This is a genomic window from Paenibacillus sp. J22P218 (assembly GCF_056269195.1).
In genome coordinates this window covers 57672-115342 of sequence record NZ_JBWDNL010000005.1, presented here as the reverse complement: position 1 = coordinate 115342, position 57671 = coordinate 57672, and the positions used below count along the sequence as shown (strand labels likewise).

The 57671-nt window shown below is 50.6% G+C and carries 44 protein-coding genes and 1 pseudogene (2 of these 45 cut by a window edge); 32 read left to right on the top strand and 13 right to left on the bottom strand.

Annotation, left to right across the window (positions count from 1 at the left end):
- The 5 genes from AC0YN0_RS21700 to AC0YN0_RS21680 all read left to right on the top strand — a co-directional run.
- A protein-coding gene (locus AC0YN0_RS21700; protein ID WP_475823122.1) for a glycoside hydrolase family 2 TIM barrel-domain containing protein crosses the window boundary here: on the top strand, positions 1-170 show its 3' end. The gene continues 2134 nt to the left of window position 1, outside the view; 170 of the gene's 2304 nt are visible here — the last part of the coding sequence; the start codon falls outside the window, past its left edge; it ends in the stop codon at positions 168-170.
- Between the two features lie 149 nt (positions 171-319).
- Entirely contained in the window at positions 320-976 is a 657-nt protein-coding gene (locus tag AC0YN0_RS21695; protein WP_475823121.1) for an SDR family NAD(P)-dependent oxidoreductase, read from the top strand.
- Between the two features lie 310 nt (positions 977-1286).
- Positions 1287-2441 (top strand): family 43 glycosylhydrolase, encoded by a 1155-nt coding sequence (locus tag AC0YN0_RS21690; protein ID WP_475823120.1) that lies wholly within the window; start codon positions 1287-1289, stop codon positions 2439-2441.
- 448 nt (positions 2442-2889) lie between these two features.
- A complete protein-coding gene (locus AC0YN0_RS21685) occupies positions 2890-4875 on the top strand; it encodes an alpha-L-rhamnosidase-related protein (RefSeq protein ID WP_475823119.1) in 1986 nt (661 codons plus the stop codon).
- A gap of 149 nt (positions 4876-5024) precedes the next feature.
- Positions 5025-6494, top strand: a complete 1470-nt coding sequence (locus tag AC0YN0_RS21680; protein WP_475823118.1) for an arylsulfatase — start codon at positions 5025-5027, stop codon at positions 6492-6494.
- 14 nt (positions 6495-6508) lie between these two features.
- Here the strand turns inward: AC0YN0_RS21680 and AC0YN0_RS21675 are convergent, their stop codons facing one another.
- A complete protein-coding gene (locus AC0YN0_RS21675; protein WP_475823117.1) occupies positions 6509-8275 on the bottom strand; it encodes a sensor histidine kinase in 1767 nt (588 codons plus the stop codon).
- Positions 8272-9699: a response regulator transcription factor gene (locus tag AC0YN0_RS21670; protein ID WP_475823116.1), complete on the bottom strand. Its 1428-nt coding sequence runs from the start codon at positions 9697-9699 to the stop codon at positions 8272-8274. The genes AC0YN0_RS21675 and AC0YN0_RS21670 overlap by 4 nt, the downstream gene beginning before the upstream one ends.
- Positions 9700-10025: 326 nt before the next feature.
- Between AC0YN0_RS21670 and AC0YN0_RS21665 the strand changes: the two genes are divergently transcribed.
- The 5 genes from AC0YN0_RS21665 to AC0YN0_RS21645 all read left to right on the top strand — a co-directional run bounded on the left by AC0YN0_RS21665 (position 10026) and on the right by AC0YN0_RS21645 (position 17463).
- On the top strand, positions 10026-11921 hold the full coding sequence (locus AC0YN0_RS21665) for a family 20 glycosylhydrolase (protein WP_475823115.1): 1896 nt from the start codon (positions 10026-10028) through the stop codon (positions 11919-11921).
- A 48-nt stretch (positions 11922-11969) separates the two neighbouring features.
- Entirely contained in the window at positions 11970-13361 is a 1392-nt protein-coding gene (locus tag AC0YN0_RS21660) for a sulfatase family protein (RefSeq protein WP_475823114.1), read from the top strand.
- A gap of 543 nt (positions 13362-13904) precedes the next feature.
- Complete coding sequence (locus AC0YN0_RS21655) at positions 13905-14843, top strand: ABC transporter permease (RefSeq protein ID WP_475823113.1); 939 nt, start codon at positions 13905-13907, stop codon at positions 14841-14843.
- Positions 14844-14868: 25 nt separating this feature from the next.
- On the top strand, positions 14869-15765 hold the full coding sequence (locus AC0YN0_RS21650; protein WP_475823112.1) for a carbohydrate ABC transporter permease: 897 nt from the start codon (positions 14869-14871) through the stop codon (positions 15763-15765).
- Between the two features lie 69 nt (positions 15766-15834).
- Entirely contained in the window at positions 15835-17463 is a 1629-nt protein-coding gene (locus AC0YN0_RS21645) for an extracellular solute-binding protein (protein ID WP_475823111.1), read from the top strand.
- 102 nt (positions 17464-17565) lie between these two features.
- Here AC0YN0_RS21645 and AC0YN0_RS21640 read toward each other — a convergent pair whose 3' ends face one another.
- The 3 genes from AC0YN0_RS21640 to AC0YN0_RS21630 all read right to left on the bottom strand — a co-directional run bounded on the left by AC0YN0_RS21640 (position 17566) and on the right by AC0YN0_RS21630 (position 20152).
- Complete coding sequence (locus tag AC0YN0_RS21640; RefSeq protein ID WP_475823110.1) at positions 17566-18102, bottom strand: chromate transporter; 537 nt, start codon at positions 18100-18102, stop codon at positions 17566-17568.
- 10 nt (positions 18103-18112) lie between these two features.
- Positions 18113-18739, bottom strand: a complete 627-nt coding sequence (locus AC0YN0_RS21635) for a chromate transporter (protein ID WP_475823109.1) — start codon at positions 18737-18739, stop codon at positions 18113-18115.
- Between the two features lie 216 nt (positions 18740-18955).
- Entirely contained in the window at positions 18956-20152 is a 1197-nt protein-coding gene (locus tag AC0YN0_RS21630) for an ROK family protein (protein WP_475823108.1), read from the bottom strand.
- A gap of 285 nt (positions 20153-20437) precedes the next feature.
- Between AC0YN0_RS21630 and AC0YN0_RS21625 the strand changes: the two are divergent.
- A pseudogene (locus AC0YN0_RS21625) lies at positions 20438-21274 on the top strand (formylglycine-generating enzyme family protein); the annotation flags it as partial.
- Between the two features lie 240 nt (positions 21275-21514).
- Here AC0YN0_RS21625 and AC0YN0_RS21620 read toward each other — a convergent pair.
- Positions 21515-22369: an AraC family transcriptional regulator gene (locus AC0YN0_RS21620; RefSeq protein ID WP_475823107.1), complete on the bottom strand. Its 855-nt coding sequence runs from the start codon at positions 22367-22369 to the stop codon at positions 21515-21517.
- 188 nt (positions 22370-22557) lie between these two features.
- On the opposite strand from AC0YN0_RS21620, the gene AC0YN0_RS21615 reads away from it, so the two are divergent.
- Positions 22558-24573, top strand: coding sequence for a beta-galactosidase (locus AC0YN0_RS21615; RefSeq protein ID WP_475823106.1), 2016 nt, complete (start codon positions 22558-22560; stop codon positions 24571-24573).
- Between the two features lie 69 nt (positions 24574-24642).
- Here AC0YN0_RS21615 and AC0YN0_RS21610 read toward each other — a convergent pair whose 3' ends face one another.
- The 3 genes from AC0YN0_RS21610 to AC0YN0_RS21600 form a co-directional block, all read right to left on the bottom strand.
- Positions 24643-25758: a TolB family protein gene (locus AC0YN0_RS21610; protein WP_475823105.1), complete on the bottom strand. Its 1116-nt coding sequence runs from the start codon at positions 25756-25758 to the stop codon at positions 24643-24645.
- A 98-nt stretch (positions 25759-25856) separates the two neighbouring features.
- The gene (locus AC0YN0_RS21605) at positions 25857-27329 is read right to left on the bottom strand and encodes a sensor histidine kinase (RefSeq protein ID WP_475823104.1); all 1473 of its coding nucleotides are present in this window, start codon (positions 27327-27329) and stop codon (positions 25857-25859) included.
- Positions 27307-28014, bottom strand: a complete 708-nt coding sequence (locus AC0YN0_RS21600) for a response regulator transcription factor (protein ID WP_475823103.1) — start codon at positions 28012-28014, stop codon at positions 27307-27309. Before AC0YN0_RS21600 ends, AC0YN0_RS21605 begins: the two co-directional genes overlap by 23 nt.
- Before the next feature lie 114 nt (positions 28015-28128).
- Between AC0YN0_RS21600 and AC0YN0_RS21595 the strand changes: the two genes are divergently transcribed.
- From AC0YN0_RS21595 to AC0YN0_RS21565, 7 genes are all read left to right on the top strand, one after another.
- A complete protein-coding gene (locus tag AC0YN0_RS21595; RefSeq protein ID WP_475823102.1) occupies positions 28129-29679 on the top strand; it encodes a response regulator in 1551 nt (516 codons plus the stop codon).
- 217 nt (positions 29680-29896) lie between these two features.
- The gene (locus AC0YN0_RS21590; RefSeq protein WP_475823101.1) at positions 29897-30859 is read left to right on the top strand and encodes an ABC transporter permease; all 963 of its coding nucleotides are present in this window, start codon (positions 29897-29899) and stop codon (positions 30857-30859) included.
- Between the two features lie 13 nt (positions 30860-30872).
- Positions 30873-31742 (top strand): carbohydrate ABC transporter permease, encoded by an 870-nt coding sequence (locus AC0YN0_RS21585; protein ID WP_442048851.1) that lies wholly within the window; start codon positions 30873-30875, stop codon positions 31740-31742.
- A 33-nt stretch (positions 31743-31775) separates the two neighbouring features.
- Positions 31776-33440, top strand: a complete 1665-nt coding sequence (locus AC0YN0_RS21580) for a type 2 periplasmic-binding domain-containing protein (protein ID WP_475823100.1) — start codon at positions 31776-31778, stop codon at positions 33438-33440.
- Between the two features lie 153 nt (positions 33441-33593).
- Positions 33594-35348, top strand: coding sequence for a sensor histidine kinase (locus tag AC0YN0_RS21575; RefSeq protein WP_475823099.1), 1755 nt, complete (start codon positions 33594-33596; stop codon positions 35346-35348).
- Positions 35345-36637, top strand: coding sequence for an ABC transporter substrate-binding protein (locus tag AC0YN0_RS21570; protein ID WP_475823098.1), 1293 nt, complete (start codon positions 35345-35347; stop codon positions 36635-36637). The genes AC0YN0_RS21575 and AC0YN0_RS21570 overlap by 4 nt, the downstream gene beginning before the upstream one ends.
- Positions 36638-36650: 13 nt before the next feature.
- Positions 36651-37697 carry a glycoside hydrolase family 88/105 protein gene (locus AC0YN0_RS21565; protein ID WP_475823097.1) on the top strand — a complete coding sequence of 349 codons (1047 nt, stop codon included), beginning with the start codon at positions 36651-36653 and terminating at the stop codon, positions 37695-37697.
- Positions 37698-37752: 55 nt separating this feature from the next.
- On the opposite strand, the gene AC0YN0_RS21560 is transcribed toward AC0YN0_RS21565, so the two are convergent.
- Together AC0YN0_RS21560 and AC0YN0_RS21555 are read right to left on the bottom strand one after the other, a co-directional pair.
- On the bottom strand, positions 37753-38502 hold the full coding sequence (locus AC0YN0_RS21560; RefSeq protein ID WP_475823096.1) for a sulfotransferase: 750 nt from the start codon (positions 38500-38502) through the stop codon (positions 37753-37755).
- Positions 38493-41105, bottom strand: a complete 2613-nt coding sequence (locus AC0YN0_RS21555; RefSeq protein WP_475823095.1) for a glycosyltransferase — start codon at positions 41103-41105, stop codon at positions 38493-38495. Before AC0YN0_RS21555 ends, AC0YN0_RS21560 begins: the two co-directional genes overlap by 10 nt.
- A gap of 316 nt (positions 41106-41421) precedes the next feature.
- On the opposite strand from AC0YN0_RS21555, the gene AC0YN0_RS21550 reads away from it, so the two are divergent.
- Positions 41422-41769, top strand: a complete 348-nt coding sequence (locus tag AC0YN0_RS21550) for a hypothetical protein (RefSeq protein ID WP_475823094.1) — start codon at positions 41422-41424, stop codon at positions 41767-41769.
- Between the two features lie 213 nt (positions 41770-41982).
- Here the strand turns inward: AC0YN0_RS21550 and AC0YN0_RS21545 are convergent, their stop codons facing one another.
- Positions 41983-43245: a glycosyltransferase family 2 protein gene (locus tag AC0YN0_RS21545; protein ID WP_475823093.1), complete on the bottom strand. Its 1263-nt coding sequence runs from the start codon at positions 43243-43245 to the stop codon at positions 41983-41985.
- A gap of 107 nt (positions 43246-43352) precedes the next feature.
- Between AC0YN0_RS21545 and AC0YN0_RS21540 the strand changes: the two genes are divergently transcribed.
- The 7 genes from AC0YN0_RS21540 (at position 43353) to AC0YN0_RS21510 (ending at position 50751) form a co-directional block, all read left to right on the top strand.
- Positions 43353-44357, top strand: coding sequence for a glycosyltransferase (locus tag AC0YN0_RS21540; RefSeq protein WP_475823092.1), 1005 nt, complete (start codon positions 43353-43355; stop codon positions 44355-44357).
- Between the two features lie 107 nt (positions 44358-44464).
- On the top strand, positions 44465-44758 hold the full coding sequence (locus AC0YN0_RS21535; RefSeq protein ID WP_475823091.1) for a hypothetical protein: 294 nt from the start codon (positions 44465-44467) through the stop codon (positions 44756-44758).
- A 224-nt stretch (positions 44759-44982) separates the two neighbouring features.
- Positions 44983-45516 (top strand): GNAT family N-acetyltransferase, encoded by a 534-nt coding sequence (locus AC0YN0_RS21530; RefSeq protein ID WP_475823090.1) that lies wholly within the window; start codon positions 44983-44985, stop codon positions 45514-45516.
- Complete coding sequence (locus AC0YN0_RS21525; protein ID WP_475823089.1) at positions 45516-46844, top strand: LLM class flavin-dependent oxidoreductase; 1329 nt, start codon at positions 45516-45518, stop codon at positions 46842-46844. The genes AC0YN0_RS21530 and AC0YN0_RS21525 overlap by 1 nt, the downstream gene beginning before the upstream one ends.
- 8 nt (positions 46845-46852) lie before the next feature.
- Entirely contained in the window at positions 46853-48103 is a 1251-nt protein-coding gene (locus AC0YN0_RS21520; protein WP_475823088.1) for a M20 metallopeptidase family protein, read from the top strand.
- Positions 48104-48202: 99 nt separating this feature from the next.
- Positions 48203-49699, top strand: coding sequence for a DHA2 family efflux MFS transporter permease subunit (locus AC0YN0_RS21515; protein ID WP_475823087.1), 1497 nt, complete (start codon positions 48203-48205; stop codon positions 49697-49699).
- Entirely contained in the window at positions 49696-50751 is a 1056-nt protein-coding gene (locus tag AC0YN0_RS21510; RefSeq protein ID WP_475823086.1) for an LLM class flavin-dependent oxidoreductase, read from the top strand. Before AC0YN0_RS21515 ends, AC0YN0_RS21510 begins: the two co-directional genes overlap by 4 nt.
- Before the next feature lie 9 nt (positions 50752-50760).
- Here AC0YN0_RS21510 and AC0YN0_RS21505 read toward each other — a convergent pair whose 3' ends face one another.
- Positions 50761-51696 (bottom strand): helix-turn-helix domain-containing protein, encoded by a 936-nt coding sequence (locus tag AC0YN0_RS21505; RefSeq protein WP_475823085.1) that lies wholly within the window; start codon positions 51694-51696, stop codon positions 50761-50763.
- Positions 51697-51906: 210 nt separating this feature from the next.
- Between AC0YN0_RS21505 and AC0YN0_RS21500 the strand changes: the two genes are divergently transcribed.
- From AC0YN0_RS21500 to AC0YN0_RS21480, 5 genes are all read left to right on the top strand, one after another.
- Complete coding sequence (locus AC0YN0_RS21500) at positions 51907-53208, top strand: ABC transporter substrate-binding protein (protein ID WP_475823084.1); 1302 nt, start codon at positions 51907-51909, stop codon at positions 53206-53208.
- Positions 53205-54077, top strand: coding sequence for a carbohydrate ABC transporter permease (locus AC0YN0_RS21495; RefSeq protein WP_475823083.1), 873 nt, complete (start codon positions 53205-53207; stop codon positions 54075-54077). Before AC0YN0_RS21500 ends, AC0YN0_RS21495 begins: the two co-directional genes overlap by 4 nt.
- Positions 54078-54086: 9 nt before the next feature.
- A complete protein-coding gene (locus AC0YN0_RS21490; RefSeq protein WP_475823082.1) occupies positions 54087-54953 on the top strand; it encodes a carbohydrate ABC transporter permease in 867 nt (288 codons plus the stop codon).
- 7 nt (positions 54954-54960) lie between these two features.
- On the top strand, positions 54961-56442 hold the full coding sequence (locus AC0YN0_RS21485; protein ID WP_475823081.1) for a sulfatase: 1482 nt from the start codon (positions 54961-54963) through the stop codon (positions 56440-56442).
- Between the two features lie 515 nt (positions 56443-56957).
- Positions 56958-57671, top strand: partial view of a GxGYxYP domain-containing protein gene (locus tag AC0YN0_RS21480; RefSeq protein ID WP_475823080.1) — the start only. It continues 1350 nt past the right edge of the window; the window shows 714 of its 2064 coding nt (coding positions 1-714); the start codon lies at positions 56958-56960; its stop codon lies beyond the right edge, outside the window.

The window sequence follows — 57671 nt, the reverse complement described above, 5'->3', positions numbered from 1 at the left end:
TCGATAATGGCGATCTTTGTTCCAGCGAACCCTATGACCGATATTGGATGCATATGTATCGAGGCTGCGTCAGCACGGTCATCCGATTCACCGGAGACCGAGGACGCGTTGTGCTGTCGGCCGTCGCCGAAGGGATGTATCCCGCGGAGCTTGTTATTGTTATCGACTAAGGAAACACACGAAAAAAAGACGATTGATCTGTGAAGATCGATCGTCTTTTTTTCGTGTTGACGAACTTATATTATTTCTATACTATTAGAAATATAGAAATAACAATTTATGTAATTAAACGAATAGGTTAAGGAAAGGCGTGGTAAGGATGAGTCATAAGCCTTTGTTGGTTATCGTCGGTTCTGGACCGGGAATAAGCGCCGGTATAGCCAAAAAGTTTGGCAGCAATGGTTTCCGCGTGATTCTCATATCAAGAACCGAGCCGTCGCGGGAACGTATCTTGGAGGAGCTTCGACAGATACCTATAGAATCGTATGGAGTTACTGCAGATGCATCAGATCCGAATGCAATAAAAGAAGCTTTTAAACAGATAAAAACCAAGTTCGGAGCGACTGATGTTTTGGTATATAATGCGGCACACATCGTGCCAGGAGATGCTCTTTCGTTAACCGAACAGGTGCTAATTGAAGATTTTAAGGTGAATACTGTTGGTGCGTTGACCAGCGCTCAACAAGTAATTCCAGATATGATCGAGCGTAAACAAGGGGCGCTTTTTTTCACAGGCGGCGGAATTGCGCTCAATCCTAATCCACTTTATACATCATTATCGATTGGCAAAGCTGCGATCCGTTCGCTTGGAACTTCAATGGCCGAGACCTTGTCTCCTCATGGCATTTATGTAGGTCAGGTTTTAATCGCTGATCATGTCAAAAAGGGAACGTATTACGATCCGGACCGAATAGCCGATGTGTATTGGGAATTATATAGTAAAAAAGAACAGAGGGAATATTTATTTAAGGAATGAAGGATATTCTTCAAGCGTGATAGGCGGGAAAATAGCAAGGCCGATGAATCGAGAAGTGATTCATCGGCCTTTTCATGATTAAGACAGCTTCCCATCGGACAAGTCATTCTTCGAATGGAAGGAGGCATCACCATAAGAGGAGGAGGCCACCCTAAAGAATGGACAATAGATCAGTGAATACCTATCATGCATCATTTACGATTACTCAATAAAATTGGAAAATAGGATAGTGTGCTTTTAGTTATGCAGGGGCCGTTATGACGGTAAAGGTTTTGTAAGAAGATGAAGAGCGAAGGAGCGGGCGAATACCGTGAAGATAGCAAGCATTAAAGAATGTCCGATCAGCTTGGAGGTCGGAGATTCGTTAAGTCTGCCGCAATATGTCGTTGTGGAGCTGGAGGGCGGCTTCCAGGAGAAGTTTCCGGTTGAATGGGAGACTGTCGACACGTCGCGATTAGAGAAGCCAGGAAGCTTTACGGTTGAAGGGACGGTTAGGGAGGATAACTATCCGAATCCCCTGGTTACGAATCGTGCCGATCCTTATGTGTATAAACATACGGACGGATACTATTATTTTACAGGATCCGTACCCGAGTACGATCGGCTGGTCCTGCGGCGTTCCCGTACCGTTGCCGGCTTGTCTAACGCGGAGGAAACGGTCATTTGGACGAAGCATGAAACGGGAGAGATGGGCAACCATATATGGGCGCCGGAGCTTCATCGAATCGATGGCAAATGGTATATCCATTTTGCGGCCGGATCGGCTGAGGAGAAGTGGGCTATTCGCCCTTACGTTCTGGAATGTGAGGATGAGAATCCGCTAACCGGTACTTGGACGGAGAAAGGAAAGATTAAGCTCCCGGTCGAGAGCTTCTCCCTGGATGCGACGACCTTCGAACATCTTGGACAAAGGTATCTAGCCTGGGCTCAGATTATCGATGTATCCTGTCTATATATTGCGAGGATGGACACACCATGGTCGATTTGCAGCGAACCGATCAAGCTTTCGTCTCCCGAATATGACTGGGAGATTCAAGGCCATCGCGTGAACGAAGGCCCCGCCGTGCTGAAGAGGAGCGGCAAGTTGTTCATGGCTTACTCTGCCAGCGCTACGGATGACCGCTATTGTATGGGATTGTTAACAGCGGACGATACGAGCGACCTGCTAGATCCAGCATCGTGGACGAAATCAAAGGAACCCGTATTCGTAAGCGACGCAACTGCTTCCGAGTATGGTCCGGGGCACAACAGCTTCACGGTGTCAGAGGATGATGCTAGTGATTTGATCGTCTATCATGCGCGTCCCTATAAAGAAATTGACGGGGAACCGCTCTATGATCCCAATCGGCATGCTCGTGTTCAACGGTTATTATGGAAGCCCGACGGCACTCCTTTCTTTGCCGTGCCGGGATGGAAATTGGACACAGCGGGATACACCGCAAAAGCCGTTGTAACGATTCAATAATAAAAGCGAAAATAAATGGTGGTGCTAGGGAGGTTAACCCTGCATCGCCATTTCTGTCTTTCGGTCTATTTGCCTCCTTAAAGCGACCCAACCTTAAGAGTGATTGGATTTTATACAGGCAAATGGGATGAAAGACGTCGAATAAGCAGTTTGGTTGGAGTTCATACAGGCAAATGAACAACATTACTCAGAAATGACCAAATTGGGAGAATTAGACTGTATGTTTTCCACTCAAAGCTACTTGTTCCGTCTACTAGAGCCTGTTTGGTTGGACGAATTCCACTCAAAAGTGACAAGGATTGGATGATGAGGGGGTACGTTTCTCATAACACTAGGACAAGCCGCTATTTGTCCCTATCGCGGGGGTGAAATGTCTTTATTACTGGGAAACGAAAACGATGCAATTGTTATAATTGCTCTAATCGAGCTGTGAAAGGATGAGAATGACATGAACAAAAAGCCAACGTGGATCTGGTATCCGGGCGATTTCGAGATATACCATCATTTGCTGCTGAACACTAGACGGGAAGAACGCCATCACTACTGGCCGGCTTTCTGGCGTCTAGATGATTGCTATCACAATGTGCGTTTCCGTAAAGAGGTGTATTGCGACGCTCCTGAAGAAATGACCGTATACGCCCATGGTATCGGACACGTTATGGTCGATGGGCGAAAGTTCCCCTTCCGGCAACCGATTATCCTTTCATCCGGCCAACATGAGATTGTCATTGGTATTGCCCGAACGGACGGGCTGCCTTGCGTCTATGTCGATGGGAAACGGAGTGCCAGCGACTCGTCATGGGAGGCAAATGATTTCAGCTTCGAATGGCTTCCTGCAGGCTGCAATGAGCTATATCCGAGCAAAGAGGACGACCCTAACATTTTTGCGTTTCAATATAAGGAATTGAAGCCTCTTTCGATAGAAACTAGAGAGGACGGCATTCTATACGACTTCGGCCAAGAAACATTTGCTGTATTATCATTCGAACATATTCAGGCACTTAACGATATTCAGTTATTTTACGGTGAATCGATAGAGGAAGCTTTGGACACGGAGCATAGTATTCTGATTGATACGGTTCCGGCCGGCAGCGAAGCTCATCGCTGTCCTCCTCGGGCATTTCGGTATTTGTTCATCCAAGGGGCGGAGACAGAGCAATTCATGCTGACGGCCTTATATGAATATTTGCCGTTTGACCGTAGAGGAAGCTTTACCTGTTCCAATGAGATGATCAATCGGATTTGGGATACGGCTGAATATACGTTTCACCTGAACAGCCGCGAGTTTTTCTTGGACGGGATCAAGCGAGACCGCTGGGTATGGTCGGGTGACGCTTACCAGAGCTACTTGATCAACAACTACCTCTATTTTGACGCCGATATTACGAAACGGACGATTATTGCATTGCGTGGGAAAGATCCTATCGTTAAGCATATCAACACGATTCTCGATTATTCTTTCTATTGGATCATGAGTATTAACGAGTATTATCAAGCAACGAAGGATATCGATTTTGTAACGTTTATCTATCCACGGATGAAGTCGATGATGGATTATTGTATCTCGCTTGCGGATGAGGACGGTTTTATTCGAGGCAGAGAGGGAGATTGGGTGTTCATCGACTGGGCGGAAATCGACAAAACCGGTGCCGTGAGTGCCGAACAAATGCTTTTTGCGGAAAGCTTGAAGGCGACATGGGCATGCGGTGAGCTGCTTGGCCGTGGCGAAGTGCGTTATTTGGAACATTATGAGCAGTTAAAGGTACAGATTAAAGCGTCGTTCTGGGATCAAGAACGGGGGGCGTATATCGACAGCTTCGAATCCGGTAAACGCAATATTACCCGCCATGCCAATATTTTTGCGCTGCTATGGGGGTATGCGGATGCGGAACAACGGGAGAGCATTATCGCGAAAGTGCTTCTGAACGACGAAGTGCCTCAGATCAGCACCCCTTATTTCAAGTTTTATGAGCTGGAGGTCATGTGCAATATCGGCCGATTGGATGCGGTGACCGATCAAATACAGTCATATTGGGGCGGCATGCTGCAATTGGGTGCGACGACTTTCTGGGAGGAGTACAATCCAGAAGTAATCGATCTGGAGCGATACGGCATGTACGGCGACCGCTACGGCAAAAGCTTATGTCATGCTTGGGGCGCGAGTCCGATCTATTTGCTCGGGCGGTATTATCTTGGCGTATACGCCGCCTCGGCTGGATACGATACGTTCGTCGTAGAGCCTCGGCTTGGCGGATTGGAATGGATGAAAGGAACGGTTCCGGTAAACGGCGGGACGGTATCCGTGGAACTGACGCAGCAGTTTCTCGAGGTTGTCACCGATCAAGAGGGTGGAACGGTACGCTATGATGGAAGGGAGTATCCGCTCTCGATAAATAAACCCTTGAGAATTACGCTGAAGTCAGTGGTGCAATGACCTCTGCAGGTGTGAACGAATCGATACAAATGGTATATAAAATGCACCATTTGGTGATTGAGACTCGGCCAGTAACTTTGGATAATGAAGGGAAGTGCCGTATCTCTCATAAATAAGTAGAGGGGAGACGGGAAAGGACTGGTGACGAAATGAACGATTCGAGGCCGAATTTGCTGCTGATTACCGTGGATCAAATGAGAGGCGATTGTCTGAGCATCCTTGGGCACAAGGTCGTCGAGACGCCGAATTTGGATCAACTGGCGCGCAGGGGCATGTTGTTCCGCAATGCGTATTCTTCAACGCCGACCTGCGTGCCGGCGCGGGCGGCGCTGTTTACCGGCATGAGCCCGCGTTCGCACGGCCGCGTCGGTTACGAGGAGAATATTCCTTGGAATTACGAGCACACGCTGCCTGGCGAGTTGGCAAAGGCCGGTTATCATACGCAGTGCGTGGGCAAAATGCATGTCGATCCGGCTCGCAGCTTATGCGGCTTCCATAACGTTGTGCTGCACGACGGCTATTTGCATCATAACCGTTTCAAGCATACGAACACGGTGGCGGAGTCGCATGACAGCTGCGACGATTATTTGCCATGGCTGCGCGAACGCGCGGGGGCCGGTGCCGATCTCATCGATCTCGGTCTCGACTGCAATGCCTCGACCATGGCCCGGCCCTGGCATCTGCCGGAGGCGCTCCATCCTACGAATTGGGTCGTGACGCAATCGATCGATTTCTTGCGCCGGCGCGATCCGCGAAAGCCCTTCTTCCTTTGGAGCTCATTCGTTCGGCCGCATCCGCCGTTCGATCCGCCTCAGGCGTATTGGGACCGGTATGACGGGGAGGACTTTCCGGATCCTGTCGTCGGCGAATGGGCAGCTAAGGACGATCCAGCTCGCGGCGGTCTCGACCCCGTGACTCGATCGGGCGTCGTTCCTAGAAGACGTCTAAGGCGCGCGATGGCTGCCTACTATGCGCTCATCACCCATATCGACGACCAGCTGGGGAGGCTTATGAACGCCATGGAGGAATACGGGGTACTGGACCGTACGATCATCGTCTTCACCTCCGACCACGGGGAGTTGCTCGGCGATCATCACCTGTTCCGGAAGGCGCTCCCTTACGAAGGCAGCGCGAAAGTACCGCTGATCATAGCCGATCCAGGCGGAATGCTAGATTCCCCTCAAGGAGCAACCGTCGACGCTGTCGCGGAACTGCGGGACATCATGCCGACGCTGCTTGACTGCGCGGGCGTGGACATTCCCGCGGTTGTGGACGGCCGAAGCTTGCTGCGCGCGCGGGAACTCTCTCAAGATGGCAGTTGGCGGACCTATATTCACGGGGAGCATGCATACGGCGAACAATCGCATCAATATATGACCGATGGCCGTCAGAAGTATATCTGGTTTACGCAAACGGGAGAAGAGCAGCTGTTCGACCTGCTGCTTGACCCGCAAGAGCTGACGAACAAGGCGGAAGAGGAGTCGTATGCCGACAGCATCCGGTTGTGGCGCGAACGCCTCGTCCGCGAGCTGGACGGGCGTGAGGAAGGATACGTGCAAGACGGTAATATCATCGTCGGACGAAAGCCTTTAACAGTTCTTAGTCATATTTCACCCTAATAGGATCCGAAAGCTTATGCCGGCGGAAGCGGCAGACGTACTCTTACGACGGTGCCGCTTCCGAGCTGGCTGCCCACCTCGATGCCGTACCCCTCGCCGTAATGGAGGCGAATCCGGTCATTCACGTTTTTCATGCCGATATGTTGATAGGCTGTGCCGTCCCTGGAGCGAAGGGTGCTCCTCAGCTGTGCCAATCGTTCCGGCTCGATGCCTACGCCGTTGTCCGTCACGATAATTTCCATATGCCGATCTTCCCGGAGCTCTGCTTGTATGACGACCTTGCCGCCGCTCGCATGCGGCTCGAGGCCGTGGGTCAGCGCATTCTCGACAATGGGTTGAACGATCATTTTCGGGATAAGGACGTCATGCAGGTCTTCCGAGGTATATTGCTCGAACTGTATCCTTCCCGGGAACCTGCCTTGATGAATCGTAATATAGGAACCGACGACCTTCAGCTCTTCCTCCAGCCTTACTTCGTTCGACCCCTTTATGCTGTATCGCAGCATCCTGCTTAAGGCAGCGGTCATTTCATAGATGTCTTGATTTCCTTTTACAATGGCAATGCCTTTGATTGCATCCAGCGTATTGCTGAGAAAATGCGGGTTGATCTGACTCTGCAGGAACGACATCTCCGCGCGTTGCCGCTCGATATCGGCCTGGTAGAGCTCGCCTGTCGTCTCCAGCAACTGCTGTGTCAGATCATTGATCCGGTTCAACATCGTGTTGAACTGGGTCGATATAACCTCGATCTCCGCGTAGCCCTCCAGCTCGACCTTCGTATGCAGCACGTCCAGATTGCCGCTCTTCAGCCGCTTCATGAATGCGATCAGCTTTCCGAGGGGCTTCAATATATTCATCATGAGCACGGAATACGGTATCGTAACGAGAAGGAGCGTAACGAACAACATCACGTAGCTTGTTTGCTTAAGCCCTTTCAGCTCCTTAATGAGATTGCCGATAGGCACCGCTGAGACGATGTTGCCTTCGATCTCCGGCAAGTCGAAGGATTGGATCGCGTATGATTTCCCGCCGATCTTCTCGTTAACAGCGCTTTCGCCGTAACCGGAATAGAGCGTCAGACGTTCTGCGCCTAGATTCAGCTCCAATCCGTCAGCGTTCGCGTACACCAGATTGCCGTTCGTTCTGAGGTAGAAGCTCGTGCCCGACAGCCTAGGAAACTTTTCGATCTCTGCTTGAATGGATTTAGCGTCCAGGACGACCGTAATTAATCCGATTTTTTCTCCGTACCGGTATGTGTCGCGAGATGCGAACAGATTCATGCCGAAGAGGAACGTGTCTCTTGCGAGCAGGGGGTCCGCCTTTTTGAAGCCGCCGTAATGCACGTTCCCTTCGTAATTGATCAGCTTGTCCATCATCTCCCGAGCCAAGCCGATTTTGCCGTTCAGCGAGGTGTGCTTGCCGGAAGCGTTCACGATAATAATGTCTACGATATCGGGGTTGGTGCTTTTTATGACTCCCATTAGGCTTTGCACTTTTTTCGAAAGCTCGTACGTGAGCAGATTGTCATTTTCGGCCAGAAAATCCTGAACCGTCGTATCATAACCGAGATTGACCATAATGCCCGAAATCTTGGCGTAGTTGTCGGATACCCGCTGCTTCAAATTGGACACGAGCTCCATATTGTATTGCGTATTCTGGTTCACGATGACTACGCTGGATTGCCGGAACGCCATGATGCTGACCAGCGGGATGACGGCAAGGAGGACGGCGCCGATCGCCAGCACTTGCGTTCGGATGGAAAGTTTGCTGAATACTCTCATTGCGCCTCCCTGTACTGCGTAGGCGTCATGCCGTTCAGCCGCTTGAAGATGCGGGTAAAGTAGAAGTAGTCGTTGAAGCCGCATTTTTCGCCGATCTGGCTCACGGTCATATCCGTCTCGGCCAGCAGCCTGCATGCGTATTGAATTCGCTGGCGGGACAAGTATTCCACGAAGTTTTCCCCTACTTCTTTCTTGAACAGCTGAGACAAGTAAGTGGGGCTTAGGTAAAACTTCTCCGACAAGCTCTGGATCGATATTTCTTGATTGAAGTGATGATGAATGTACGTAAGGATTTCCTTGATGCGATTGTGCGTTACCCCGGCCAACCGGGAGGACAACTCGTCAGATAGATGATTCAGCGTATGCTTGATTAGGTAGTCGATCATAACGTCGGAATGGCCGTAGTCGTAGTATAGCTGGTCATAGCCTTCCAGAAAACGGGTATGTTCCTTAACGCCTTCCCTCGTGAATAAATACATGACGGTATTGAAGATCAGATAAGCGTCCTTGATCGTTAACGCATAGCGGTAGAACAACGGTCTGCAAGACTCCATGACCGACACGAACCGCATACGGTCCTTTAGTGCGAGAGCGCTAGTCAATTCCGTCAGCAGATCGTCAATGGTCGATTCTGAGGGAACGACCGGGCGATAAATGCCGCCTTTTCCAGTCGAGAAGGAGCCATATGCCGCCACGGACGCTGCCTCCAGCGCTGCTTCCAGCTCGGCCAGACTGGCGGAGGAGGGGCCAATGCCGACACTGTAATCCACGGCGTTGCCGGACAAGTCGGGCGGACTTAGAAATTTCTCGACCCGATGGCTGTAGACGAGAAGGCCTACGCGCCTGCTGTTCATGCGGAAGCGGATATGCTGCATGTCTCCCCGGTACGGGGCGGGCGCATATCCCTGTACGACGATCGGCGTCACCTGCATTCCCGCATTGATCGGCATGCCGGCAGATAGGAGCTTCTCCGCCAGCAACTGCTCGTTTCCGGAGCATAATATTTCGTATAGTTCTTGAGCGTCGTTCTCCGGCTCGAGCTGGGCCCGATCCTTCAGCGATTGCGCGATTTTGCCTAGCAAGCTCTCGATTTCCTCGATCTCGAACGGCTTCAGGCAATAGCCGAAGGTGCCGTAATTCAAAGCCTTCTGGGCGTAAGCGAATTCCGCGTGACCGCTCAGAACGGCGAAGATCGTGTGCGGGGAAATTTCCTTGCCCCGCTTGATGAGCTCAAGACCGTTAACGAGGGGCATCTTAATGTCGGTGAGCACGAAGTCCGGCCGCAGCTTCTCGATCAGCTCTAACCCTTCTTGCCCGTTCTCCGCCGCTCCCGCGACTTGAAAGCCGTAATTCTCCCAGCGCACGCCGGCCATAATGCCTTCAACAATCCAACGTTCATCATCGACGATGACTGCTTTGTACACAGCAACGCCTCCTTTACAGCAATCGTAACCGAGCATCCTCGCGAATTCGTATAGAAAAAAACAAGATAAATATGCATAAAACTATGATTTCAAAGGAAAGAAGCATTTTAATAAAAATAAACAATGAAAATACCGGTTTTATCTATACTCTGCAATCCTGATTGTTCATTATAATATGGCTGAATACATGATGGAAGAGCTTATAGGAAGATGGTCAAGCAGGTAAAAAACGGACTATGCGCTTGATCACATGCGACCCCGTTATAAGCGCATTTCCTGTAAGCGTTCACAAGGCGCACGACAATGACAGAGTGGAGAGTGCTTGGATGGACATTCAAATAAAGGGTTTAACGGAGGATCAACGACAAGCCATATCCGAAGCGGCAAGCGGCTTGCGCGTTGCGTTGTCGGCGGAGGGTATCTCCGTGCAATTCAAACCGGGGAGCGGCGGCATCGCCGTTCAGTACGACGGTCAAACGGTTGTTGTCGCTTGCGGCGGAGGCTCGCAGTTTGTTCGAGCGTTCGGACTGGTCGTGGAGGGGCTTAGAAAAGGCAAACCGTTCAGCGTGCAGGAGACGCCATGGTACGACAGTTTGGGCATTATGATCGACTGCTCCCGCAACGCCGTCCTGCATATGGACGCGTTCAAAATGATGATCAAGCGACTGGCGCTTATGGGCTATACGACGGTTCAGCTATATACGGAAGATACCTACGAGATGAAAGCCTATCCGTACTTCGGCTATATGAGAGGGCGCTACACGGCGGAGCAATGGAAAAGCATGGACCGTTACGCGGCGCTTTTTGGCATCGAGCTGGTTCCTTGCATACAGACGCTTGCGCATCTTGGCCCTGCGCTGAAGTGGGGCGCCCATGCCGAGCTGGTAGATTGCAACGATATATTGCTGATCGACGAGCCGGGAACCTACAAGCTGATCGAAGAGATGTTCCGGACCATGTCGGACAACCTGAGCAGCCGGAGCATTAATATCGGGATGGACGAAGCGCATATGATGGGGCTGGGCAAATATTTGGACAAGCACGGTTATCATGACCGTTCCGCGCTGATGATGAAGCATTTTGCCAAAGTGATGGACATAGCCCGTTCGTACGGATACAAGGCGATGATGTGGAGCGACATGTTCTTCAGGCTTGCGAGCGGCGGCGAATACTACGACCCCGAAAGTCCGATCAGGGCGGATATCGCCACCCATATACCGAAGGATCTGAGACTCGTTTATTGGGATTATTATACGGAAGATCGTGCGAAATACGACGGCATGATGAGCAAGCATAAACAATTGAACGACAACATCGTATTCGCCGGCGGCGCCTGGAAGTGGACGGGATTCGCCCCGAACAACGCATTCAGCCGTCATATCGGAATTATGGCGCATGAGAGCTGCGTCGCAAGCGGGATACGCGAGACGCTCGTTACGGCATGGGGAGACAATGGGGCGGAATGCTCGCTCTTCGCTGTCCTGCCGACCTTGCAACTGTGGGCGGAGCTTTGCTATAAGAACACGGGAGACGAAGCCGTGCTGCGGGAGCGCTTCGAGACATGCGCGGGCGGCGATTACGGAGATTTTATGGCCTTGGATCTCGCCAACCTGGTTCCCGATAATCCTTCGCCGGGTCTAAGCATGGGCAATCAAGTCAATCCAAGCAAATATTTGTTGTATCAGGATGTGTTGTACGGGTTGTTCGATAAGCATGTTCAGCCGCAAGCTTACAGGGAGCATTATGGAAGAAGCGCAGCGTTATTGGAGATTGCGGCGGCGCGCAATCCGCAATGGAACGATCTCTTCGTAACGCAGGCCGCGCTGTGCAGCTTGCTTGAACTGAAGTCGTCTGTCGGCGTCGAGATAAGAGAGGCGTACCTCGCCGGCGATAAAGAGAAGCTAGGGAAATACGCGGAGTCATTGCTGCCGGAAATAACGGCAAGAGCCGAGCGGTTCATGAGCGCTTATAAGAAGCAGTGGATGCTGGAAAACAAAATATTCGGACTGGATGTATTCGATCTGCGCATGGGTGGACTCTTGCAGCGGATCCATACCGCGATCGATCGCATTAGCGGGTACGCGCGAGGCGAAATATCGCATTTGGAGGAGTTGGAAGAGCCGATTCTGACGTTCGACGCGAGGGAAGAAAGCGAGCAGAAAGTCATAAGCGTTGCCTTGTGGCATGCGATTGCCACGCCGTCGGTTCTTGCGGGCATATAGAACGGAAGCCATATAAACTCTTATCAGCGAAAAGGAGATGGATGCAACATGAGAATACTTTATTTGGACCTCGATTCGCTTCGTCCCGATCATCTGGGCTGCTACGGCTATCATCGCGCCACGTCGCCCAACATTGACCGCATAGCGGAAGAGGGCACCGTCTTCACCAACTATTATTGCTCCGATGCGCCGTGCATGCCTTCCCGGACGGCTCTTATGTCGGGTAGATTCGGAATCCATACAGGCGTAGCCGGACATGGCGGCACCGCGGCGGATATGCGGCGGGACGGGGCGGCCCGGGGCTTCGAGGATCGGCTCAAGCGGGAGAGCCTCCCCTTCGTATTGCGGGAAGCGGGCTACAAGACGGCGACGATCAGCACGTTCGCCGACCGGCATTCCGCATGGACCTTCAATGCCGGCTTCCATGAGGTACATAATATCGGGGAGAACGGGTTGGAATCGGCGCATCAAGTACTCCCAACCGCGCTGAAGTGGCTAGAGGACAACGGGCGATCGGATCAATGGTTCCTGCATCTGAACTTCTGGGACCCCCATACGCCTTATCGGGTGCCGGATCAATACGGTCATCCGTTCGCGGATGAACCGTTGCCGGAATGGCTGACGGAAGAGGTGTTCCGATCCCATCTTCATAAGGAGGGGCAGCACAGCATTGCGGATATGAACGCGCTCGCGAAGTCGCATTACGGCAAGTGGAGCAGGCATAGCGCCCAAATCGAATCCTATGATGATATAAGAAAGATTATCGATAATTACGACTGCGCAATCCGTTACATGGATGATCATATCGGACATGTGCTGTCGCTGCTTGAGCGGCTCGGGGTCTTGGAGGAGACGGCCATACTGGTCAGCGCGGACCATGGGGAGAATATGGGGGAGCTTGGCATCTATTCCGAACATGGCACGGCCGACCAGGGGACCTGCCGCATCCCGATGATCTTCCGCTGGCCGGGCGGCGCGCAAGGCGCGAGGAACGAGGGACTGCATTACCATCTGGATCTTGCTCCCACTCTGGCCGATCTGATCGGCGCGAAACATCCGGAACGCTGGGATGGCATCAGTTATGCGGACGGCATATCCGGGGCATCGGACCGGGGAAGGGACTACCTCGTATTGACGCAATGCGCCCATGTCTGCCAGCGGAGCGTCCGGTTCGGGGATTGGCTGTATATTCGCTCTTATCACGACGGCTATCATGGTTTTCCGAAGGAAATGCTGTTCAATCTGAAGGACGATCCTTACGAGCAGAGCAATCTGGCAGAGGAACGGCGGGACGTGTGCAAGGAAGCGGTCTACCTGCTTAACGAATGGCATGACGGCATGATGGCGACGATGGACTGCGATACCGATCCGTTATGGACGGTCATGAAGGAAGGCGGGCCGCTGCACGCCGAGGAATACAGGAGCAAGAAGGACCTATAGCGGAGCAGGAGGCCGGCGCATGATGCGCCGGCTTATTTTTTTCTCTGGCTGACTAATTAACTTACAACAGCATGTGCAGCCAGACTCATGGATCGTGTAAGAGCAGATGTGCTCTTACAGCCTACTTTGGCATGCAGCTAGTTTCCGTGGTTACTGCGTACTAGTCTCGTTGCAGAAAGTGCAGCGGATAATCGTAATATAGCAACGAGTCTGCTTGTTGATTGCACTTTCTGCAACAGAAAAGCCCGATTAGTGGCTATGTGAGGCTGGTTAGAGCAATTCAGTTGCAGTTAATGCAATGAGAGGGGCTGGAGAGTGCGGGAACTGACCAATCTGCTGCAGAAAGTGCAACAGATTCTATGTACATTTGTATGGCGACTATGTCGGATTTTGCGATTGAAATTAATTGAAAGCACTTTCATTACGGAGTCCACATAGAAGGCTGATTATGTCCATACTCCGCTTTCGCCGTCCCTTTTATACTGAAAAAGCAGACAATGATCGCCGGATTCACAATACTAGAAAAGCAAGGAGTGACTGTTGATGCGCAGCGAGGCGAGCGTTGGAACAACAAAGAAGCTATGGAAAACGATGCTTCAGCACAAATACTTTTATCTGATGGTTCTGCCGGTTCTTATATGGTATGCGATGTTCGCCTACGCGCCGATGTACGGCGTGACGCTGGCTTTTAAGACGTTCGATTACAGCGGCGGCATTCTAGGCAGTCCCTGGATCGGATTCGAGCATTTCCAAAAGATATGGTCCGACGCGGATTTCCAAACGGCATTCAAAAACACGATCATCATCAGCTTGATGAAGCTGCTGATCAATTTCCCGATGCCGATCTTCCTAGCCATTCTATTAAACGAATTTTCGAGGAAAACGGCCAAACGGTTTTTCCAGACGGTCCTCACGTTCCCCCACTTCATCTCATGGGTCGTGCTTGCAGGCATTATTACGATGATCCTCAGCCGAGACGGCGTCGTGAACCAAATCATCATGTCCCTCGGATTCGAGTCCATCGCGCCGTTAACGGACAGCGAGTCCTTCCGGCCTCTGCTTTATCTCACCCATATGTGGCGGGAAGTCGGCTGGGATTCGATCATTTATCTGGCAGCGCTGGCGGGCATTAATCCCGAGCTGTACGAAGCGGCCGAGATGGACGGAGCCAACCGGTTCAAGAGACTGCTCCACATTGCATGGCCGGGAATCAAAAGCACGGTGGCGATTTTGCTTATTCTCCATGTAGGGCAGCTTCTTACGCAAGGCGCAAGCTTTGATCAAATTTTCAACCTGTACAGCTCACCTGTCTATGAGGTGGCCGATGTCATCGATACGTATATCTATCGCACATCGTTCCAAGTAGGGGGAGACTTCGGTTACATGACGGCGGCCGGTCTCATCAAGTCCGTCATCAGCCTCGTGCTTCTCGTCTTGGCGAACACAATCGTGAAGCGAATGGGCGAGGAAGGACTCTATTAAATTACAGCTTGGAGGTATTCGACTGATGAAGCAAATGCACGCGAACAAAAAAACACGACTGAGCGCGTTCGACATCGCCGTGTATATCGTGCTCGGACTATTGTCTCTCGTCACGTTTTTCCCGTTCTACAACGTCCTGATCATTTCGTTTGCCAAATTCGAGGTCATCAGCCAGTTCAATCTGTACTTGCTGCCTTTGTCCTTCGATTTAACGGCTTATAAGGTAATCCTGTCCGACGCGAAGTTTTGGAGCTCTACGGTCAATACGCTCATCGTAACCGTCGTTGGCGTTGCGTTCAGCATGACGATATCGGTTGCGGGCGCTTACGCGCTCTCCAAGAAAGGGATGCCGGGGCGGAACGCCATGCTGACGCTCATCCTGTTCACGATGTTTTTCAACGGCGGGCTTATTCCGTTCTATCTGATTATCAAATCGCTGGGGCTCGTCAACAGCATATTCGTCATGATCATTCCCGCAGGGCTGAATACGTTCTACTTGATTATTATGAAAAACTACTTCGGCACGCTGCCGGAAAGCTTGGAAGAGTCCGCGAAGCTGGACGGAGCCAACGACCTGTACATTTTGCTCAAAATCATTCTTCCCATCTCCGCGCCGTTCATCGCCACCTTTGGCTTGTTCTACGCGGTAGAGCGTTGGAACGAGTGGTGGTACGCGCTCATCTTTATCAGCGACTCCGCGAAGACGCCGCTCCAGATTTACTTGCGGGAGACGCTCATAACGAGCAATCAGCTGCTTAATACGCTTGCTCAGCAAGCGGCCGACAGCAATTCCAGCAAGGTGTATACGCCTGCTTTGCAGATGGCGACAGTCGTCATCTCCAGCGTGCCTATCCTGATGGTATATCCATTCCTGCAGAAGCACTTCGCCAAAGGGATACTAGTAGGCTCCATTAAAGGATAAGGAAATTCATATAGATGCTTGTCCTATCCTAGCAAAAGCTTCACAATGACAAAAAAGGGAGGATTTAAAATGAAAGGAATCAAGAAGTTTGGCTTCATCATGGCCTGTTTGGCTATGATCGCGGGTTTGCTTGCGGCTTGCGGCGGCAATGGGAACGAGAAACCGTCCGAGAGCCCGGCAACGACGAATTCGAGTGCGGGAGGCGAGGACGACCCGTATAAGGAGCCGATGGAAATTTCCGTTGCTTTCTGGGATGTAGAAGCGGAAGCCACCAAGATCGAGAAGGACCCGATCGTGCAGGAAATTTTGGAAAAATTCAATATGACCATTAAGCCGGTCAATACGACTTGGGATGACTATGGCCAAAAAATTCAGATGTGGGCCGCGTCCGGACAGCTGCCCGACGTATTCGCGATCGACGCAATCGGCACGCAGTATCAACGCAAGTGGGTCGAGCAAGGCGTCGTTGCCCCTCTGCCGGACTTGGAGAAGTTTCCAAACCTGGCGAAATATTTTGAAGCTCCGGACATTGCGGGGCTGGCCGTCGATGGCAAACAATACACGATTCCGAGAAGGATGTTCCCGAGCACGGACTGGAGCGCGCTTGACCGCGTCGTCTACTACCGTTGGGATTTGGCGCAGGAGGCCGGCGTTACGAAGGAGCCGGAGACTTGGGATGAGTTCAATGCAATGCTTGAAGCGATAGTGAAGGCCGATCCGGAAGGCAAGAAGATTACAGGCCTGACAGCGGCACAAGTGAAGATGCTGGGCGGATTGTTCTGGCTGTACGGCAACCCGGTTGCCACGAGCGACGGCAGCGGCGCGGATTTCAAATGGATCAAGGAAGACGGCAAGTTCATTCCGGCCGTATTCTCCAAGAATGCTCTGCCTGCCCTTCAAAACATGAAGAATATGTATGATACCGGTCTGATTGATCCGGATATCGCGCTGACAAGTCCGGATATCGCCTATGACAAATTTGCTTCGGGCAAAGCTGCGGCAATGCTTTCCGGCGGCGGATTCATCAACCTGGATTTGAACGTCAATACGAAACGTTGGGCTGCCGGCTACCCGGATAAGGATATGTCGGAAACGGTGAAAGTATTGAAGCCGCTGCAAGGACCTGACGGAGAGCGTAATCACGCCATCTTCAAAACGTATTGGTCCGAGAGCTACTTCAGCGGAAAGATCGATCCGAAGAAGCTGGACCGCATCTTGGCGCTGTATGATTACGTGCTGTCTCCGGAGGGCAAAGATCTCCTGACTTATGGCAAAGAAGGCGTGGACTACAAAGTAGAAGGCGACAAGAAGGTTATGCTGGATAAGACGCCTCATGTCGAGAAGTATCCGGCTACCGGTTTCCTGAGAGATTTGGTTGCATACGAAACATCGGACCGCTATGACGTTAGCAACCCGGCAATTGCCCATGAAGGCCTTAGAGAAGATGCCGTGGAATACATCGACTGGATTCTGAACAACACGAAAGTGCCGGAGTACGACATCCGCTTGACTTACATGTCGACTCCGACCAAGGACAGCTTTACGGTGTTCGATCACGACGATTTGCTCAAAGTGATGATGTCGAAGGATCCCGTGGAGCAATCCTGGCAGAAGATCATTGACGGCTATAAGTCCAAGGGACTCGACAAGATGATCGAAGAAGTGAACGCGAAGGCGAAAGAGCAAGGTATCCAATAAGCTCGGCACGCAGGCCATTCACGACGGGGACCCCGTCCTGAATGGCCTGTTGCGTTGTCTACCTAGATCAACGATCGGATTGCGGCTTTGCTGCTGCGGCTGTCAGAACAAGACAATACCGATGACCGCCGCCCCCGCGATTACGCTGATCGGATGGACTTTGTATTTGATAATGGCAAGAAAAGTTAGGACGCCTATCAATAGAGTTGCGAACGTAGTCCAATGGTAGATGGCCTCGGATTGTCCGGAGAATCCGAAATGAATCGCTGCGTATGCGATCAAGCCCGTAATAATGGGCCGCAGACCGTAAAAAGAGGATTTGACCCATATATTCGTATTCATTTTATAGAAAAAAGCAGCAATCAGGATCACGATGACGAGAGAAGGCAGGACCATTCCTGCCGTAGCAATAACGGAGCCCGGCAAGCCTCCCGCTTGGTAACCGATTAACGTTGCGCTGTTGGTTGCGACAGGTCCGGGCGACATGCCTGCAAGCGAGACGCTCCGCTGATATTGCTCGGCTGTCAGCCAGCCGTATCGCTCCACTTCGTATTGAATCGTAGGAATGACAGCATAGCCGCCGCCAAAGGACAAGAGCCCGATCTTTAGAAAGGAGAGAAATAATTGCCAGTATAGCATGGAACCACCCCTAAATATAATATTCAATCATGGTCGGATTCTCGCTGGGGGTTTTCTCGGTTTGAACGGACAGCCCGAGCAGCTTCTTCATGCGGATAAGGACAATGCCTGCAACCAATCCGACCAGAATCATGGCCGTTGGACTTATCCCGGTCAGCAGAAGCAGTGCTAACGAACAGACTGAAATGAGGATAGTACCCAGGTCGAACAATGCTGTTTTTCCCATTTTGAACGCTGCTACGGCGATGAGTCCGATGATTGCGCCATGTATGCCCTTGAAAGCGGCCTCTACCTTAGGCTCGGATTGGAAGGCTGCATAAAAGGCGCTAAGGAGAAAAACGATAATGAAACTGGGAAGCGTAATGCCTAGAGTCGCAGCGATTGCGCCAGGTACCTTGCCCATTCGATAACCCAGAAAGGCAGAAGCGTTCACGCCGACACCACCTGGCGCCGCGCTCGCCAAAGACATTAAATCATTCATTTCTTGGCGGGTTATCCATTTCCGCTTATCCACCAGTTCTTTTTCAATCATCGGAATCATGGCATACCCTCCACCGAATGTAGCGGGGCCGATTTTGAGAAAAACCCAAAATAATTCATATAAGCGCGATGTACCGTTAGTGGGGCGAATCTCCATAGCTGACACCTCTTCGTGCTTGTGTTTTCTTTATTATATCATCTTTATTCCAATTTGGGATAAACTATTGAGGATATCTTTATCAATAAATCTTATTTGAGAGATAAGTAGGTGATAATCGGTTTAGTTTTTGTTGAATTGGAATTAAGTAGTTCCGGAACATGAAAAAGGCTAAAGCACGAAGAGGTGCTTTAGCCTTGTCCGATAAACGCTAGGTTACATAGCGAGGTCTTTCCAAATCAGGAGTGCCGAACCTATCGCTACGGCATCTTCGCGAAGGATTCCTTTCGTAAAGCTCGGCGCATAGTCGGGATAATAATAGGTGTTTCGCTGCGCTGTATCTACTGCAGTCCGATAAAACAGTTCGTTGCTGTTAATCAGGGTGCCACCTAGAATAATGGTCTCGGGATGAAGGACGTTAATCAAGTTGGCAAGCCCGATTCCGAAATGCACGGCGGACTGGGTGAAAATTTCCTGCGCATAGGCGCTGCCTGCGTGAAGGCCGTGAAGCAGCATGTCATATGTAATTCGCTCCGGCGATATATGGGCTGTCCCGGGGATATCCGTACGTCCGGTTTTCGCATCGGCACGGGCACGTTTCACGAGCGCTTGAACGGAAGCGAATGCCTCCCAGGCGCCGTAGTTGCCGCGGTCATGCAAGCGGGGGCCGTCCATCTGAATGACCATTTGTCCTACAGCCCCTTCCATATCGACGGAGCCGTGAACGATATGTCCGTCCGACATCATCGCGGACCGCAGCCCGACGCCGGCATGGACGTAAAGCATATGCTGCAGATTTTCGCTGCGCATCGACCAATGTTCGCCGATCAAGGCGGCGTTCGCTCCGTTCTCTAATCGGGCGGGAATACCGGTTTTCTCCTCCAGAAGGCTGCAGATCGGCACATGGGTCCAGCCTGGGGACGGGAAATCGGAGGGCTTGGAAATAATTCCTTTGCTGCGTTCAAGCGGTCCAACGGCTCCGACGCCGATACCGATCACTTGATTTCGTTCAATATGGTGGTCTTGCATCATGGACTTGATGCTGCGGACGACATAATCAATCAGCTCGGGCGGGGACATGGCCTCGTCCATTCGCCATCTCATAAGAGCTTTGGCATTCATCTTGGCGTCGAAGAAACCAAGCGTTGATGTTCGGCGCGATATGTCCAAACCGAAGAAATAACCGTAATTCGGATTGATATCATACAAAATCGGTTTTCTGCCTCCGCTGGATTGTCCCTGGAAAGTCAGCAATAATTTATCCGTGAGCATCTCGTCCAGCAGTCGGGTCAAAGAGCTGCTTGTCATGCCGGATACGGGCATAAGCTCGGCCTTCGACGTCATGCCATGCTGGGCGACATGCATATAGATGAGCTTCTTCGGAGAAGCGATTTGGTGCGAGAATACGTTCATGCGTTAACCTCATTCCAAGTAATAGCATGGGAATCCCTTTATTATAATCGACTAGCAATTGTTTTTCTATCAGCAGCGAATTTCAGTATGCTAAACTGTTTTGGAAGGTTCGTGCACGCTAATTAGATGACCACTCAACTTATAGCGAAAGGGACGAGTAAACTGGAGCCTAAACAATCATGTTGTTCAGTCAGCCGAGGTCAAGCTTCGCAAACGGCAGCCATTCAAAAGAAATATGAACCGGGAGAGACGATTGTCTCCTCTCATCCTAATGACAGCTTCATCTCCTTGGAGGGCGGGGAGTTTTTTATGGGGACGGATGCGGCGGACGGATTTCCGGCTGACGGGGAAGGACCCATTCGGAAAGTACGCGTCGATCCGTTTCGTATCTCGCCATACGCGGTTACTAACAAACAATTCAGCGCATTCGTTCGAGATACCGGTTATTTAACGGAAGCGGAGAGATTCGGCTGGTCCTATGTCTTTCATTTGCTCGCATCGGAAGAAACGCGTCAGCACGTTGTGAACGTGCCGCGGCAAGTACCCTGGTGGCTTGTCGTGGAGGGGGCGTATTGGGAGAAGCCGGAAGGCCCCGATTCGTCAATCGAAGACCGGATGAACCACCCGGTTGTTCATATTTCATGGCATGACGCTGCGGCGTATTGCGCATGGTCGGGAACGCGTCTGCCGACGGAAGCGGAATGGGAATATGCAGCCAGGGGCGGGTTAAGCAGAAAGACGTATCCATGGGGCGATCTGCTAAAGCCGGATGGCAAGCATATGTGCAACATTTGGCAGGGGAAATTCCCGGTTAAAAACAATGCAAGCGACGGCTATGTGGGTACTGCACCCGTAGACGCCTATGAACCGAACGGATATGGCCTTTATAATATGTCGGGCAATGTATGGGAGTGGTGCGCGGATTGGTTTAGTCCGCATTATCATACAAGAACGAAGGATGTAAATCCTCTGTTTGACGTACCAACGGAAAATCGTTCGGTGCGGGGAGGTTCGTATTTGTGCCATCGTTCTTATTGCAACCGTTATCGGCTTGCAGCTAGAAGCAGTAATACACCGGACAGCTCAACGGGAAATATGGGGTTTCGTGTCGTCTGCGACTAGAATTGTAGACCAACTGAAAGAACGGGATGAAACAGGTAATGCACCTGTTCCATCCCGTATATGATTTTGCACATAAGACCAGTTAAACCAGATGTACATTGTCAAGGTTTATTCGATTTATCATACAAAAGTGGTTAATCCATCCATGTAGGCTGATGATGTTGTACGATATATCGATTAAAAACTTTGATTTGATCAATCTATAACCTTGGTTTGTATGATATATCTTATAACTAATGGTTAGTCTTCACCTATCATATGGAGGCTTCGGAATTGTAACGGCGTCATCCCCTCAAGCTGCCGGAAGCATGCACTAAAGTAGCTGGCTTGCGAGAAGCCTGTTTCCAGCGCGATTTGCTTTACGGACAGCTGGGTTGAGGCAAGTAGGCGTTTGGCTTGGATAAGACGGGCTTCCAGTAAAAAATCCGGAAAAGATTTTCCGAACGTCTGGCCGAATTTGCGACTGAAGTAATGCGTGCTGTATCCAGCGAGAGCAGCTGCTTTGTCGATAGAGAAGGACTCATGACTATGGGATCGAACGTAATTCGCGACAGCTCGGATTTTATCGGAAGCATAATTGATAGGCACGTTCAGCCGATCGGATGTAGTCTGCAGCCTTGTTAACAGTTCATACAAAGTAGAAGCTACGGTATATTCATCATCAATCTGATAGGTTCTGCCCAATGACAACAGTTTCTCGATTAAGCTCTCGATGGACGATAAGTTAGATAAGGAAAACAACCAAGGCTCATCAAGCCCTCTGCTATCTAGCAGCTCCTCTAGCCGCTCCCCGTAGAAATGAATCCACCGAATGTTCCAAGGCTCGCTTGCATCGGAGTAATATTTTTGTCTCATGCCTGGTCCATATAAGAAACCTTGTCCTTTCCCTAATTCATAACGTTTGCCTTCCGTGACAAGGCAGCCTTTGCCATCCAGCACGACATGCAAATTATAATTGCGATGGAGATTAAATTCTTGCGTTTGGAACTCGCGATTGACAAGATGATCGGGAAATTCGCTGAAACCTCCGATATAATCCGGAAAGCATACATGTCTAGGGAATAATGGCTTTGGCAGAAAGATATGTTCGTTCATGACTAACTCCTTACGCCGCAATATTTTGATTTAATTAAATGTGATCTCTATGTTTTTAGTTTGTTTCTAACATACGAATGACAATATTTTAATACATGTCGCATGTTTTTGTCATTTATTCAAGTCTGCTCGTCCTTTAAAATGAAGGTAGGAAAATCAACATGATGATTTTAAAGGAGAGATGGACGGTGCAACAACAACTATATTACGGCGTCGCTTACTATGACGAATATATGCCCTATGAGCGCCTTGAGGAAGACATTCGAATGATGAAGGCCGCCGGTATTAATGTCGTCCGCATTGCGGAATCGACATGGAGTACTCATGAACCGCAAAATGGGGTCTTCGACTTTACGAGTGTTGACCGTGTGCTTGACGCTATGCATAAAGCGGGTATTCATGTGATCGTCGGCACGCCGACGTATGCCGTTCCGACATGGATGGTTAAGGAGCATCCGGACGTGCTGGCCGAGACACCGAGCGGACCGGGCCGATACGGGGCAAGACAGATTATGGATATCATCAATCCGGCTTATCTCTTCTATTCGGAGAGGATTATCCGCAAGCTGATAAGCCGAGTATGTAGCCACCCTGCTGTTATTGGTTATCAGGTGGATAACGAAACCAAGCATTACCATACGAGCGGCCCTAATGTGCAGCATCGGTTCATTAAGTATATGAGGGAAAAATTCGGGACGGTGGAGCGGCTTAATCAGGAATTCGGCTTCGACTATTGGAGTAACCGAATCAACAGCTGGGAGGATTTCCCGTCCACCGTCGGTACGATCAACGGCAGTCTCGGCGCGGAATTCTCCCGATTCCAGCGTCAGTTGGTTACTGATTTTTTAGCTTGGCAAGTTTCCATTGTGAATGAGTATAAGCAGCCTAATCAGTTTGTGACGCATAACTTCGATTTTGATTGGCGGGGCCATTCGTTCGGTGTCCAGAAGGATGTCGATCACTTCGAAGCAGCAAAGGCGCTCGATATAGCGGGAGTCGATATTTATCATCCCTCGCAGGACGAGCTGACAGGGAAGGAAATCTCGTTTGGCGGCGACTCTACTCGATCTCTGAAGGGGAATAATTACTTCGTGCTTGAGACGCAAGCCCAAGCGTTTCCGAATTGGACGCCTTATCCTGGCCAGCTTCGGCTTCAAGCCTTCAGTCATCTGGCTTCCGGAGCCAATATGGTCGCATACTGGCACTGGCATTCGATCCATAACTCCGCTGAAACGTATTGGAAGGGCCTGCTCAGCCATGATATGGGGACGAATCCAACCTATGAGGAAGCGATAACGGTTGGTCGCGATTTCAAGCGGCTGTCTGCTAATCTCATCCATTTGAAGAAGGCGAACCGGGCAGCCATGCTTGTCAGTAATGAGGCGTTAACCGCGCTCGAATGGTTCAAGTTGCCTGGAGGCAAAGTCGGTTATAACGAAATGGTTCGTCTGCTCTATGACCGGTTGTATGAGGTGAATATTGGCTGTGATCTGCTGTATCCAAGCTCTTATGACTTGTTCGAGAATTATGACCTCATTGTCGTACCGGCGCTTTATGCGGCATCGGACGAACTTCTCGATAAGCTAAACCAATACGTGGAGAACGGCGGCCATGTTGTGTATACGTTTAAGAGCGGATTCGCCAACGAACATATTAAGGTTCGGACTAGCATTCAGCCAGCTATTATAGAAAAGGCATGCGGCATCCAATACAGTCAGTTCGTACAGCCGAATAAGGTTTCGCTCAAGGGAAATCCATTTGGTATTGATGAGGAGTCGGGCAAGGTTGATGTGTGGATGGAGCTCCTCACTCCGACAACGGCGGAGGTACTCGCCTGGTATGATCATCCTTACTGGGGGAAATATGCAGCGATTACGGAGAACCAATACGGCCTTGGTACGGCTACCTATATCGGTTACGTGCCAAGTCCGGAGGTTGCGGGGAAAGTGTTAGAGCGAGCTTGCAAGGCTGCAGGCCTATATGGCCCGGACCAAGAGCTTCGCTTTCCATTGATCGTCAAGAGTGGCGTAAATGAAGCAGGGCGGACCATCCGTTATTATTTTAACTATTCCAGTGATCCGCAGTCCTTCTCCTATCCTCATGGTAATGGGATCGAGTTATTATCCGATCGGAACATCGTGTCCGGGGAGCAAATCGTGTTAGACGGCTGGGGTTTCGCGATTATTGAGGAGAGCAAAAATTAAATAGAATCAGCTCAAAAGCATTTCCTCGTAAGGAGGAAATGCTTTTTTTTGGCTAACCTTCTATATGGATTATTTTTGCAATGAATACGTTAAATGAACGATCGTGCTGTTATATTGGCTGCCGTTCCATTCGGCATAAACGAGCGCTTTGCTGGAAGGACTCCAAGAGGTGGATGCATTTTCGATATCGACGGCCAGCTGGGTGGACTTATCGGTTAACAGGTCGTGGATATATAGCCCCTTCACGGTTACTCCGTTTACATCGGCCTTCTCGCTGTACGCAATCATCCGCTGATCGGGCGACCATGAAATCCCGTTAAGCTCCGTCCCTTCAGCAATCGTTTTTTGATTGCCCCCGTCTGCGTCGCAAAGAATCAATACGTTTTTGGAGCCGTTTGCTTGCAACACCAGCATTTGATTCCCGTCGGGCGAGGGGAATACGCCGTAAACATGATCCAAATTCATGCTTGCCTTTACCTTCGTCCCTAGGTCGAGCACCATTAAGGACTCATTGGAATTGGTAGTGTAATAAACCTTATCCTTCATTTTTTGGGCGATAACCAAAGGTTCCTCCGTTAAGCCGACTAATGGAGCGATGCTCCCGGTAGAACTTGCTGTGTAGGCGCCTCCGCTGTAAGCTGCGCCAATTATCGTTGCTTCATCCGACCAATGGGCGCTCATAGCTCCGCCAATCGGATCTCCCATAATGCCGAATGAATCCAACGTATTCAGGTCCATCATGTGATAGACAGGATCTCCTAATGAGAATTCGCTATATAGCAAATAGTTTTTATCAGCAGATAAGGACGCACCTCCCAGGAAAACATTAGCCTGTTCTTTTAGCAGCTCGTATTGTTTGGTAGTAAGGTTGTAGAAATACAGGCTTCTAGGGTAGGAATCCGACAATTCCTCCAGCTTCATTTTATCTAGTGACGTGTTTTCTTTCGATACGATGACGGTTTCCTCGTTCAACCAGTCCGTTATTTCCATCTTTTCATACCGTTCCATTTTGTCGACGGAAACAGTAGGCTCGCCTGCTTCCTTGCCGGTATCATCAATAACCGTAATCGTTTCCCCGGGCTCTTTGATGACCACCCTGTTAACGCCCTCTTCCGAACTGCAGGCCGTAACGTATATAAGCAGCGTTGCAGCAAAACCGACTATGATCCTATTTGTTTTCTTCATTAAGATCGCCTCCTCGATACCTACAATATCAAGAAATTGTTCCAATCCTGCAAACGGATGTTTCCAAGATGTAAACAAAAGCAACGAATATGTTAATTTTAGTTACCCAATTCCAATGGCCCATAAGCCGGGAAAGAGATTCTGAATACGGTTCCTGCCGAATCGGTGCTCACAAGCTCGATAGAGCCCCCTTGCGATTCCGCAACCTTCTTGGCTAGAGAAAGTCCTAGACCGGCGCCGCCATGTTCCTGGGCTCTGTTTTTGTCGACGGTGTAGAATGGCTCGAAAATTTTGTGCGCTACGTCTTCCGGGATGCCAATGCCCGTATCGGCTATTTCAATGACAACCTGACCATCCTTCCATTCATTCCTTACCCAAATACGGCCCTTTGGTTTGTTATATTTAATGGCGTTATCCATAAGATTGACAAGAACGATCGTCAAGCAGTCTTTGTCGGCCTCCGCATTAGCTTCGGTTAATTCCGTCTCCAGTCGTATGCCGAACTTATCCAGCTTCCCTTGCAGGCTGTTCAGCACGAGCTGGATCGCTTGCCGCACATCGATTTTTTCTTTAATGAATTCAAAATCGTATTTGTCCAGCGATGCCAATTGCAACACCTTTTCGACCATTTCATAAAGCCGCCGAGTTTGGCTTTGGATATTGGCTTTCGCTGTTTTGAGCAACTCCTCATCGTCCGGGTACATGTCAAGCAAATCTAGATAGGCTTTAATGGATGTTAACGGTGTTTTGAACTCGTGGGTAACGTTGCCGATAAACTGCTTTTGCTGCTTATCAAGCAGAGATAATTTATGGACCGCCAGCGTTAATTTTTCCCGTTCGTGATCCTTATCTCGGATGGTTCGCATAATTTGCTCGCTCATGGCCCGGATGCCTTCGCTCAATTCACCGATTTCATCGTTTCGCGAGAGCGTGTCTGCCGTGAACTGCCCGTCCCGAATCCGATCCACCGTGCGGTTAAGTCTGATGATGCCGCCGGCAAACGAATTAAAGTAAACATAAGCCAAAATAAAGCTGAGCAAAAACACGCCCGTCCCGATATAAATAAACAGCTGCTTGATCTGATTGTAGAAAGCCAGGTTTTTCGATAAGGAGTAATTGAACTGCACAACGCCGATCTGCTCATTGCCCGCGCTTAACGGGGTCATGTAATACAGCGATTCTTTTTCCGTGAGATAGGCCGTTTTATTGTTCAGGGCAAAGGCTAACGTTTTCTTCATGCTGCCTGTTGCAACGTTCGGTCTGTCTTTATTAAGAATGGTTCCTTGCTGATCGTATAACACGACCGATTGCCCGCTAATTAATTCTAATTGCTCTGCAAAATCCTTGCCTTTCGACGCAAGAAACGTTTGAGGCACTTTGATCGACTCGGTCATAATGGTCTGGATCAAATAGACGTTTGCGGTTGTCGCTTGCTGGGCAAAATACTGCTCGATCTCCGCCTGCTGATTTTTTTTGATGCCTTCCAGCACGAGCAAGCTTAGGACGAACACCGTAAGAAGCAATAGGATAGCCAAAAAAATACTGAATTTAATTTTTATGCTGATTCTCACGGTATCCTCCCATCGCTTTATAACCGATGCCGTGTACGGTCTGTATGATATCGCTATGATCGGCTCCTAGCTTTTTTCTAAGCCTTTGCACATGAATGTCCACGGTGCGCGTGCCGCCTATATAATCCATTCCCCAGACCAAATCCAAAAGCTGCTCTCTCGTATAGACTCTGTCGGGGCTGGCAATCAGCAGTGCCAACAGATCGTATTCTTTCGGTGTCAAGTCCAGCTTCTCGTCGCCGGCAAAAGCCGTTCGTTTGCTCCTATGTAGCACGATTCCGCTCAGCTTGATTTCGTCAAGCTCTTGCTTCTCTCCTGCGGCCTGCATTCTTCTAAGCAAGGACTTTAAACGCGCAAGCAGCTCCCGCATATCGAAGGGCTTCGTGATATAATCGTCGGCTCCCAGCTCAAGTCCCAAAATTTTGTTGATGATATCCTCTTTGGCTGTCAGCATGATCACGCCGATGCGCCCTTTATCCTGCAGCTTCTTCAGAATGTCATAGCCATCCATGCCGGGAAGCATCACATCCAAAATGATGGCATCCGGACGAAACGCATATACGCTTTCCAATGCTGCTGATCCATGAGCAACTACCTGGACGGTGTATCCTTCTCTTCTTAGGGCGTATGCGATGGCATCCGCAATGTTTCTTTCGTCTTCGATGACCATAATTTTTTCGTTCATTGATTCACCGATCCATTCTCGCAATTTACAAAACAGTCTATCATCCCTGAAACTTGAAATCTATCACTCATTTCTAGTATAAATGGTGTATGTCTGGAAAAGTGGAGTGTAGCGATGTATAAGGTACTCTTAGTGGATGACGAATTTATTATATTAGACGGCATTGCTTCGGTCGTAGATTGGGAAGCATGCGGTACGCAATTAATCGGAACGGCGCAAAACGGAGTCGAGGCGTTCGAGCTCGTGAAGCGCGATCCGCCGGATATTATTATCAGCGACATTCGCATGCCGGGAATGGACGGCCTGCAGCTCGTAGCAGCGGTGAGGGAGCTTAATCCGGATATATCGTTTATTTTGCTAACGGGCTTCTCCGAATTCGATTATGCGAAGACCGCCATGCAGCACGGGGTCAATCACTATTTGCTGAAGCCGTGCAGCGAGGAAGCGCTAATGGAAGCGCTCGAGGAAGTCGTGCAGCGGCGACGGGAAAAGGATGACAACGACCATTTTGTGCAATCGATTAAGTACGGCCTCGAGCGCGTGCTGCCGCATGCGAAGGAGCAATTTCTGAAGGAGCTCGTCACGAACAAAACGTACGGCGTTATGGAATGGCAATATTTCGGCCGCTTGTTCGGTCTGCAGTTTCAAACCCAGCGCGTTCGGCTGCTGCTTGCGGAAATCGAAGGCGATTACGAGTACGAGCATTTGTTTGCGGTCAAAAACATTGCCGAGGACGTATTTCAAAATCCGGTCTTAAGCTCGACGGTAGGAGGCCATGTGCTGCTGCTGATGGAGGATGAGCTTAGCGAGGAGCAATTGTTCGAGAAAATCGACGCGATCCGCTCCACCTTTATGAAATATTACCGTTTGGATCTAACGGCCGCGCTGAGCGAGCCCGGCGAGCTCGCGCATGTGAGGCGGTTGTACACGCATACGCTTGCTTGTCTCAATCACCGGTTCTACCTTGGGGAAGGAAGCTTAATTACGGAACGCGATATTTCCGTTCCGGAGGATGCGGAGAAGCGGGATTTCGAATACGATCCGGAGCGGCTGTCGATGCCGATCAAGGCGGGCCACTGGGCGGACGCCGAGCTTGAGCTGAAGCGAATGTTCGGGGAGCTGTCCGAGCTTCGATATGAGATCGAGGAAACGAAGTCGTATCTCATCCAAATCTTCATGGAAATTATTCGTATATGCTCTCCCGCTCAGATGAAAGGATATTTGGACAAGCTGCCGGGTCTAATCGCGGTCAGCACGCTGCAGTCGTTCGAGCAGTTTGTTATGACGATCGCCCGCGAAATTACGCTGGACCGTTATGAGCGCAACCGCCGCAAGCAGTCGCAAATGGTGCAAAGCGTGATCCAGATCGTGCAGGAGAGATACAGCGACGAAACGTTGACGCTGCAGACGATTGCTGCCGAAATTTATATGAATCCCGATTACATCAGCAAAATGTTCAAAAAGGAAACCGGCGAAAAGTTTACGAATTACGTCATGAACATCCGGATCGAGAAGGCGCTGGAGCATATCGAGCGCGGAGGCGACTTGACGATTGCATCGCTGGCCGAAGCGTCGGGCTTCGGTGAAAATTATTCGTATTTCAGCAAAATATTCAAGAAGTATACCGGTTTTTCGCCATCCGAATACCGGAAATCACCTTCATAAGCGATACGCACAGTAGCACCTTGCATCCGTACTTAGACGGATTGCAGGGTGTTTTTTCTTTCTCTCCTAAGCCAATGTCGGATTTTTTTCAACGGAAATTTAGCAACGGTTTTGAACAAAAAGGCATCGGAAATGGACATGGGCATCGTCAATCGAAGCGGTTATAGTAGTAAGCGTAATCATTAATTAATTAACACGAAGGATGGAGGGTTACCCGATGGAGCTGGAGCAACAGCTGGCAGACAAGAGCGCAAAGGCGAAGACAAGCACATTATCCTTCATCAAAAAGGAACTCATTCGGAATAAATATGTATACCTCATGTTAATTCCGGTTGTCGCTTACTACTTGATTTTCAGCTATGGACCGATGTACGGCCTCCTGATGGCGTTTCAAAAGTCTTACAGTCCGATCAAGGGCATTATGGAAGGCAAATGGATCGGGTTCGACAACTTTACGATGTTTTTCGAAAGTTATTACTTTTGGCGAATTATAAAAAATACGCTTATTCTCAGCTTTTATAGTATTGTGTTCGGCTTCCCGGCCCCGATTATATTGGCGCTGCTGCTGAACGAGGTTCGATTGAAGTGGTTCAAGAGCACGGTGCAAACGGTCAGCTATATGCCTCACTTCATATCCGTCGTAGTCGTAGTCGGTATGTTGAAAACGTTCTCAGCGCTTGACGGCGGCTTGTTCAACGTCATTCGAAGCTTCTTCGATCTTCAGCCGGTCATGTTCCTAGCGGAAGCGGATATGTTCAGGCCGATGTACATTTTGTCGAACATCTGGCAAGGTGCGGGCTGGGCGTCGATCATCTTCCTGGCGGCGCTGAGCGGCATCGATCCGCAGCTGTACGAAGCGGCGAAGATGGATGGCGCGGGGCGCTGGAAGCAATTAATGCATATTACGCTTCCGGGTATATTGCCAACGATTGTCGTCATGCTGATTCTTCGTCTAGGCGCAGTGATGAATTCCGATTTCCAAAAAATATTGCTTATGCAAACAGCGCCAACCTATGAGACATCCGACGTCATATCGACCTTCGTCTATCGGTCAGGCATTCTGGAAGGCAATTACACATACTCGACAGCAATCGGACTCATTAACGGTGTCATTAACTTCTCGCTGCTATTGCTAGCGAACTCGATTAGCCGCAAGGTGAATTCCACAAGTCTCTGGTAAATAGGAGGAGCCTATGAAACGCTCAACAGGCGAATATGTATTCGATACCGTCAACATCCTGCTGCTATGTTTTGTCATAGCACTGTGCTTCTACCCGATGCTGTACGTGCTTAACTCATCGGTCAGCGATCCGGATCAAATGCTTCGGTCGCGATCGCTCATGCTGCTGCCTCAAGGCTTCCAGCTTGAAGCTTACAAATTCGTGTTCAATTATCCAAAGATCTATACCGGATATCTCAATACGCTTATCTACGTTGTGGTCGGAACGACAATTAACCTGTTTATGACCTCGCTTGCCGCTTACGGGCTTTCCCGTATGGATCTAATGGGCAGAAAGACGCTCATGAAGATGATTACATTTACGATGTTTTTCGGCGGCGGCATGATTCCGACTTTCCTGCTCGTGCAAAATCTCGGTCTTGTCGACACGAGATGGGCGCTTCTTATCCCAGGCGCAATCAGTACCTTCTACTTCCTTATTATGAAGACGAGCTTCGAGTCGATTCCGATCAGCCTGATCGAATCGGCCAAGCTTGACGGAGCCAATGACATCACTGTTCTGTTCCGCATCGTGCTTCCGCTGTCCAAATCGATTCTTGCGGTGATGATGCTGTATTACGCGGTTGATCATTGGAACGATTACGTGAATCCGATGCTTTATCTGCGCAGTCAAGAGCTGTATCCGATCCAAATCGTCATGCGCGATATTCTCATTAGCAGCAGTACGGAAGCGATGGGGGCGGGAGCGGACACGGGCTTTGCGATCGGGGAAAACATCAAGTACGCGACGATCATTATTTCGACGCTGCCGATTATGATTGTGTACCCGTTCATCCAACGATTTTTTGTTCAAGGCGCTTTAATCGGTGCCGTGAAACAATAAATAAATTCAAACTTTACTTGGAGGCGATTCACTGTGAAGAAAAAAGCGGGGTTAATTCTTGTGAGCTCCATGGTGCTGCTCAGCATCTTGTCGGCATGCTCGGGGAACAACAATGGATCAAACACAGGCAATAACGGCAATACGCCGGCGGGTACGGAGGCGCCTAAGGAAGAAGCGATTACTGAAATTCCGCTTCCGATTACGAACGAATCGTTCACGATCGATTATTGGCGCGCTAACGACGGCAAGCTGACGGCTTCTTTGCAAAATTTCGGTGAAATGGCCAGCTATAAAAAGAAAGAAGAGCTGACCGGGATCAAAGCCGAATTTACGCATCCGCCGCTAGGACAGCAGAAGGATCAGTTCAACCTGCTGATCGCTACGAAAGATTTGCCGGACGTGATTTATTATAACTGGGCAGATGCTGTCGGCGGACCCGAGAAAATGATCGATGACGGCCGCATTATCCGCCTGAACGAGCTGATTGATCAATATGCGCCGAACCTGAAAAAAATTATCGATTCCGATCCGGACGTGAAGAAGCAAATTTCACTCGACGACGGCACGATTTACATGTTCCCGTTGCTTAAATTGGATGCCTTGAAGCTGAACGCGACTTCTGGTCTCATTATGCGGAAAGACTGGCTTGATAAGTTGAACCTGAAGTCACCGACAACGATCGACGAGTGGCATACGGTATTGAAAGCGTTCAAGGAGCAGGATCCGAACGGCAACGGCAAAGCCGACGAGCTTCCGTTCACCGGCAACTGGGGCCCTGGCAACCTGACGAAGCTGCATGACTTCGCGCCTGCGTTCGGCGTTATCGGCGGCTTCCAAATCCAGGACGGCAAAGTAGCATTCGGTCCGATCCTGCCTGGATATAAAGATTTCCTTACGGAAATGGCGAAATGGTACCAAGAAGGACTTGTCGATCCTGAGATTATGACGAACGACGGCAAAGCGTTCGACTACAAAGTGACGAATAACTTAGCCGGATCTTATCAAGGCGGCGTATTCAGCGGCATGGGCAAATACTTTAACTTGATGAGAGGCACCGATCCGAACTTCAACTTGACGGGCGTTGCTTCGGCGCTTGCGCCGGACGGCAAATCATACGCGGCGTTCAATATGGAAAATAAAGTGTTGACTTACGGCGAAGCGATTACTTCCAGCGCGGACAAAGATAAGCTGAAGTATATCGTTCAATGGATGGATTACAACTACAGCCCTGAAGGCAGCGATTTGTTCAACTTCGGCATCGAAGGCGAGAGCTACACGAAAGAGGGCGACACTTACAAGTTTACGGATCTGATTACGAAAAATCCGGACGGCTTGACGTATGACCAAGCGCTTTCGAAATTCGCGCTCTCGATCATGGACGGACCGATCAACCAAGACAGCAAATATTTGGACGCGCTGCTGTTTGACCAAGGTCAAAAAGACGCGAACACGGAATGGATGAAGCAGAGCTCGGCGCTGGCGCTTCCTATGATTCGCCTTTCGATCGACGAAGCAAGCCAAGTGACCTCCATCATGAGCCAAGTTAACACATACTTGAACGAAACGATGACTGCAATCATAAACGGCTCGAAGCCGGTGTCAGAGTATGACAAAATGGTAGATACGATCAAAGGCATGGGTATTGACGAAGCGATTAAGCTTCATCAAGCAGCTTACGAACGTTATATGAACAAGTAATAGCCAATAGAGAGACTGTTTACCGGGGCGGCGAAAGCCTCGGCAAGCAGTCTCTTCTTCCAGCTTCGATCATGCGGAATGAGAGATTGAGTGCGCAGTATGCTCCTGAATATGTTATACCTAAAGTATGAATGATGCTAAGGAGGCACTCGCTTGATCAAAGCCTATCGAAATATGAGCATAAAGCTGAAAATATTTTTTATCATTGCGTTCATTATGATCCTCATCATTACCCTGGCGTTCAGCTCGCTCTATTACGCCTATTCGATTTACGATAAGCAGCTGTACGATAAATCGCATAGACTGCTGAACTTATCGTCCTCTTCGATCGATATGGAGCTTAAGAAGCTGGAATCGATGTCATTGACCATCCTATCGGATACGGTCATACAGCAAAGCTTGAAGGAGCTGCTAGTGGACGACTCCGAATATACCGGTTATGTCATCCGCAAGAGAATGACTGATCGGTTGTGGGCGCATATAAGCACATCCGAACGATACGTGCAGTCCGTGCACTTGGTTGATACGAAGGAGAGGGTAAGCAAATACGGCAGCTCCGTCGAGCTGGTGGGCGAGAAGTATAAGCGCATCCGTGATATGGCTTCGGCAGGCAAAGGAGCCGCGCGCTGGTTGTATCCGGATAATACCGACCCGATGCTGATTCTCGTAAGGGAAGTTCGATCTTACGAGCCTTTGACGCTTGAGCCGATCGGGTTCCTCATCCTACGCATCAACATTGAACGAATCGTTGAGGATTATGCGGGCATTGCTTCAGAGAACAGCGATGTAATCATGAAGTCCGGCCAAAGCGTCGTTTATCCGTACCGCAATCTTTCGCCCGAAATGGCTCAGGCCGCACAGCCTTTAGATCAATCAGACGGTTATGAAATTAAGGATATGAACGGTGAAGCGGTATTTTTATCTCAGAAAAAATCATCGTATACGGGCTGGACCTATTACAATGTGGTCCCCTACAATCATATTTTCGAAAAAATCGTGTGGCTCAAAAACACGTTGATTATCGTGTTTACGGCTACGGTTATTATCGTAATCTTAATCGGACTGCTGTTCGCCCGAAGCCTAACGAAGCCGATTCGCTTACTCATCAACCAGATGAAAGAAGTGCAGTACGGAGACCTGGAAAACATGGGTGCCAGTCTGCACGGCGCCGTGATTCAGCAAATGGACGAGGTCGGGCTGCTTCAGCGCACATTCCGGTTAATGATGGCCCGGATTAATACGTTAATCAAAGAAAATTACGCGAATCAGCTCATTATTAAGGAAACCGAGTTTAAGGCGCTGCAAGCTCAGATTAATCCGCATTTTCTGTACAATTCGCTGGATTCGATCAATTGGCTGGCGAAGAAGAACGCTCAAGGACAAATATCGAGCATGGTCGTGTCGCTAGGCTATTTGCTTCGTTCGTCGATCAGCCTGAAACGCAACGTCATTACGATCGCGGAGGAGCTCGAAATCGTACAGCATTATATTACCATCCAGAAGTATCGCTTCCAGCATCGGCTCGACTTCCACATGGACGTAGACGAGCGGTACGCGAACGTTCCGATACCGAAGCTGACGCTTCAGCCTTTATTGGAAAATGCGATCCAGTATGCACTCGAACCTCAGATCGAGCCTTGCACCATTCGTATTTATACCCAGGAAACAGGCGATCAGCTCGCTGTAATCGTCGAGGACCAGGGGCCCGGCATGGAAGAGCATTATTTGCGCAAGGTGCTTAGCGGAGAAGTTGAAACAAGGGGATCGGGCATCGGTCTGACGAATATCCAAGATCGAATGAGGCTCGCCTTTGGAGAAAGCTATGGGATTCTAATAGAAAGCAAGGTGGGGAGCGGCACGAAAGTTTTGGTCATGCTGCCGCTTACTCGGGAGGTACAAGCAGGATGAGAACGACTATACGGATAGGGATGCTGCTAGGGATCGTTGCGCTATTATTCGGCTGCGGCAGGGCGGAGACGGTTGATCCGGTCCGTTCATCCGACGAGCCGATTACGCTCCGGGTGTTCTGGTGGGGGGGAGATTTTAGAAACAATGCGACGATCCAGGCGATCGAAATGTACGAAAAGCAAAATCCGCGTGTGAACATTGAATTCGAATATACCGGCTTTAACGAATATTGGAAGAAGCTCGCGCCATATGCCGCCGGCAACGCGCTGCCGGACATCATTCAGATGGATGTTTCCTATTTGGCGCAATATGCGTCCTTGGATTTACTTGAGGACTTAACGCCTTATATGGATAAGAGGTTGATCGACGCAAGCCAGATTAGCGATAACAACTTGTCCGGAGGCAAGATCAACGATCGTTTATTCGGCATTAACTTAGGCGTCAACGCGCTGTTCAGCGTCTATGATCCGGAAGTATTCAAGCGGCATGGCATTGCGCCGCCGACCGAGGATTGGACATGGTCCGATTTTGAAGCGATGGGCGACCAATTGAAGGGCAAAGGCGTTTATATCGGAACAGACCTTACGCCTGAGCAGTATTTTGCCTACTATCTTAGACAGAACGGCCGCACGCTGTTTGCCGCCGACGGCACGAAGGTCGGGTATGAGGATGACGAGCTGTTCGTGGATTATTTCGGCCGCATGCAGAGAATGGCGAAGGCACGTCTCATTTTCTCGCCGGATATATGGTATTCCGATGTGCGGTTATCGGATTCGGATCCGTTCTATACGGGAGGAGCGCTGCTCGGCTGGGGCTATTCCAATCAGTTTATTACAACGGCCGAGAAATACGGCAAACCGCTGCAGTTAGCGCCAATTCCCGGTCCGAATAGAGATCAAGGCATGTTTCTGAAGCCGGGCATGTTTTTCTCCGTGGCGAAAAACTCGAAGTATAAGGACGAGGCGGCTAAGTTCATCAGCTTTTTCGTCAACGATCTGGAAGCGAACAAGATTATGAAGGCGGAGCGGGGCGTACCGGTGTCCGCGAAGGTGAAAGACGATTTGAAGCCTTTCCTTGAACCGGAGCAGCAGCAAGTGTTCGAATATGTGGAATGGGTGGAGCAGCATAGCAGCCCGATCGATCCGCCTGATCCGGTCGGAACGGGGGAAGTGACGGCGGTGCTTCGCAATCTGTATGACTTGCTGTTGTTCGACAAAATAACGCCGCAAGCGGCTGCCGCTGAATTTAGAACGAAAGCGAACGCTATCTTGGAGCGAAATAAAAAATGAGGAGATGAAAGAAATGAAAATCAAAGCCAAAGCAAGCGAGTTGAAGCAAGTCGTCGGACGCGTGGCGGAGTATACGTTCGGTATGGACCTGACATGGGATTGGCCTGGCGGAGTCGCCTATTACGGCGTCAGCCGGGCGTTCGAAGTAACGGGCGAGCAAGCTTATTTGGACCGGATGGTAACCTGGGTGGATGAATATATCGAAGCGGGACTTCCGGGATGGACGGTCAACACATGCGCGATGGGGCATATGCTGCTCACGTTGTACGAGCATACGAAGGATGAGAAGTATGCCAAGCTTATTTTCAGCAAAATCGACTATTTGGAAAATAAAGCGCTGCGCTTCGGCGACCGCGTGCTTCAGCATACCGTATCGGCCAAAAACGATTTTCCGGAACAGTGCTGGGCGGACACGCTGTTCATGGCGGCGTATTTCATGCTTCGCGCAGGCATTATGTTCGACAAAAAACATCTCGTCGACGACGCCTTGCATCAATTTTTCTGGCATATCAATTATTTGCAGGACGAGAACGACGGGCTGTGGTACCACGGTTACAACCATATCAAGAAGGACCATATGTCCGGCATGTACTGGGCGCGCGCCAATGCTTGGGCCGCTTATACGATGTCCCGCGCGGCAAGGATATTGCCGGAAGGTTATCTGTATCCTCCGATGATGCATATATGGAGTTCATTGCGCGATCAACTGGCCGCTATCAAGAAACTGCAGAAGGAAGACGGCCTCTGGGGTACGGTGCTCGATTACCCGGAAGCCTATGGCGAAGTGTCGGCTACGGCGGGTATCGCGGCGGCAATGGTCACGCAAGGCAATCCGCTGCACGGGAAGTATGTGAAGAAGGCGCTTGACGGCGTTCTGGCCAACATCGCGGACAACGGACGCGTGCTGAACGTATCTGGCGGCACCGCGGTCATGAACGACATCGCCGGCTACCTCGGCATCGACAGAAAATGGGCTCAGGGCTGGGGGCAAGGTCTGGCGCTAGCGTTTTTGGCTTCGGCTATCGAGAATCAGAAACATAATGCGGATGAAATAGAATAAATAAAAACCAGTTAGATCAAAACAGCTGATCTAACTGGTTTTTATTTTAGGCTCATCAGGAAGATTCGTGTTCGTAATTGAAGATGGCCATTCCCTCATTGCATAGCCGTATAATGGTATCGATATCGTCCTGCGGGCGGGTGCTTCGCGTACTGTTCAGTTGTACGGACAACACCCGATGAATCTCATCGAGGGAAACAAGAGCAAGCTCCGACAATAATTGCAGCGTCTTTTCGTTACGTCCGACTAAGTCCTCGTAACGAATCAGGACGGTACCCGTCATCTCATCCTCAAGCTCCCGGTATTGTTTGGCACGTTCGTTCCAAATTTGCCCGAAGGCTTCTGCATCGTCTTCCCAATATGACGTCTCGCTTCTCCAAATATCAATGGGATTCCTGACTAGAAGGACTATAGCGCTATCCGGAAAACATTTTCGCAGCAGCATAAGCTCGCTTTTCCCGTATCTGACTTCTTTAAAGCCGATCCGGTCATGCTTATCTCGGTGTTGGATGTACATGTGCTTAAACAACACTTTTATTGACTCGACGACAGCTGCATCTATAAAAGGTTCATCAGGCGTCATATTCGCCGTCCATAAATTAGGATCTTTGCCGCTCTGGAAAAAATCGCGCTTTTCGTCTTTGCTGCCGTTCGAAAAATAGGAGGCGAGATCGGCGATTCTTACAAACTCCGTTACAATTCCCCCATGCTCGCCCCAAATCAAGGTATTCTCTCTACAATTGAAAATGCGTTGCACCAGCGTCGAACCCGTTCGTTGCGTCAAAGCGGATATAATTACATCCATACCAGTTCCCCTTCTTCATTGAACAAGGCTTGAACGTTGAGCGGCAAATCCACATGGGCAGATCTATCGCTAATGACTATATCGGGAGCCGAATGAGACGTTTCATCCCAGCTCATCCATTGCAACCGACCAAAGCTGGAGCGGCGCACTGCCGCCGATCCGTCTTTCAATTTGATATAAAGGAGATTCCCTTCGCTCAAGAGCCGAATGATCGTTTTGACTATGCCGTCGTTTTGCGGGTAGCTGGATAAATATATTTCGATCAAAAGGTTTTTCCCGTCCGCGACGCGAAGGTTTTGTTTGTCGCGGAGCAGCGAATCGATTAGTTTTGACCACTGACGTTCCCAGCTTTGTTTGGAAAAGCTTTGTGAAACGGCCTGCGCTCTTTGTTTGAATAAAGCCCGCTTGGAAGGATTTTCGATTAAGTCCGCAATGGCTTCTTTTAGCGCATGCGCATGGGGCTCGATCAATAACCCGTTATAATCGTGAATGACGAGATCGGACAGCCCTCCTACTCTGGTTGCGATAACGGCATTGCCGCAAGACATGGCTTCCAGACAGGAGAGGCTCGTTCCTTCGCTGTAGAGCGTAGGGATTAAGGAAATATCCGCTTGGTTGTAAGCCCCGGACATTTTATCGAAAGGAAGCGTATAGTGTTTAATCCGACCCGGCCAACGGTTCATTTTCATCTTGACCATGCGGATATCGTCGGTTTCGCCCTGTCCGCAGAAATGAAAATCCACTTGCGGATATTTGATTAGAATTTCGTCGATAACTTGCAACACAAGCTGAAGTCCTCTGGCATGATAAAGTCTGCGGGGGTATAAAATAACGATTCTACCCTCCGACTTCTGAGGATCCGAATTGGGATAAAACTCAGCCGGATCAACATAATTCGCGATTACTTTCATTTTGTTGCGAAGGGTATAGTCTATGGTTTGAAACCAGTTTGCCGAATTGTTATCTACCGAAACCAGCTTGCCGCAAAGCTTTGCCCCCTCGATAAACCGACGGTTCGTTTCCCAGAACGAGGAGCCGTCCGCATAACAACTTGCGGGGTTATCCCATGCAACGCCATGGATAATGCCTATGCTTGATTGCCCTATTTCGTATGGCCATGCATTGAAGAATGCGGAATAGACGTTCAAAAGAGATCGTTCAGCCGTCTGTTCATGAAATAACCGGCTATACATTTTCACTACGCCGATGCTTAATTCTTTGGCGTGCTGCCCGCCTCTGGACAAAGAGACAATATCGATTCCCCGAAACCTGCGTATCCACGGATCATTCCCATATTGATAGATCGTTAACGAATAGCCTTTTTGTTCGAACAATCGAGACAAATCGATCAGATATCTTTCCGCTCCGCCGGAGTAAAATTTATCGCCTTCAAAATCCAAAAAAGTTGTTGCCATAACGGCAATTTTCCCGGTTGAATTGTAGTTTGCGAAAGCTTGCCAAACGGAAGGCCGACTCAGCAAGAGCTCTTCAATGCGGTCGGCACGAGCAGCCCATTGATTCTGACTGGCTAATCTCCTTCCAGCTTCCTTCGCCTGGCGTGCAACTTCGGGTTTTAACCCTTTCATGATCGCGGTCTCGAAGCCGGCGATAGTTCTTGCAGCGAATACCCAGTCGGATTGGTATGGCAGAATCTCGGAAATGGGGGTTGATACGATTGGCAGGCCAAGGGAGGCGTACTCATAAAATTTAACCGGGGAGACGGAATTTGTTAAATCATTTACTAGAAAAGGAATGATGGCGACGCGAAAAAACTGACCGTATTGAGCGAGGAGCCGGTAGGGTTTCATCCCAAGCAGATGAATGTTAGGGGCTTGCAGCTTCGTTTCATCGATACCGATATGGCCCAAAATGACAAACTGCCAATCGGGTCTTCTAGCCGCCAGTCCTTTCACTAAATGCGTCGCAAACCATTCTTCTACGGCTCCGAAATAGCCGATAATCGGTGATCCGGTGGCGACTATGGGAGCAAGATCCTCCGGCACGGACACGGCGGGGGATAGAAAGTCTTCGATTCTTGCAGCGTTTGGCAATAATACGGCATCGCTTCTGGCAGTAACGTAACGCTTTAAAGCCGTTGCGGAGTATGTGACGATATCTGCCTGCTTCACGATTTGATTATGTTTTTGTTCCATTTGATCGTCGTACAACGAGAAAAACTCCAGCTGGTCTAATATATCGTACCAGAGCGTTTTGTGAGGCAAGAAATCCGCCCACGCCATCTGCACCAGCCAACTGCATAGAACGATGACGGATTGGCTTCTAAGCACGGACAGAAGATGTTTTTCACCTTGCACGACAAACAGATTGGGTTCTGCTTCCCGTAAGCCGAAAGGGCCGGAGGAGGCTTCGCAAAAAAAACAAAGATATCCGCGCTTGGCCAACTCTATCAGCAAATGCTGAGGGCGCTGATTCGGCTCCCAAAGAACGGCCTCCGGATAAACCACGATTGCTTTGTAAGTCCTCTCCGCTAAAACGTTCATCAATTCCAAAGACTGTGAAGACAACGGACCATGTATATATTCGTTGTAGATTTGTTGGCGATTTAAATAATGGGACCGAAAATCAATGGATCCGGCAGTCAAAGGATTTGACCTCCTTCTAACTATTTTCAAGAAAAAGCACCGGCTTCTCGCAAAGCCTAACTCATTTAGCCATAATATGTCCCCTGCCGTTAATTAGGAATAGGTTGTTTGCTTAATTTGCCGTAGACAAGTTCCCATGTTTTTGTAAATCCATAAACTTACAGCATAACTCATTAAGGAGCGTGTTAGTGGCATGTATATTGTCAAGAAACGACTTCGAGCAGTTCCATGCTATACGGGTCGCTGGAAAAAGCCGCGCGAAAAAAAGAAAACCTCCCGAGTGAGGAGACCCTCTCTTTTAAATAAGTTTACTGCTTTGAGCAGAAGATTCGTAAGGTATGTAGGGCGTATTAACAGTCGAATCGGGACACTGACCGCCATAATAAGAAGATTGTCCAATGAAACGAATCAACTGCAGCGCCAGGTAAGCCAGCTGGAAAGACAGGTAAACCTGCTTGCAACGGAAGTAAGCACCCTTGTTGCGCCGACTCAAAGAGCGCGCGCCATATTGGAAGCAAGAATCGGAGCGGATGCTTCGATTGAGACGGACGCCGGCAGCATCTCCGGAACGATAGTCACGGTAGGCATCGATTACGTGCATATCCAGGAGCCTACGGGCGATATTGTCCTTCTTCCTATAAGCAGTATTACCGCAATAAATTAACGAAATGGAGGTAGTGGTTTAATGACTTTTACAGAGATGTTAAGAGGCTATATCGGACGAAGCATTGAAGCCTTTTTGACCAACCAATTCGTCCAGGGTACTCTCATAAGCGTTGGTGATGGCTTTTTCACAGTGCAGGTCACCAGCCCCAATTACAATACTCCGATTACACAGTCCACTATTCTGGTCCAAAACGTGGAATATGTCCGCATACTATCGGTCTAGTTCCGAACGAATGAAATCCACCATCCAGCGGGTCCAGGTTTTGTAGCTTTCTGGATGACGGTGAGTGATGCTTGATGAACGTATTCTACGGTGGTATAGAACCTTTGGAATGTAGGATGCAGGTTGGCAAAGCATAATGCGGGCAAGCATTTGAAAGTCTTCGTATAGCCGCCCTTGGAAGGGATCGGCAACGCTCCAGCCTCCTAATGCGCTTATGGCTTTCATGCTGTACATTCTTGGCGCAAGGGGAAGGGCGTCACGAAGCAATTTTTCCACCGTCATTTGGCCTTGTTCATATTGCGGTGCGTTTAGAACTAAGCTTTTGTTCCGCCGTTCCTGCCAATTCATATGGTCAGCATAGATAATTCCGGCATCAGGCGATAGGTCGCTTTGATTGACTAGCGTTTGCAAGCATGTCGGATCAAGCCAATCATCCGAGTCAAGCTCAAGCAGCCATTGTCCATTAGCGGCAAGCAGAGCCTGATTCAAGCAGAATGCTTTTCCATTGTTTGTTTCGTTTCTCGTAAAACGTATTCTGGGATGCGATGCAAAAGGGCCAGCCAGCCATTTTTCATGAGTCCCGTCCGTTGAACCGTCATCCACAATCATGATTTCCCATGCTATATAGGTCTGTTTGCAAACGCTGCGTACCGCCCACAGCAAATAATCGGCATTATTGAACGTGCAGATGACGACAGTTATGAAGGGAAGTACCGCAGGCGGTTCCTCGCATTGCTTCGTTTGTAGAATAGGAAGGATGAATCTCTCTTCGCTTTCGAGCTTTCGCCAGCGCTCTTTGCTTTTAGCTTTAGGCAGCCATTTAATCGATTTACGGTGTTTGAACTCCCACATTTCCTCTAGATCATATTGCTTATCCAATAGCACATATCTCTCAAACGGAAGAAGCTCGGTGGTTCGGAATACTGGAGACATTCCGGATTTCACGGCCCTCGTACGCCATAATAAGGGGCCTCGTGGCGGAGCGCCATCGATGATTGCGATTCCGGCATCACGATCGGACATACATGAGATCCAGTGCTCTAATTGGTTTTCAAAGCCTGGCACCAACTGCTCCCCCGCAAAAAGCGTAACAAAAAACGGCTCGTCGTACTCAGCAAGGAAACGGTTCATTTGAATGGCATAATCAAATTCAATCAGGACGCATGAGCAATCAGGCATAACCGACTGCATACTGCGTTCTGTTTGTTTGGCAGCCGCAATGTTCTTCGAGTCTAGAACGAATACAAGCATAGAGGGGTGAACGGCCTCCTTTAATACGGAGCACGATGCTGCGTCTGATATAGGATATGACGTTTACCCATGGATGGTTATCACTTTATTGGAAAGGACTCGACGAGATGAGCATCATCATATATCCACCCACTGCGGATTGGAATTGGATGAAGCAGCGACCGCAGCATATAATGAGCCAACTGGCCAAACGGGGACATACCGTTTACTATTGCAACAAGACAAGAACCTCCCCATTCGTGGAGGAAATTGAGCCTCATTTATTCGTTGTCCATCATCATGAACATTGGCTGCGGAATGAATGGCCTTCATTGTACAAGCACCGGCATGGTTCAATTGGAGTGTGGTGTATTCTTCCGAATTTGTCCTCGGCTATTCAGCAGGATTACACGCCGGACTGGATCATTTACGACTGCACTGACGATTTGGGTGAATGGCTCACGCATGAAGCTGCGATGATCAACCGTGCTACGGCTGTCGTTTGCTCATCGGAACGTTTGTATCAGCGAATACGGAGATGGTTCCCGAAGAAAAATACCGCACTCATTCGGAACGCATACGACCCGCAGATGCAGCTCCATCTGCCTTATACCCCGAAGATAGGCGCTCAGCCAGTAGAAGGAGATCAAGTAGGCTACGTCGGAGCTTGGGCTCCGTGGCTAGACGAAGCTCTCATTCGGAGGCTGGCGCTCATACGCGGAATCGAAACCGTAATTGTCGGCCCGGAATTCGGTAAGAAGTTTATATTACCGAATAACAATAGCAATCTACGGTTTATGGGTCTCAAGAGGCATCATGAACTGGCTCCATTTATTCGCGATTTCCGAGTGTGCGTGCTGCCGTTCCGAATAACTCCGGTCACTTTATCCGTTAATCCGGTTAAAGTGTACGAGTATCTGGCCGCGGGCAAGCCGGTCGTGTCAACCGCGCTTCCCGAATGCGAGCGAATGGCTCCGCTGGTCGATGTCGCCACTTCTCATGGAGCGTTCATAGAAGCTGTAACCTATCGGCTTAAAGACCCTGGCGATACGGCCTCTAGAATGAAGTATGCCCTTGAGAATACGTGGGAAAGACGCGGCGATGCCGTGCAAAGCTTCCTTGAGTCCTTATAGAAGACATCTTTTTTATTGACGCTTATATGAATAAACTTTACGCTAAGATTGCCGATAAAATAGAGTGAAGGAATCAGCCTTACAATTGATAAAGAGGTGTGTTACCTATGAAAAATACCGCTACGGCTTTGCTTTTGCTTGCTATGCAAATCGTATTTGCCCTTTGTACCTTGTTTTGGGCGTTTTATGTGCTCATGACGATGCTTATGGCCGATCAAATCGAAGATATAAACGGCCTTCAGACCGTGTCGATGGTTGCTATTTGGCTGTTCCCTCTCGCATATATCGGCACGGCGGTCGCGAGCTGGATCCTGTATCATAAGCGCAAGTTCAAGACAGCGGTCTGGATCGGTTTAATCCCTGTGTTATGGATTTTTCCGTTTTTTGGTTTCTTTGAATAATGGCAAAGGTTAGGCAAATGCTCCTCATACGGCATACAGGTGAAATAATAAAACCTGCTGCTGTAGGGGGAGTTTTTTATTATAATCGCGCACTAAAGGAATATTCAATTGAACGATAGAAAAAGTCTATTAGTGCGATTGCGCAGTAGATGCTACATTAGAAGTATGTTATTTCATACTAATAATATAGGAATTATATACATTGGATTATGGAGGGTGATGTTGTGAGTGAATTGTTCAGGCAAGCCGGCGTAGAGGATGCGCAGCGTCTGCATGAAGTCATCTATGAAGCCTATTCGCTTATTAGGGAGCTTAAGCTGCAATGGCCGGCGGCGAACGCCGATCTGGCTCAAATACGGGATAACATCACGCAAAATGAATGTTATGTGCTGGAGGCTGACGGCACAATCGTTGCAACGGTTACGTTGTCCAAGGGCGGCGAGGTAAAGGAGATAACCGATTTGCCGTTTATCAAATGGTTCGCCGTCCATCCAAGCGAGCAGGGAAAACGGTACGGAGATAAGCTGCTTACTTGGGTGGAGGATTCGATTATTCGCGATAAGCTTGGTGCGCCGGGAGTGACGCTCGGAACGGCCGAGAAGCATCCGTGGCTGCTGCCGATGTACGAGCGAAGAGGTTATGAAAGCATCCGATCATTCGATTCGGGCAATGGCGACGGGACGATGCATTTGCTTCGCAAGGTCGTCAATAATCGCGTGGAAGCAACAGCATCGACAACAAATGGAGGTAATGTGTAATGGCTAAACGTAAACAATTGAAGCTCGGCGCTATGCTTCACGGTGTCGGCAGCAGCACTTCGTTATGGAGACATCCGGACATTCCGTCCGACGCAAGCGTTAATTTCGAGCTGTACAAATCATGGGTCGAGAAGGCGGAGGCGGGCAAGTTCGATCTGGCCTTCATTGCCGACGGTCTTTATATTAACGAGAAGTCGATTCCGCATTTCCTGAACCGCTTCGAGCCACTGACCATTCTGAGCGCACTGGCGGCGGTAAGCAAGCGGATCGGACTGGTTGGCACGTTGTCCACCTCGTACAGCGAGCCGTTCACCGTTGCACGCCAGTTCGGATCGCTGGACATGATCAGCGGCGGCCGCGCCGGATGGAATATCGTGACTTCGCCGCTGGAAGGCTCTGCGCTCAATTACAGTAAGAAAGAGCATCCCGACCATGGCAGGCGGTATCGTATCGCGACGGAATATGTGGAAGTAACGCGCGGTTTGTGGGATTCCTGGGAGGATGACGCCTTCGTTCGCGACAAAGAGGCAGGCGTGTTCTTCGATCCTGCCAAAATGCATGCGCTGAATCATGAAGGGGAATTTTTCTCGGTCAAAGGTCCGCTTAACATCGCCCGCTCGAAGCAAGGGCAGCCGGTTATCTTTCAAGCAGGCGCTTCCGAAGTCGGCAAAGATTATGCCGCGAAGCAAGCAGATGCGATCTTTACGGGTCATGAGACTTTAGAGGAAGCAGTCGCTTTCTATGATGACGTTAAGCGCCGGGCGGCAGCATTCGGGCGAAACCCGGATAATGTGCTGGTGTTCCCGGGCATCGGACCGGTTATCGGCAGCACGGAAGAGGAAGCGGAACGTAAATACCAGGAAGTCGTCGATCTCGTATCGCCGGCTAACGCATTGCTCTATCTCGGACGGTACTTCGAGCATCATGACTTCTCCCAATACGATCTGGACGCGTCGTTCCCGGAGCTTGGCGAGCTCGGCCGCAACAGCTTCCAAAGCACCACGGACAAAATCAAACAGATTGCCAAAGAGCGCAGCTTGACGCTTCGCCAGGTAGCGCTGTCAGTCGCGACGCCTCGTCCGGTCTTCATCGGCACGCCGGAGCAAGTCGCAGACCGGGTACAGCAATGGTTCGAAGCCGGCGCCGCCGACGGATTTATGGTCGGCTCATCCGTGCCGCACGGACTTGAAGATTTCATCGAGCACGTCGTGCCGATCTTGCAAGAGCGCGGCTTGTTCCGCACCGAATACGAGGAAGATACGCTGCGCGGCAATCTAGGGCTACCGATACCGGCAAACCGGTATACGAAATCGGCCGAGCACGTGTGACGTTGCGTATGAGGGAGACGGGTATCGTACGGCTCGGGGAAGAGGCGCTCAGCGAGATGCTTGCCTTCGCCGGTACGTTGCAAGACGAGCTTGTCGCCGTTCGGCGCGATTTGCATCGCCATCCTGAGCTGCTGTACAGCACGGATCGTACAGCTGGCATCGTGGCGCAATTGCTGGAGGAGTGGGGGATCGACGTTCGTGTAGACGTAGGTCCCCATTTCGGCAAAGGGGTTGTCGGCGTACTGCGCGGCGGGCTGGAAGGCGGCCGAACGATTGTGCTGCGAGCGGATATGGATGCGCTTCCGATCGCGGAGCTGAATGATGTCGATTATAAGTCGACTGTCGATGGCGTGATGCACGCTTGCGGCCATGATGCTCATACGGCGATGCTGCTTGGCGCCGCGAAGACGCTGGCCGCGTATAGGGAGAGCTTCGCAGGCGAAATCCGATTCGTCTTTCAGCCGGCCGAAGAGGGCGCGCTTCCGAGCCCGCTGGACGGACGCTTGCTCTCGGGCGGACGTGATTTGCTTGAAGCGGGTATCCTGGAAGGGGTTGACCGCTGCTACGCGCTTCACGTCTGGCCGGAGCATGAAGCGGGAACGCTTGGCATCCATTCGCATTACGCGATGGCGGCCTCTTCTCATTTTCACGTGACGTTTCATGGAAGGAACGGGCATCACAGCACACCTCATCTCGCCGTTGACGCGATTCAGATGACGGCAGCCTTTATTGCCGCGGTGAATAGTATGATGGCGAATCACATCGATCCGTTGGAACAGGCCGTGCTTGCTTTCGGAACGCTGCGCGCCGGAACAGTCATTAACGCGATTGCGGAGCAGAGTGTCATAACAGGTACGTTCCGGGCATTCAGCAAAACGACGGTCGCCGCGATTAAGGGCGGACTGGAACGGCATGCCAATGCGGCTGCACTTTCATATGGAGGCTCCTATGAGATCGTTCATCGCGAGGGAATTGCCGTCGTTAATGACGCTCAGGCCGTGAGTGAGGTTGTCCGCGCCGGAGCGGCTGTGCTCGGGCAGGAGAAGGTGATCCGGCTTCACGCGCCAAGTCTTGCTGGAGAGGATTTTGGCTGGTATCTTGACCGTGTGCCTGGGGCGTTCATTCTGCTTGGATGCGGCAATGAGGCGCTTGGTATCCGAGATGGGCTGCACACCCCTAAGTTCAATCTAGACGAGGCCGCGCTCGTGCACGGCGTAAGACTATTCGTTCAGCTCGCCGCAGGAATAGAAACGGCTTAACCGCACCACTCTTTAACACCAACAGTCCGGCAGGTTTGCCGGCCGTCGGTGTTTTATTTTTAATCGGAACCGCAATAAAGAATGGAATAGAGAGAAGGAATGAAGTTGGGAGCACTGCTTGGTATTCAGAAGGAAAAGTACACACAGGAGAAGCCAACACCGTATCCGTCGTTCTGGCCGGTGCTCGCCGCGATATTCATAGGTTCCTTCGTTGGCATGTATCATGTGGTCTCGCTCAACGTGTCGCTACCCGGCTTTATTCATATATTCGGCACGGAGCTGCGCACCGTCCAGTGGATGATAACCGGCTTTACGCTCGCCAGCGGCATCGTGATTCCGGTCAGCGGTTTTGCGATGGAACGTTTTGGCTGCAAGCGGTTGTTCGTATTCGCGATCGGGGGCATTACGGTGAGCTCGCTGCTGTGCGCCTTGTCGTGGAATATCCAAGCGCTGATCGTGTTTCGTATTATACAAGGGCTATTCTGCGGACTCATTCAACCGGTTTCGCTGGCTCTGATTTATCGGACAATCCGCAAAGAAAAGCAGACCTTCGCTCTAAGCGTATGGTCGTTCTCCACTGTGCTGGGTACGGCGATTGGCCCAACATTGAGCGGTTGGCTGCAAAGCTTCGACTGGCATCTGATCTTTCTAGTGACCGTGCCGGTGGGGATCATCGCATGGGCCGCGGGTGCAGCTGTTATTCCGAAGGATCGGCCGAATGGTCTTGCAAGGCTCGATTGGCGAGGTTTGCTGCTTGCAACCGGCGGAAGTCTGGCTTTGCTGCTGCTGTTCGGGAATATGAGCGAGTGGGGCTGGAGCAGCGTACTCACTTGGACAACGTTGCTGGCCGGTACCTGCTGTATCGTTGGCTTCGTTCGGCAGACACGGCGCAGCGAGCATCCTCTTCTGCAGCTTAGGCTGCTGCGCAACTCTAGATTTGCGCTTAGTCTTGCCGCCTCGTTGATTTTATCGTTCGGACTATATGCCGTCGTTTATTTCATGCCGTTGTTTCTGGTCGAACTGAAAGGTCTGACGCCATTCAAGGTCGGTCTTCTCTTCCTTCCTGCTGCCGGCTGCTTAACCGCTGCCACCTTCGCAGCGGGCAAATGGTATGGAAAACTCGGTCCTGCGAAACTCATTATGATCGGATGTTTCATTTTGTTCATCAGCACCTATTATTTCAGCGGATTGCGCCCGGAGACAAGTCTGATCGCCATTATGCTCTGGATGGGAATCCGTAATATCGGAACCGGACTTGCTTCGACGCCGGCGACGAACGCAAGCATGTCGTCTGTTCCTCCGGAATTGCTGGGACATGCATCGGCATTGCTTAATTGGCTGAGGCAGGTGTTCAGCGCGATGGCGCTTGGCGTCTGCACCTCGCTGTATTATTGGCGAATGGAGGTTCATCAGGCGGTGTTGGGAGGCTCGGTCGAAGGAACCGCCCCTTATCGCCTTGCGCTTATGCTCAGTATTCATGATGTGTTTCTGGTATCGAGCATCATCGTCGCACTCGGCATTCCGATTGGGCTGCTGCTTGGCAGACGGCTGCCGGTATCCACAATCCACTCTCCGAAGGGAAGCGAAAGCTTATGAAATTCATATGGTTCAGCCTCGTCATGAATTTGGCGAATCCGGTCACGGGGGAGCATTTTACGACAAAGGAAAAATTCGAAAACATCATTAAGCAAGCTGAACTCGCCGAGAAACTGGGCTTCGAGGGTTATGGCATCGGCGAGCGGCACGGTGCTCCGTTTTTGTCGTCTTCACCGCCGCTGCTGCTCTCCGCGATCGCCTCAAGAACCTCCCGCATCCGGCTGCTTACCGCCGTCACGGTGCTTAGCGTATTGGATCCCGTTCGGGTTGCAGAGGATTACGCGACGCTCGATCATTTGTCGGGCGGCCGTCTGGAGATGATTATCGGCAAAGGGAATGATCCGCGCCATTATCCGTTATTCGGGATAACCGAGGAGGAGCAGTGGGATTCGATGGAAGAGCGATATGCGCTGCTTAAGCGGCTATGGCAGGAGGAAGATGTTAACTGGCAGGGACATTACCGGCCGCCGCTTCATCAGGTGACGACGCAGCCGCGGCCGCTGCAACGGCCGATTCCGGTCTGGCACGGGAGTGCCTCCAGCACTCGATCGACAGAACTCGCGGCTCGGTACGGGGAGCCGTTATTTTCCTCGAACAGCTTCCATCCGCAAGCCAAATATAAAGATTTAATCGATCATTATCGCGAGAGGCTGGCTTACCATGGGCATGATCCCAAGAAAGCAGTTGTTGGCGCAGGAGCGGGCAGCTTGTATATCGCGGGTACGACGGAAGAAGCGATACGGCGTTATCGTCCTTATTACGATGCCTTCCAAGCGACGGCTGCCGCGCAGCATAATCAATCGCCATTTGCCTCATTGGAGGATCATATCGCGAGAGGCCCTAGTCTGATTGGCAGCGCGGAGCAGGTTATCGAGAAAATATTGAATTATCAAGCCGCATTCGGTCATCAGGTTCTGTCGCTTAGCGTAGACGGTTTGTCCGAAGCCGAGCAGCGGGAACAGATGGAGCGGTTTGCGGCGGACGTTGCGCCCGTGCTGCGCAAGGAAGTGCCGAGCAGCGTGTGGGAGGGACTTCATTCCCCGGTTATATGAGAGCCAGCTTCACCCTTTACTCCCCTGAAGAAATCTCTTTCTGTACCCTTGGGGAGATAACCTCTCGGCCTGCTGGAACGCCCTGGAGAAGTGATGCTGATCCGGGTAGCCGATCATTCTCGCGATCTCCTTCACGGGATAGGAGGTCAGCATAAGCAAGTCCCGCGCTCTCTGCAGGCGGACATGCCGGACGTATTTGACGGGCGAGATGCCGTAGGTCGCTTGAAAAAGCGTGCGAAGCTGCTCCTTGCTGAGCGAGACAAGGGCGGCCATCTCGTCGAGCGTTGGCGGCTCGTGCAGACGTTGTTCCACGTAGTCGCATACCTCGAACACCCGGTTATCGAAGTCGACGGGGTAATCCGGCAGCCGTGGCCGCAGCGTTTGGAACAGCTGCTGAACCCACAACGTACCCTTCGCCCGAATCCGCAAATGCCGGATCGTCTGGTCCGTATTCAGCATGAACATTGGAAAATGCTCGCCGAACCCCTTCTCCATGGACTTGACGTCTTTATCGTCGAACAGCTGAATGAAATCGTTGTATTCGTCCGCCAAGCTTCTCCAGTCGGCTACGAGCCGATCGATTTCTCCTAGCGGCATATCGGACACGACGTGTGGAAAGCGATAGGAACGGATAAGATCGATGACCCCGATTGTAGCCTCGCACGCAAGAGACAAGTAGCAGAACGGCTCGCCATGCCCAACCTCCTTCCACGATTGCGCCGACTTAGACGGAATCGACACGATATCGCCCGTCTTCAGCGTATAGGGAGCGTGATTCAGCTCGATCGTCGCCGTACCGGACAACACGATCCAGAAGGCAGTATACGGAAAGATGAACAGGTGCCGGTGATGGACATCCGTTAGCTTCCATTCTTTCAACCACCGAATGTTGATGTTGGCATGATCAAGCGAGCTTTGATTGCTGAATTCCATAAAGTTGTTCATGTCCGCCACTCCCGAATTTCAAAATCTGCATTTTTGAAACATTTATCTTTATTTCTGATAAATACGCGCTGAGCTCTCGATGCTATAATACTAAACATTGATAAGCATAAAGGCAAGTATTCCACTAGGAATAACTAACCTGTATTTCAAACCGGTTAACCGGATGGCAAGCTGCTTGTCTCCACATTTTATTGGCAGGGGGAAGCCTAGGTGAAAAAAATAACGGTCGCACTTGCAACAGTGCTAACAGCAACATCCATTTTATCGGCATGCTCGTCGGGAGCGGGCAATACGGAGAGCGGCACGAACAACGCCGGTTCCGGTGCAACGACGAAAGAAGAGAAAGTCACGTTGAAGTTTTGGTATCCGGGTACGGACGAGATTTTGACGGGAGCGGTCAAGGAGCTCATTGCGAAGTTCGAGCAGGGCCATCCCGATATCCACGTCGAACCGACGTTCATTCCTTGGGCGGATTACTTTCAGAAATTGACCGTCGCTTATTCGGGAGGCTTGCAGCCGGACGTTCACGGTCTAGGCTTCGGTCAACTCATCTCGACGGTGAATCAAGGCAAATACTTGAACTTGACGCCATATATTCAAGAAGCCCAGTGGGCGGGCGAGAACGATTTCTTCCCGGATATTCTTGAGGCAGGCCAATACGAAGGCGGACAATACGGTCTTCTTCTTCCGGAAATTCGTCCGCTTGTTTGGCGCAAAGATTTCTTCAAGGAAGCCGGCCTCGATCCCAAGAGTCCGCCCAAGACGTTCGACGAGATTTTTGAATTCGCGGATAAGCTCAAAGTCGTGGAGAACGGCCAAACCGTACGCGGCGGCATCGATATCCAAACGAGCAACGGGGAGCAGTCCTACTTGTCGCTGCTGCTCCTGCTCGGCGAAGACTTCTATGATGCGGAAGGCAATCCGACTTTCGATTCACCGGCATCGGTGGGGCTGGTGCAGAAGATGGTGGATTTGTATAAGTCAGGGGCGATTATTCCGTCCAGTCAGCAGCAATTAAACGGTACGCCGTTCCAGAACAGCCTAGCCGCATTATCGTTCACATCCGCACAAGGCGCAGCGGAGCTGAGGAAGACGGTCGGGGAAGAGAACATCGGATGGGCGCTGCCTCCGGAAGGTCCGGAAGGGAAGCGGACGGCTCTCATGCTCGGCACGTTCTTGACGGCCGCTCAGAAGACGAAGCACCCGCAAGCGGCTTGGGAGTTCATTCAATTCTGGTTCGAGGGAGCGAACGTGCTGGAGTTTACGACGAAGACGGGCGCGATCCCGCCGCTTCAATCGTTGAAGGGCGATTACACGAAGTTTGGACCTGCTTACGCGGCAGCATTTGAAGCATTGAACGATGCCAGAGGGTACGGCGCTTCCGGCAACTGGGCAATCAACGTTAAATATTTGCGCCTCGCGCTGGAGGAATCGTATAACGGCATACGTCCTGTGGAGGAAGCGCTGAAAGCGAACGCGGAGCTGGCGAGGGAGGAGATCGCTGGACAATGAACAGGGGGTTAAACCGTTTCATACCTTACCTGCTTATTACGCCAAGCGTCGTCCTGTTTGCGATATTTATTTTGCTGCCGATTCTATGGGTGCTCTATTTAAGCTTCACGAATTATACGATGCTGAATGCTCCGGAATGGATCGGCTTCAAAAACTTCGAACGTCTGTGGAGCGATGAAATATTCCATCGGGCGATCAAAAACACGGCTCTGTATTGGATCGGTACGGTCGTTCCGAGCATGGTCATCGGTCTCGTTCTAGCCAATCTGCTGGCCATGAAGCTTCGGGGACTCGCCGTATTCCGCGCGCTTCTGTATTTGCCGGGCGTTATTTCATCCGTTGCGGTAGCGATGACTTGGCTATGGCTGCTCGATCCGCGCCAAGGACCAATCAACGGTTTTCTGAAGCTGATCGGTTTGGAAGGACGGAACTGGCTGCAGGATCCGAACACTTCGCTCGGTTCCGTCATTCTGATCGGCATTTGGGTCGGAATCGGCTACTCCATGATTATTTTTCTCGCCGGCATCCAGAGCATTTCCGAAAGCCTGTACGAAGCGGCCAGTCTGGACGGGGCGTCGGCCTTGCGCAAGTTCCGGCATATTACGGTCCCGCTGCTGAAGCCGATGACGCTGTTCCTGTTCATTACGGCTACGATTCGTTCGTTTCAGGTGTTCGACCTTGTCTTCGTGTTGACGGGAGGCGGACCCGCCAATTCCAGCACGACGGTCGTTACTCAAATCGTAGGGGCAAGCTTTCAGGAGTACAAAATGGGCTACGCATCTGCTATGGCCGTATTTCTTCTCGCCGCTACGTTCGTCGTGACGGTTATCCAATACGTCGTGGGCAGCCGCAACGCGTCGACCGAATAGAGGTGAATGATGAGACTTACTAAAATAGAACAAAGCTCGGCGTACGCCGTTCTCGTCTTGATATCCGCGATCACCGTCCTGCCGCTGCTCATCGCTTTCTTCACCTCGATGAAGGGTGATGCGGAGTTCGCGCTTGGCGCCGTGAATCTCCTTCCCGACGCTTGGCATTGGGACAATTACGCGAAGGCGCTGCAGATGGGGGATTGGCCGACTTATTTCAAAAATTCCGCAGTCGTCACGATCGCCGTCGTGGCCGGAAGCCTACTGATCAACGCGCTCGCCGGCTTCACATTCGCCCGCATTGCATTCAAGGGCAATGTGCCGATCTTTCTGACGATGCTCGCCGGGATGATGGTTCCGGCGCAGGTCGTCATTATTCCGCAGTTTCTGATCATGAAGTCGATTCCGTTGTTTGGGGGCAATGATTGGCTCGGCGCCGGAGGCAACGGATGGCTGGACAGCTACTACGCCTTGATCGTGCCGGAGCTCGCGGGAGCGTTCGGCATCTTTATGGCGCGCCAATTTTACTTGCAGTTCCCGAAGGCGCTCGACGAGGCGGCTTATATCGACGGGGCGGGTTATCTTCGGTTGTTTTTTGCGATCTACTTGCCGCAGAGCGGCCCGCTGGTCGCGACGCTCGGCATATTCAAATTCGTCAGCGTCTGGAATGACTTCTTCCATCCGTTAATTTACACGAACAGCGAGTCTATGCGTACGCTTCAGCTCGGCCTGCAAGTATTCCGGGGCGAACACGGGGTTCAATACAATCTGTTGATGGCGGCTTCCTTGCTCGTATCGCTGCCGATCATCGTCATGTTTTTCGTGTTCCAAAAGCAGTTCATTCGCAGCGTTATGGCATCTAGTGTGAAAGGATGAGCAATTAATGAAAGCCATTATGGTTATGTTCGATACGTTGAACCGGCATATGTTATCCCCTTACGGCGGACCGGACTGGATCCGGACGCCCAACTTCAAACGGTTGGCCGAACGAACGGTCGTGTTCGACAACAGCTACGTAGGGAGCATGCCTTGCATGCCGGCCCGCAGGGAGCTGCATACAGGAAGGCATAACTTCCTGCATCGCAGCTGGGGGCCGCTGGAGCCCTTCGACGATTCCGCCATCGAGAAGCTGGGAGAAGCGGGCGTGTATACCCATTTGATTACCGACCATCAGCATTATTGGGAGGACGGCGGCGGGACGTATCATCCGCGCTACCAGTCTTTCGAGCTGATCCGCGGTCAAGAGGGGGACCCGTGGAAAGGCGAGGTTCGCCATCCGGAAGGCTTTAATCCGGAGAACCTTCACCCGATCGCTCGCAAGATGTTCCGTCATGACCAGATTAACCGCAAATATATCGTGGAGACCGATCAATTTCCCCAGGCGCAGACGTTCGCCGGCGGCTTGGAATTCATCGAGCTGAATCATAAGGAGGACCATTGGTTTCTCCAAATCGAGACGTTCGATCCGCATGAACCTTTCTTCAGTCCGGAGGAATTCAAGAAACTTTACGCTCATGAATACGAAGGGCGGCTTGCCGATTGGCCCGTGTACGGTCCGGTCACGGAGTCGGCGGAAGACGTGGAGCATATGCGCCTCGAATACGCCGCCCTGTTAACGATGTGCGATCATTATTTGGGAAAAGTGCTGGATACGATGGACCGTCTCGATTTGTGGGAGGATACGCTGCTGATCGTGAACACGGACCATGGATTCTTGCTTGGCGAGCATGATCAATGGGCCAAATGCGTGCAGCCGTTCTACAATGAAGTGGCGCATACGCCGATGTTCATCTGGGATCCTCGAAGCGGGGTGAAGGGCGAGCGTAGGGCTAGCTTGGTGCAAACGATCGATCTTCCGGCGACGCTGCTCGACTTCTTCCAAGTGGAACTGCCGAAGGATATGCAAGGCAAGCCGCTGCGAGGTACGATCGAGAGGGACGAACCGGTTCGGGAGGCGGCGCTGTTCGGCATTCACGGCGGGCATGTCAACGTGACGGACGGACGCTACGTATATATGAGGTCGGCGGCTGCCAAAGAAAACGGACCGTTGTACGACTATACGTTAATGCCGACCCATATGCGCAGCCGGTTCCATGCGAGTGAGCTGCAGCAGTTGGAACTGGCGGAACCCTTTGCTTTCACGAAAGGCGTCAAACCGCTTAAGATCCCGGCTCGAACCTACGGGAATCTGCACGACTACGGCACGCTGCTGTACGATGTCGCGAAGGATCCGCAGCAAGTCCAGCCGCTGGAAGATGCGGAGATCGAAGCACGGATGGTTGCTCATTTGAAGAAGCTCATGAAAGAGAACGAAGCCCCGGTAGAGCAATACGAGCGCCTTGGGATCAAAGCGGAAGACGACTAAAGGACACTGCTTCAAGAATGAAGCTATGTTGGATTCTCGCAATAACTTTTCTCCATTTGGAGGGATTCTGGGAGCTATGTTGGATTCTCGCATTAACTTTTGCCTCTGTGGTTCATTGACAGCCCTGTTAGCTCTAAGTTAATGCAGAAATCCAATATAGCGCTCTATCGGTACTCGGATCGAACGAAGTTACTGCACATATCCAATATAGCTCATAGTTTGTTGAGGGCTTGGTTCATTTTCATATTAGGAAGGAGAGGGACGGTAGATCCGTTGCCTCTCTTTTTTTGCATGTTACAGGAAAATATAACCATTCCATCATCCGTACGAACTGTAACCATCGTCTCAAATTGATGTCATACGATAAGAGGTTTTGTAGAATGGATTGCAAAGGTATTATGAATATATTAAATATATACTTGCGAGAACGGAACGGATTCTGCCGCAAAAGGAGGGGAAGGGAAGTCGCATTCCAACGTCGTTCTCCATAAAATCATTTAATCGAGGTGTATCTAATGCTGCGAAAGTGTACGGTTATCGGGCTTGCGATCGTTTGTACCCTATTGATGACGATGGGTGCAGTTGCATCGGCTGCGGGCGACAAAGAAAAGACGCGGGAGAGCACGATATCCTGGCCGACTGAGCAAGCGCTTCCAAGCTTCTCGAAGGTAAAAGAACTTGATGTGGCGGATATCTACGACGCTCCCGGCGATATCAAGCTGATGCTGGCAACCTTGCAAGGCATCGTTAATCGGGTAGAGCCGCGCGTTTATTTGCTGGAGAACAAAGAAGAAGGCAAGTTTACTTGGCTGAATGATCTGGACGTGAAATATAAGGTGATGGACGACTATTGGCAAATCGTACGGACGTATGCCAAGGAAATAAACGGAGTTATCGTCTATGACCCGAAAATCCCGGATTCCGTCAACGTGGCGACGACGCTGGCTGGCTTGAAGGGGGCGGTTGTCGCAAGTCCGGATCTGGCGAAAAAGCTGCAGGCCGCGCCGTACAACTTGAAGGTGCTGGACGATCTGCAAGGCAAATTCAAAGATCGACTGGATGCGTATACCTGGCAGTACGAAAACCTGTGGAGCCGAACGACCAAACGAATGATTGTAGGATTGAGCCCTCAAACCTCGATCAGGCTGCCGGACAATCAGGAAGACTTGTTCACCGTGCTTGGGCAGGATACAACGCAGGAAAGAGACGGAGCAAACAAAAAAGTGTAC

Coding starts and splice junctions, on each gene's coding strand:
- AC0YN0_RS21695 (WP_475823121.1), top strand. CDS start 320: ATGAGTCATAAGCCTTTGTTGGTTATCGTCGGTTCTGGACCGGGAATA.
- AC0YN0_RS21685 (WP_475823119.1), top strand. CDS start 2,890: ATGAACAAAAAGCCAACGTGGATCTGGTATCCGGGCGATTTCGAGATA.
- AC0YN0_RS21680 (WP_475823118.1), top strand. CDS start 5,025: ATGAACGATTCGAGGCCGAATTTGCTGCTGATTACCGTGGATCAAATG.
- AC0YN0_RS21675 (WP_475823117.1), bottom strand. CDS start 8,275: ATGAGAGTATTCAGCAAACTTTCCATCCGAACGCAAGTGCTGGCGATC.
- AC0YN0_RS21665 (WP_475823115.1), top strand. CDS start 10,026: ATGGACATTCAAATAAAGGGTTTAACGGAGGATCAACGACAAGCCATA.
- AC0YN0_RS21660 (WP_475823114.1), top strand. CDS start 11,970: ATGAGAATACTTTATTTGGACCTCGATTCGCTTCGTCCCGATCATCTG.
- AC0YN0_RS21655 (WP_475823113.1), top strand. CDS start 13,905: ATGCGCAGCGAGGCGAGCGTTGGAACAACAAAGAAGCTATGGAAAACG.
- AC0YN0_RS21650 (WP_475823112.1), top strand. CDS start 14,869: ATGAAGCAAATGCACGCGAACAAAAAAACACGACTGAGCGCGTTCGAC.
- AC0YN0_RS21645 (WP_475823111.1), top strand. CDS start 15,835: ATGAAAGGAATCAAGAAGTTTGGCTTCATCATGGCCTGTTTGGCTATG.
- AC0YN0_RS21640 (WP_475823110.1), bottom strand. CDS start 18,102: ATGCTATACTGGCAATTATTTCTCTCCTTTCTAAAGATCGGGCTCTTG.
- AC0YN0_RS21635 (WP_475823109.1), bottom strand. CDS start 18,739: ATGGAGATTCGCCCCACTAACGGTACATCGCGCTTATATGAATTATTT.
- AC0YN0_RS21630 (WP_475823108.1), bottom strand. CDS start 20,152: ATGAACGTATTCTCGCACCAAATCGCTTCTCCGAAGAAGCTCATCTAT.
- AC0YN0_RS21620 (WP_475823107.1), bottom strand. CDS start 22,369: ATGAACGAACATATCTTTCTGCCAAAGCCATTATTCCCTAGACATGTA.
- AC0YN0_RS21610 (WP_475823105.1), bottom strand. CDS start 25,758: ATGAAGAAAACAAATAGGATCATAGTCGGTTTTGCTGCAACGCTGCTT.
- AC0YN0_RS21600 (WP_475823103.1), bottom strand. CDS start 28,014: ATGAACGAAAAAATTATGGTCATCGAAGACGAAAGAAACATTGCGGAT.
- AC0YN0_RS21595 (WP_475823102.1), top strand. CDS start 28,129: ATGTATAAGGTACTCTTAGTGGATGACGAATTTATTATATTAGACGGC.
- AC0YN0_RS21590 (WP_475823101.1), top strand. CDS start 29,897: ATGGAGCTGGAGCAACAGCTGGCAGACAAGAGCGCAAAGGCGAAGACA.
- AC0YN0_RS21585 (WP_442048851.1), top strand. CDS start 30,873: ATGAAACGCTCAACAGGCGAATATGTATTCGATACCGTCAACATCCTG.
- AC0YN0_RS21570 (WP_475823098.1), top strand. CDS start 35,345: ATGAGAACGACTATACGGATAGGGATGCTGCTAGGGATCGTTGCGCTA.
- AC0YN0_RS21565 (WP_475823097.1), top strand. CDS start 36,651: ATGAAAATCAAAGCCAAAGCAAGCGAGTTGAAGCAAGTCGTCGGACGC.
- AC0YN0_RS21560 (WP_475823096.1), bottom strand. CDS start 38,502: ATGGATGTAATTATATCCGCTTTGACGCAACGAACGGGTTCGACGCTG.
- AC0YN0_RS21545 (WP_475823093.1), bottom strand. CDS start 43,245: ATGCTTGTATTCGTTCTAGACTCGAAGAACATTGCGGCTGCCAAACAA.
- AC0YN0_RS21540 (WP_475823092.1), top strand. CDS start 43,353: ATGAGCATCATCATATATCCACCCACTGCGGATTGGAATTGGATGAAG.
- AC0YN0_RS21535 (WP_475823091.1), top strand. CDS start 44,465: ATGAAAAATACCGCTACGGCTTTGCTTTTGCTTGCTATGCAAATCGTA.
- AC0YN0_RS21525 (WP_475823089.1), top strand. CDS start 45,516: ATGGCTAAACGTAAACAATTGAAGCTCGGCGCTATGCTTCACGGTGTC.
- AC0YN0_RS21520 (WP_475823088.1), top strand. CDS start 46,853: ATGAGGGAGACGGGTATCGTACGGCTCGGGGAAGAGGCGCTCAGCGAG.
- AC0YN0_RS21515 (WP_475823087.1), top strand. CDS start 48,203: ATGAAGTTGGGAGCACTGCTTGGTATTCAGAAGGAAAAGTACACACAG.
- AC0YN0_RS21510 (WP_475823086.1), top strand. CDS start 49,696: ATGAAATTCATATGGTTCAGCCTCGTCATGAATTTGGCGAATCCGGTC.
- AC0YN0_RS21505 (WP_475823085.1), bottom strand. CDS start 51,696: ATGAACAACTTTATGGAATTCAGCAATCAAAGCTCGCTTGATCATGCC.
- AC0YN0_RS21495 (WP_475823083.1), top strand. CDS start 53,205: ATGAACAGGGGGTTAAACCGTTTCATACCTTACCTGCTTATTACGCCA.
- AC0YN0_RS21490 (WP_475823082.1), top strand. CDS start 54,087: ATGAGACTTACTAAAATAGAACAAAGCTCGGCGTACGCCGTTCTCGTC.
- AC0YN0_RS21485 (WP_475823081.1), top strand. CDS start 54,961: ATGAAAGCCATTATGGTTATGTTCGATACGTTGAACCGGCATATGTTA.